The sequence below is a fragment of the Halorubrum halophilum genome (genome assembly GCF_000739595.1).
GTDB lineage: Archaea > Halobacteriota > Halobacteria > Halobacteriales > Haloferacaceae > Halorubrum > Halorubrum halophilum.
The window spans coordinates 1-57,469 of the sequence record NZ_BBJP01000008.1 but is presented as its reverse complement, the minus strand read 5'-3'; the positions used below and the strand labels follow the sequence as shown (position 1 = coordinate 57,469).

Annotated in this window: 50 protein-coding genes; 34 read left to right on the top strand and 16 right to left on the bottom strand. The window is 58.4% G+C overall.

The window, feature by feature from the left end; translation table 11 throughout:
* Nucleotides 1–58: 58 nt before the first annotated feature.
* Together ACP96_RS17490 and ACP96_RS17485 are read right to left on the bottom strand one after the other, a co-directional pair.
* Nucleotides 59–880: an IS5 family transposase gene (locus tag ACP96_RS17490; protein ID WP_082222448.1), complete on the bottom strand. Its 822-nt coding sequence runs from the start codon at nucleotides 878–880 to the stop codon at nucleotides 59–61.
* Nucleotides 881–989: 109 nt separating this feature from the next.
* Complete coding sequence (locus ACP96_RS17485) at nucleotides 990–1,394, bottom strand: hypothetical protein (protein WP_082222447.1); 405 nt, start codon at nucleotides 1,392–1,394, stop codon at nucleotides 990–992.
* A 175-nt stretch (nucleotides 1,395–1,569) separates the two neighbouring features.
* On the opposite strand from ACP96_RS17485, the gene ACP96_RS03055 reads away from it, so the two are divergent.
* The gene (locus ACP96_RS03055; protein ID WP_050032128.1) at nucleotides 1,570–2,580 is read left to right on the top strand and encodes a Cdc6/Cdc18 family protein; all 1,011 of its coding nucleotides are present in this window, start codon (nucleotides 1,570–1,572) and stop codon (nucleotides 2,578–2,580) included.
* Between the two features lie 50 nt (nucleotides 2,581–2,630).
* Here the strand turns inward: ACP96_RS03055 and ACP96_RS03050 are convergent, their stop codons facing one another.
* On the bottom strand, nucleotides 2,631–3,047 hold the full coding sequence (locus ACP96_RS03050; RefSeq protein ID WP_050032127.1) for a hypothetical protein: 417 nt from the start codon (nucleotides 3,045–3,047) through the stop codon (nucleotides 2,631–2,633).
* Nucleotides 3,048–3,201: 154 nt separating this feature from the next.
* Nucleotides 3,202–3,660, bottom strand: a complete 459-nt coding sequence (locus ACP96_RS18425; protein ID WP_154020386.1) for a hypothetical protein — start codon at nucleotides 3,658–3,660, stop codon at nucleotides 3,202–3,204.
* A gap of 216 nt (nucleotides 3,661–3,876) precedes the next feature.
* On the opposite strand from ACP96_RS18425, the gene ACP96_RS03045 reads away from it, so the two are divergent.
* From ACP96_RS03045 to ACP96_RS03030, 6 genes are all read left to right on the top strand, one after another.
* Entirely contained in the window at nucleotides 3,877–4,188 is a 312-nt protein-coding gene (locus ACP96_RS03045) for a hypothetical protein (protein WP_050032125.1), read from the top strand.
* A 74-nt stretch (nucleotides 4,189–4,262) separates the two neighbouring features.
* Nucleotides 4,263–4,619 carry a hypothetical protein gene (locus ACP96_RS18420; RefSeq protein ID WP_154020385.1) on the top strand — a complete coding sequence of 119 codons (357 nt, stop codon included), beginning with the start codon at nucleotides 4,263–4,265 and terminating at the stop codon, nucleotides 4,617–4,619.
* A 64-nt stretch (nucleotides 4,620–4,683) separates the two neighbouring features.
* The gene (locus ACP96_RS03040; RefSeq protein WP_050032124.1) at nucleotides 4,684–5,508 is read left to right on the top strand and encodes an IS5 family transposase; all 825 of its coding nucleotides are present in this window, start codon (nucleotides 4,684–4,686) and stop codon (nucleotides 5,506–5,508) included.
* Nucleotides 5,509–5,545: 37 nt separating this feature from the next.
* Complete coding sequence (locus tag ACP96_RS03035) at nucleotides 5,546–7,267, top strand: transposase (RefSeq protein ID WP_050032122.1); 1,722 nt, start codon at nucleotides 5,546–5,548, stop codon at nucleotides 7,265–7,267.
* Between the two features lie 300 nt (nucleotides 7,268–7,567).
* The gene (locus ACP96_RS17480; RefSeq protein ID WP_082222446.1) at nucleotides 7,568–8,563 is read left to right on the top strand and encodes a M48 family metallopeptidase; all 996 of its coding nucleotides are present in this window, start codon (nucleotides 7,568–7,570) and stop codon (nucleotides 8,561–8,563) included.
* A 1,311-nt stretch (nucleotides 8,564–9,874) separates the two neighbouring features.
* A complete protein-coding gene (locus tag ACP96_RS03030) occupies nucleotides 9,875–11,458 on the top strand; it encodes a transposase (protein WP_050032137.1) in 1,584 nt (527 codons plus the stop codon).
* A gap of 295 nt (nucleotides 11,459–11,753) precedes the next feature.
* Here ACP96_RS03030 and bioD read toward each other — a convergent pair whose 3' ends face one another.
* Genes bioD through bioB form a run of 4 tightly spaced genes read right to left on the bottom strand, consistent with a single transcriptional unit; the run spans nucleotide 11,754 to nucleotide 15,811 of the window.
* On the bottom strand, nucleotides 11,754–12,413 hold the full coding sequence (gene bioD / locus ACP96_RS03025; RefSeq protein WP_050032121.1) for a dethiobiotin synthase: 660 nt from the start codon (nucleotides 12,411–12,413) through the stop codon (nucleotides 11,754–11,756).
* Nucleotides 12,410–13,612, bottom strand: coding sequence for an aminotransferase class I/II-fold pyridoxal phosphate-dependent enzyme (locus ACP96_RS03020; RefSeq protein WP_050032136.1), 1,203 nt, complete (start codon nucleotides 13,610–13,612; stop codon nucleotides 12,410–12,412). Before ACP96_RS03020 ends, bioD begins: the two co-directional genes overlap by 4 nt.
* A gap of 15 nt (nucleotides 13,613–13,627) precedes the next feature.
* Nucleotides 13,628–14,674: a hypothetical protein gene (locus ACP96_RS03015; protein WP_050032120.1), complete on the bottom strand. Its 1,047-nt coding sequence runs from the start codon at nucleotides 14,672–14,674 to the stop codon at nucleotides 13,628–13,630.
* Nucleotides 14,675–14,695: 21 nt separating this feature from the next.
* A complete protein-coding gene (bioB, locus tag ACP96_RS03010) occupies nucleotides 14,696–15,811 on the bottom strand; it encodes a biotin synthase BioB (RefSeq protein ID WP_050032119.1) in 1,116 nt (371 codons plus the stop codon).
* A gap of 73 nt (nucleotides 15,812–15,884) precedes the next feature.
* On the opposite strand from bioB, the gene ACP96_RS19860 reads away from it, so the two are divergent.
* On the top strand, nucleotides 15,885–16,247 hold the full coding sequence (locus ACP96_RS19860; protein ID WP_050032117.1) for a sensor histidine kinase: 363 nt from the start codon (nucleotides 15,885–15,887) through the stop codon (nucleotides 16,245–16,247).
* Nucleotides 16,248–16,447: 200 nt separating this feature from the next.
* Here ACP96_RS19860 and thiC read toward each other — a convergent pair whose 3' ends face one another.
* Complete coding sequence (gene thiC / locus ACP96_RS03000; RefSeq protein ID WP_050032115.1) at nucleotides 16,448–17,896, bottom strand: phosphomethylpyrimidine synthase ThiC; 1,449 nt, start codon at nucleotides 17,894–17,896, stop codon at nucleotides 16,448–16,450.
* 404 nt (nucleotides 17,897–18,300) lie between these two features.
* On the opposite strand from thiC, the gene ACP96_RS02995 reads away from it, so the two are divergent.
* Both ACP96_RS02995 and ACP96_RS02990 read left to right on the top strand, forming a co-directional pair.
* Nucleotides 18,301–19,977 carry a transposase gene (locus ACP96_RS02995; protein WP_050032113.1) on the top strand — a complete coding sequence of 559 codons (1,677 nt, stop codon included), beginning with the start codon at nucleotides 18,301–18,303 and terminating at the stop codon, nucleotides 19,975–19,977.
* 459 nt (nucleotides 19,978–20,436) lie between these two features.
* On the top strand, nucleotides 20,437–21,822 hold the full coding sequence (locus tag ACP96_RS02990) for an NAD-dependent succinate-semialdehyde dehydrogenase (RefSeq protein ID WP_272913214.1): 1,386 nt from the start codon (nucleotides 20,437–20,439) through the stop codon (nucleotides 21,820–21,822).
* 63 nt (nucleotides 21,823–21,885) lie between these two features.
* Here the strand turns inward: ACP96_RS02990 and ACP96_RS02985 are convergent, their stop codons facing one another.
* Nucleotides 21,886–23,172: an L-lactate MFS transporter gene (locus ACP96_RS02985; protein ID WP_050032111.1), complete on the bottom strand. Its 1,287-nt coding sequence runs from the start codon at nucleotides 23,170–23,172 to the stop codon at nucleotides 21,886–21,888.
* A 311-nt stretch (nucleotides 23,173–23,483) separates the two neighbouring features.
* Between ACP96_RS02985 and ACP96_RS02980 the strand changes: the two genes are divergently transcribed.
* The 6 genes from ACP96_RS02980 to ACP96_RS02955 all read left to right on the top strand — a co-directional run bounded on the left by ACP96_RS02980 (nucleotide 23,484) and on the right by ACP96_RS02955 (nucleotide 31,349).
* On the top strand, nucleotides 23,484–24,824 hold the full coding sequence (locus tag ACP96_RS02980) for an NADH-ubiquinone oxidoreductase-F iron-sulfur binding region domain-containing protein (protein ID WP_237561598.1): 1,341 nt from the start codon (nucleotides 23,484–23,486) through the stop codon (nucleotides 24,822–24,824).
* Between the two features lie 4 nt (nucleotides 24,825–24,828).
* Complete coding sequence (locus ACP96_RS19855) at nucleotides 24,829–25,818, top strand: 2Fe-2S iron-sulfur cluster-binding protein (protein ID WP_050032109.1); 990 nt, start codon at nucleotides 24,829–24,831, stop codon at nucleotides 25,816–25,818.
* Between the two features lie 32 nt (nucleotides 25,819–25,850).
* Nucleotides 25,851–28,085 (top strand): formate dehydrogenase subunit alpha, encoded by a 2,235-nt coding sequence (gene fdhF, locus ACP96_RS02970; RefSeq protein ID WP_394296538.1) that lies wholly within the window; start codon nucleotides 25,851–25,853, stop codon nucleotides 28,083–28,085.
* Nucleotide 28,086: 1 nt separating this feature from the next.
* Nucleotides 28,087–28,824, top strand: coding sequence for a DUF1641 domain-containing protein (locus ACP96_RS02965; RefSeq protein WP_050032106.1), 738 nt, complete (start codon nucleotides 28,087–28,089; stop codon nucleotides 28,822–28,824).
* A 44-nt stretch (nucleotides 28,825–28,868) separates the two neighbouring features.
* On the top strand, nucleotides 28,869–30,845 hold the full coding sequence (locus tag ACP96_RS02960) for a molybdopterin oxidoreductase family protein (protein ID WP_237561596.1): 1,977 nt from the start codon (nucleotides 28,869–28,871) through the stop codon (nucleotides 30,843–30,845).
* A gap of 72 nt (nucleotides 30,846–30,917) precedes the next feature.
* A complete protein-coding gene (locus tag ACP96_RS02955; protein ID WP_050032105.1) occupies nucleotides 30,918–31,349 on the top strand; it encodes a universal stress protein in 432 nt (143 codons plus the stop codon).
* Between the two features lie 54 nt (nucleotides 31,350–31,403).
* Here the strand turns inward: ACP96_RS02955 and ACP96_RS02950 are convergent, their stop codons facing one another.
* Both ACP96_RS02950 and ACP96_RS02945 read right to left on the bottom strand, forming a co-directional pair.
* Nucleotides 31,404–32,120, bottom strand: coding sequence for a nucleotidyltransferase family protein (locus ACP96_RS02950; protein ID WP_082222444.1), 717 nt, complete (start codon nucleotides 32,118–32,120; stop codon nucleotides 31,404–31,406).
* A complete protein-coding gene (locus tag ACP96_RS02945; RefSeq protein WP_237561595.1) occupies nucleotides 32,117–33,385 on the bottom strand; it encodes a molybdopterin molybdotransferase MoeA in 1,269 nt (422 codons plus the stop codon). The genes ACP96_RS02950 and ACP96_RS02945 overlap by 4 nt, the downstream gene beginning before the upstream one ends.
* Before the next feature lie 173 nt (nucleotides 33,386–33,558).
* Here ACP96_RS02945 and ACP96_RS02940 point away from each other — a divergent pair, with 173 nt between their 5' ends.
* The 7 genes from ACP96_RS02940 to ACP96_RS02910 all read left to right on the top strand — a co-directional run bounded on the left by ACP96_RS02940 (nucleotide 33,559) and on the right by ACP96_RS02910 (nucleotide 41,668).
* Complete coding sequence (locus ACP96_RS02940; RefSeq protein WP_050032103.1) at nucleotides 33,559–34,161, top strand: CoxG family protein; 603 nt, start codon at nucleotides 33,559–33,561, stop codon at nucleotides 34,159–34,161.
* A 96-nt stretch (nucleotides 34,162–34,257) separates the two neighbouring features.
* Nucleotides 34,258–34,749 (top strand): (2Fe-2S)-binding protein, encoded by a 492-nt coding sequence (locus tag ACP96_RS02935; protein ID WP_050032102.1) that lies wholly within the window; start codon nucleotides 34,258–34,260, stop codon nucleotides 34,747–34,749.
* A gap of 1 nt (nucleotide 34,750) precedes the next feature.
* Nucleotides 34,751–37,129 carry a xanthine dehydrogenase family protein molybdopterin-binding subunit gene (locus ACP96_RS02930; RefSeq protein WP_050032133.1) on the top strand — a complete coding sequence of 793 codons (2,379 nt, stop codon included), beginning with the start codon at nucleotides 34,751–34,753 and terminating at the stop codon, nucleotides 37,127–37,129.
* Nucleotides 37,129–38,013, top strand: coding sequence for an FAD binding domain-containing protein (locus ACP96_RS02925; RefSeq protein WP_050032101.1), 885 nt, complete (start codon nucleotides 37,129–37,131; stop codon nucleotides 38,011–38,013). Before ACP96_RS02930 ends, ACP96_RS02925 begins: the two co-directional genes overlap by 1 nt.
* A gap of 151 nt (nucleotides 38,014–38,164) precedes the next feature.
* Nucleotides 38,165–39,124: an AAA family ATPase gene (locus tag ACP96_RS02920; protein ID WP_050032099.1), complete on the top strand. Its 960-nt coding sequence runs from the start codon at nucleotides 38,165–38,167 to the stop codon at nucleotides 39,122–39,124.
* A 2-nt stretch (nucleotides 39,125–39,126) separates the two neighbouring features.
* Nucleotides 39,127–40,464, top strand: a complete 1,338-nt coding sequence (locus ACP96_RS02915) for a VWA domain-containing protein (RefSeq protein ID WP_050032097.1) — start codon at nucleotides 39,127–39,129, stop codon at nucleotides 40,462–40,464.
* A gap of 49 nt (nucleotides 40,465–40,513) precedes the next feature.
* Entirely contained in the window at nucleotides 40,514–41,668 is a 1,155-nt protein-coding gene (locus ACP96_RS02910; RefSeq protein WP_050032131.1) for an XdhC family protein, read from the top strand.
* A gap of 75 nt (nucleotides 41,669–41,743) precedes the next feature.
* Here the strand turns inward: ACP96_RS02910 and ACP96_RS02905 are convergent, their stop codons facing one another.
* Nucleotides 41,744–42,643, bottom strand: a complete 900-nt coding sequence (locus ACP96_RS02905) for a substrate-binding domain-containing protein (protein ID WP_050032096.1) — start codon at nucleotides 42,641–42,643, stop codon at nucleotides 41,744–41,746.
* 193 nt (nucleotides 42,644–42,836) lie between these two features.
* Between ACP96_RS02905 and ACP96_RS02900 the strand changes: the two genes are divergently transcribed.
* Nucleotides 42,837–44,420 carry a transposase gene (locus ACP96_RS02900; protein WP_050032094.1) on the top strand — a complete coding sequence of 528 codons (1,584 nt, stop codon included), beginning with the start codon at nucleotides 42,837–42,839 and terminating at the stop codon, nucleotides 44,418–44,420.
* 492 nt (nucleotides 44,421–44,912) lie between these two features.
* Nucleotides 44,913–46,214: a hypothetical protein gene (locus ACP96_RS02895; protein WP_050032092.1), complete on the top strand. Its 1,302-nt coding sequence runs from the start codon at nucleotides 44,913–44,915 to the stop codon at nucleotides 46,212–46,214.
* A gap of 64 nt (nucleotides 46,215–46,278) precedes the next feature.
* Here the strand turns inward: ACP96_RS02895 and ACP96_RS02890 are convergent, their stop codons facing one another.
* A complete protein-coding gene (locus tag ACP96_RS02890) occupies nucleotides 46,279–46,467 on the bottom strand; it encodes a hypothetical protein (protein WP_050032091.1) in 189 nt (62 codons plus the stop codon).
* Nucleotides 46,468–46,882: 415 nt separating this feature from the next.
* Here ACP96_RS02890 and lrp point away from each other — a divergent pair, with 415 nt between their 5' ends.
* The 5 genes from lrp (at nucleotide 46,883) to ACP96_RS02870 (ending at nucleotide 50,541) form a co-directional block, all read left to right on the top strand.
* Nucleotides 46,883–47,338, top strand: a complete 456-nt coding sequence (gene lrp, locus ACP96_RS02885) for an HTH-type transcriptional regulator Lrp (protein ID WP_050032089.1) — start codon at nucleotides 46,883–46,885, stop codon at nucleotides 47,336–47,338.
* Between the two features lie 154 nt (nucleotides 47,339–47,492).
* A complete protein-coding gene (locus ACP96_RS02880) occupies nucleotides 47,493–48,116 on the top strand; it encodes a winged helix-turn-helix domain-containing protein (protein WP_164471170.1) in 624 nt (207 codons plus the stop codon).
* Nucleotides 48,117–48,130: 14 nt separating this feature from the next.
* Complete coding sequence (locus ACP96_RS17475; protein WP_082222449.1) at nucleotides 48,131–48,688, top strand: hypothetical protein; 558 nt, start codon at nucleotides 48,131–48,133, stop codon at nucleotides 48,686–48,688.
* A gap of 372 nt (nucleotides 48,689–49,060) precedes the next feature.
* Nucleotides 49,061–50,053: a ParA family protein gene (locus ACP96_RS02875; RefSeq protein ID WP_050032087.1), complete on the top strand. Its 993-nt coding sequence runs from the start codon at nucleotides 49,061–49,063 to the stop codon at nucleotides 50,051–50,053.
* The gene (locus ACP96_RS02870; protein WP_050032086.1) at nucleotides 50,053–50,541 is read left to right on the top strand and encodes a hypothetical protein; all 489 of its coding nucleotides are present in this window, start codon (nucleotides 50,053–50,055) and stop codon (nucleotides 50,539–50,541) included. Before ACP96_RS02875 ends, ACP96_RS02870 begins: the two co-directional genes overlap by 1 nt.
* A 556-nt stretch (nucleotides 50,542–51,097) precedes the next feature.
* Here ACP96_RS02870 and ACP96_RS02865 read toward each other — a convergent pair.
* Nucleotides 51,098–52,243 carry an ISH3 family transposase gene (locus tag ACP96_RS02865; RefSeq protein ID WP_050032085.1) on the bottom strand — a complete coding sequence of 382 codons (1,146 nt, stop codon included), beginning with the start codon at nucleotides 52,241–52,243 and terminating at the stop codon, nucleotides 51,098–51,100.
* On the opposite strand from ACP96_RS02865, the gene ACP96_RS19850 reads away from it, so the two are divergent.
* Together ACP96_RS19850 and ACP96_RS18415 are read left to right on the top strand one after the other, a co-directional pair.
* A complete protein-coding gene (locus tag ACP96_RS19850; RefSeq protein WP_082222443.1) occupies nucleotides 52,202–52,564 on the top strand; it encodes an AAA domain-containing protein in 363 nt (120 codons plus the stop codon). The two genes, ACP96_RS02865 and ACP96_RS19850, sit on opposite strands and share 42 nt — an antisense overlap.
* Before the next feature lie 62 nt (nucleotides 52,565–52,626).
* Nucleotides 52,627–53,064 (top strand): hypothetical protein, encoded by a 438-nt coding sequence (locus ACP96_RS18415; protein WP_154020384.1) that lies wholly within the window; start codon nucleotides 52,627–52,629, stop codon nucleotides 53,062–53,064.
* A 209-nt stretch (nucleotides 53,065–53,273) separates the two neighbouring features.
* On the opposite strand, the gene ACP96_RS18410 is transcribed toward ACP96_RS18415, so the two are convergent.
* On the bottom strand, nucleotides 53,274–53,666 hold the full coding sequence (locus ACP96_RS18410) for a hypothetical protein (RefSeq protein WP_154020383.1): 393 nt from the start codon (nucleotides 53,664–53,666) through the stop codon (nucleotides 53,274–53,276).
* Nucleotides 53,667–53,869: 203 nt separating this feature from the next.
* Here ACP96_RS18410 and ACP96_RS17465 point away from each other — a divergent pair, with 203 nt between their 5' ends.
* Together ACP96_RS17465 and ACP96_RS18405 are read left to right on the top strand one after the other, a co-directional pair.
* Entirely contained in the window at nucleotides 53,870–56,260 is a 2,391-nt protein-coding gene (locus ACP96_RS17465) for an MBL fold metallo-hydrolase (protein WP_161785347.1), read from the top strand.
* A gap of 173 nt (nucleotides 56,261–56,433) precedes the next feature.
* The gene (locus ACP96_RS18405) at nucleotides 56,434–56,796 is read left to right on the top strand and encodes a hypothetical protein (RefSeq protein WP_154020382.1); all 363 of its coding nucleotides are present in this window, start codon (nucleotides 56,434–56,436) and stop codon (nucleotides 56,794–56,796) included.
* The last annotated feature ends 673 nt before the right edge of the window (nucleotides 56,797–57,469 follow it).

The following is a 57,469-nucleotide window of genomic DNA, read 5'->3' as shown; positions in this document are numbered from 1 at the left end:
CTAAGTGGTACGTCCTTCATCTATATTGAGCGATCTTTCCTTCACGTTTCTTGGCCACTCAGAGTGATCGGTCGATGTTGTGACTGAGACAGGCAATAGTGAGTTCACGGAATTGCTTCCACCACCGTCGTGAGCGCACGAACGCACCATACTTCCGCTTGAGTGTTGAGTTGACAGTTTCTGATTGACTCCGCTGGCCGTAGAGATCAGTGTCTAAGCGTGCGTTCCATGCCCGGTGGAGTGGCGTGAACTCACGATGCTTAATCAGTGGCCGAACCTTGTGTTGACGAGCAAGTCGCCTGATCTTCTGGTCGTCGTAGCCCTTGTCACCGAGGAGAATGTCAATATCTTTGAGGTTGCGCTTGATCAACGATGGAGCGATCTGGCTATCGTGTTTTCGTGTCGTCGTCACGTGGAGATCGAGGATTGCGTTAACCTTCGCATCAACCAACAGCGTCACTTTGAGCTGCTGAATCGTGAGTTCGGCTCGTTTCGTGTAGTGTTTTGAGGCGTGACTGCGGTCGAATCCTGACGCATCAACTCCAACGACACCGCTCGTCGGAAGTAGCGTCGCTGAGAGAGTCAATATAGCACGCCATACAGTCATATCAAGCCGGTTGAACGCCTTACAAAGCGTTGATGGCGTAGGAAGTTCAGCTAATCCGAGGGCGTGACGAATGCGTGGCATCTCGATCAGTTCGTCAAGCAGGCCACGATAGGTCGTGTTCTTCCGAACTTTGAGACACAGCAGAACGACGTGCTGCGGAAGTGTATAGCGGTGTTTGGAGAATTTCGAGGAGTATCGAGAAACGGCTCGACGGGCCAGATGGATCGCCTTCTCAGCAAACCGGAGAATCTGTGACTTCGGGAGGGCCTTCATCTCGTGGAATTATACGGTGAACATGTAACTCTCTGAGGATTTCAACAAAGCCGATACTTTCTGTAGAGGCGTTTTCGTCTGAAACCGCTGTTCGCTGAAGAGTGCGTATCTAACGACCCAAAAATGTGTCACGACGTACCAACAGGAGAGTGAGCACGATCAGCGGAAGTGATAGGTAGATAATCAATATCATTAATGGAATATCTATCCTCACAGCCTGAATCGCACCAATCACCGCCGCTACGAGTGTTCCATACCAGCCGATGAGCCTTCCTTGATATACAAAGACCGCCAGTACACCCAGTACAATCCCTATCGCACTCCATCGGAGAGCAGCGACCGTTTGAGGACTGATCCCAGTTTCAACAGCTGGCCCCGATAACTGGGACAATGCGGCAAACAAGAATGAGAGGGCTGCGAACACCGCTAATCCGGCTACAAGACCGAGAACATCTATTGGTGGGCGTCCCTCACGTTTCTTTTCAAAAAGTGTAGAAGGATTTCCATCTGGCATATCTCATTATTCTTATTCGAGGCACTTAATTAACCATCTGTACTGAGCGATTCGTGAGTTCCCTGTATTGACCGGAACGGGAGTAACAAATAGTACCTACTGAGGACTTCACCAGAGCCGGAAATTCGGAAATTACACACTTCCGTTTAATATTCTCCAGCCGCATTCCGGGCATATGATACTGGATGCACGGGTGTTACAACCTGAATTCATTCCTCAAGAGGTGAAGCACCGCTCCGCTGAAGTCGGCCACCTCTCAGACACGCTACGGCCGGTGATGGACGGTAACCATGCTGAGACATCGTTTCTCTACGGCCCGTCAGGTACGGGAAAGACCTGCATCGCTCAGTACACGGTCGAACGGCTACGCGAGAACACGTTTGACCTTACTCATCAGTACGTTAACTGCTGGGAGGACTACACCCGCTTCAAGACGCTTTACCGGATTCTCGATGGGATTAGCAGTACAGTCGATATTCATCGGAAGTCAACCCCCAAAGACGAGCTCCTCGAGCGGCTCCGCAGGAATGTCGATGATCCCTATATTGTCATCCTAGATGAGGTCGACCAGCTCGAGGATAAGAGCCTGCTATACGACCTGTATCGGATTCCAAACCTTGCGATGATTCTCATTGCGAACCGTGAGGAAGACGTCTTTGCACACCTAGATGACCGACTCAACAGCCGTCTTAGTAGTAGTGTTCGAATTCGCTTCGGACGCTACAACCTCACCGGATTAACCGCCATCCTCGAAGATCGTGTTCACTGGGGGCTCGTCGACGGCGCTCTTGATCAAGAGGGGATGGAGTTGATCGCGGATAAGGCCGCAGGCGATGCACGCAAAGCTATCGGTATCCTCCGTAATGCCGCTCAGACTGCTAGCTACAATAATCTCGACGCGATTCCGCACTCAGTCATTGAAGATTCTGTTTCGGAAACGAAATCGGAAATTCAGCAGAAGACTATCGACAAGCTCACCGATGACCAGCGTGTGCTCTACGAGATACTCACAGAGGACGAAGAGATTGATCCGGCCACACTCTACGATCAGTACACCGATCGGGTCGACGATGCGAAGTCGAAGCGCATGGTTCGGAATTATCTCGCCAAGCTTGAACACTACAATCTGATCGTCTCTGAAGGCCAAACGAAAGGACGAATCTATCGACTCAAACGGGTTTGCTGAAATCCTCAGCAAGTGAATATTCTGACCCGGCTACGGTCAATACAGGGAGCCTATCTAGTAATTCGTCGGACTACAGTTCCGATGCCAAAGCCGAGCGTCCCTAGGATCGCCGCAACAACTGCGCTTCCGACAAATGCGTATCCGATAAGCAGCAATAGCCCCGGCTTGGCCCCAGTTAATGCGATACCACCGAAGTTCAGGATAACTCCAGCAACCGCAGCGAACACGAGCAACCAACTCACTCCGATCCCACCGTTGGAGTACGCTTGGACCGCAACGAAACCCGTGAGTAGAACAGCGTACCCCTGCCACCACAGAACCGTATCAAGCAGGGGAACGTCTACTGTCCTTACTACCGCGAAGTAGAACAGCGACACAACAAAGAGTATTCCAGCACCGATACTCCACTGTCTTGTTCGTTTTCGATCCTCACCCAGTAGGAGGGTTTGAGTGTCAACGGGAACCATACACAATCCGCGTTTTACGCCTTGAAAACTAAGAAATTACGATGTGACTGATTCGCAAGCGCGATCTTGCCGTTGATTCTGCCACACAACTCCAGAAGTATCGACTGTAGATCGGTCAGTACAGAAGGTACGCTTAGTGCTTCTCAGTCAGGTTTCAGTTCTCAGTCACCGTGATCGCATATTCGTAGTCATGTGAGTTCCGATCGCTGATCGTTTCCCTAACGCTGAAACCGTATTCGTAGGTTCCGGTTTCGGCATCAGGATCAAGATGAACCGGCACATCTACCGTCACACGTGTACAGTCATCCCATATCCATATTGGCGGGCACGAGTCAAGTTGAGCATCTATCGCTGGTGAGGTGTCGACATCCCCAAATCTGACTGGCGCATCCGTACCGCATGAATACAACCGTGAGTCGAACGAGAATCCAGTAATACCGTCTACCTGTATTTCGAAGGATTCCGAGTCGCCCGGTGTGAGTTCCAATTCCTCCACTTGGACATTCGGTGGCCAGTTATCCTCTCCCGAACAAGACGGACCGGTCCCAAGGCATCCGCCCAAAGCTACGGATGCCGTGGGGACGGTTCCGGCGAGGAATTGGCGTCTTTTCATTAGTTCAAAATGACTTGACTGAGAATAAGTGCTTTCGGGTGAAATAAAATTCCAAAACGGGCAGGTACTCTATGACCGGGTTCAATAAGCAGCCTTCAGCGACCAGCTGTTTCAGGTGAGAATCTGTCTGAAGGGTTTCAACAGAACCTGAGCCCAATATACGCAATCACTCCTAATCCCCACAAAACACTTGTTTAACAGCGGATAGGATTTGATATGAACCGAATAGCCCTCCTCGGCACCGTTTTACTCTCTGTCGGGATTACTATCTCTCTCGCACTATTGATGTCGTTCCCCAGCATGATGTTCGGGGGTTGTACAGACGTCGGTGTTCCAGAAGGAGAGGGGCAGGGAGTCGGCATAATCGGTGTGGAAGATGGAAACTTCCTGTACACGCCCGACGGAGTGAACGAATGTAGTACCCCACTCCCAGCGATCCTTACCCCGATCGGACTCATCATCGTGGGAGCCGGGTTGGTCCTAACCCCGAGAATGACAAAGAACGAAACGGCAGTCCCCTCAAAGTAGGGAACTCGCAGATCGCTTAGATCATCCCGGTTTGACCCGCAAAGTACACGTAATGGAGGATAAAATAAATGTGTATGTTCTTGAACAAGGGAACAAGTGAAATTTTAGTGGCTACGGCCGCCTTTCTCTTTGTTTTCGGGACGTTGACTGGACTGCGGGTCTGGGACTTGGAGCCGTCAACTTCAGTACAATCGGCTATTGTTTGGGTGGGCGCGCTCCTTATTACCGCCATCGTTGTCTTCCGGGCGTTTCAGGGTACAGATCTCGTTGGGAATTGGATACTCGCATTCGGCCCGAGTTTCGCTTTCACACTCAATTTGTTTATCCCAGTCGCGGCAGGTCCGGGCGCTTTCATATTCCCAGTTGGAAGCGGAGCAATCATCTCTGGAGTGATTACCGTAGTTGGATACTCGATCGGACTGCTCTGTTGAAGAGCGATCTTATTAGCCGATATCACCGGTTTAGAAGGGTGAAGCCGAGGAAATCGAACCTACCATGGAAATCGATATCCTCGACTTCATCGAGCAGTGTCGTCACCTAGCTAAACAAGCGTTGGGGAAGCACGCGGGCGAGCCCGCCAGCGGCGGGTTCGCCCGCTGGGTCCACGTTGTTCTTCACTGTTTTCGGGTCGAAGAGACCCACAGCTACCGTGAAACGCCGAATCGGCTGAAGTATATGGATGAAGTTCGTGACGCTCTCGACCTAGACCGGGACGATCTCCCCGATCACACGACGATCTACAAGTCGTTTGACCGGCTGAAAATGTGGGTGTGGCGGGCGCTGCTGCGCGTTTCCGCGCAGCAGCACCCGCAGTCTGGCCACGCTGCGCTCGACAGCACGTTCTTCGATCGCCGACGTGCGTCATCGTACTTTCGTCAGCGGGCAGGACGGACGATACAGACGCTGAAAGTGACGACATTGACTGATGTGGAATCGCTTGCTGTTCTCGACGTTCACATCAACGCACGGTGGAAGCATGATACGAAGACCGGACCGCAGGTCGTCCGCCGAAACGCGGACGACCTGCAGTCCGTCGCCGCCGACAACGGCTTCCAAGACTGGCATACCGAGTACGAAATCGCCGCATATGACGTTGAGTACCTCGTTCATTACCGCGGGTCGTCAGCGAAAGCAGCTGCGAATAACGCACTCAACCGAGCGAAGGGCTACTCTCAGCGGTGGATGGCCGAAACATCGTACTCAACAACCAAGCGCTCGCTCGGCGATGCCGTGCGAGCGCTGGGCTGGTATCGGCAGTTCCGTGAAATCGTCTTGATGTTCGCCATCACCAACATAGAACCACTGTGTGAGCCGCTGTAACCGTGACTCAGCATCTATTCAACACAGCACTTTGAATATGATCTCAAAGCAAGCTGACGAGGTCATAGAGCATGGTACTGATTGGGCGGAGCTCGGTCAGGAACTTGATGTCTCAATGTACCAGCGTGATGACTCGTACCCTGAGTGGCACGCTGAAACAACCGCTTTCGAGCCGATGTTCTTGGCAATGTTGTGGGCAAAAACCGAGGATGAATCCGTTACTGGGCTGTCCGACCGTCTCAAATCGAACCCAGAGATCGCTGAAGCGTTCGGATTCAACGAGGAGGAAATCCCGCACGGAGACACGTTCGCTCGTGCATGGCGAGAACGATTCGAGTCTCTACAGGAGACTATCGAACCGACAGCGAAAACAATCGACGAGATCGCCACGGAACGCGACAGTCCAATCGGCGGACACACCGGGCTAAAAATCGAAGAAACAGATGGGAAATCGAAACGCACAGAGCAACGTCTCCTTCGGAAGAAAACGAAAGAAGTGCTAGACGAAATGGCTGGTGTCGTGTTTCCCGAGCTTGATATCCCTCGTCCTGAGCATGCCATTTACGACCAAGACGATTTTCTAGAGTTGATGGCCGTCATGGGAATGGAGGGTGAAGCCGCGAATGGCGGTGCGGACATCCACGGCGATAAACTCGCGGAGAACAAAGATATTCACCCGACTGAAGACCCGTTCTATGAGGACGGAATGAGAGGAGAAACGCTGTTGAACGCAATTCACCAACTTTCCGTTCAGGGAATCACCGATATGGTGAATAACGCAGCGCGCCGTGCGTTGACCCGCATCAAACCGTACGCTGACTTCCCAGACCCCGTTTTCATGGCGATTGATATCACATACGTCGCGTACTATGGTGAACGCGACGGACTAGAATGGGTGACCGGCACACCCGATCATAAGCAGTACAAGTGGTGTCATAAATTCGCTACTGCAACACTCGTTGGAGACGGCGTCCACATGGTCGTCGGGATGCTGCCGGTCGGCAACCCAGACTTCACCGACAATCAAGCGTACCCAGGTAATAAAGAGAAATCGTACGTAATTGGGGATGTCGTTCGAGAACTCCTCTCCATGACGAAACACTACGTGACACCGCGATGCGTGTACGCTGACCGAGAGTTCGCATCCGCAGATACAATTTCAGCGTTTGAACAGCACAACATGAGGTACTTGATGCCAGCTCCACGGAATGACCGAACAAAACGCTGGCTCAATAGGAACGTGGACATGGAGCGCGGAATCGTGTCCGTCGAGCAAGAATGGGCATTACGTGGCGCGGTGAAACACGGCGTGTCGAACGAGCGCGTCACGACAACGCTCATCGGATTACCCGGTGACCCTGACGACGACCAGTACGGGTACGGTGAGACAGCTGATGAGGGCGAAGAACTCATTCCTGAAGAGGATCAGGCTGCGGTTCCGTTCTATACGAACACGCACGCAGAGGATGAAATCGCGCTTGACCGCAGACAGACGAAGCGGAAGGTCGAGCAGTACAATCGTCGTGGTGGGATTGAAACGGCGTACAAGAAGATCAAGGAGTTCACCGCGTGGACGACGTCGAAGGATTTCAGCGTCCGACTGTTCCATTTCGGATTCGCAGTCCTCCTGTACAACGCCTGGTTGATGGTCGATTTTCTCGTTCAGGCTGGGCTTGACGTGGATTTCCGGTCGAAGCCGCGGATAACTGCACAGCGATTCATTGCGTTTATCGATCGGCAGCTGACCGGGCTGATATAGCCGCTCTCTGACTTTCGCATTCGCCCGTTCGCGTAGAGCCATCAGTACGCTGTTCTTCAAATTTACCGGATTTTGTGTGTAGATGACTTTTTGATAGTTATGTAGCGGGCTTTTCCCCGAGATTAGCAGATGAAGCGTGATTAATTTGCCCAAAAACTGGGAATCCCGTACAGCAAATACCCGGTATTAGCAACTCACAATCTCGGAGGATGTGTTTGATGCGTGGCTTATTTTCACATCTATTGATCGAGTTTATAGAGCCAACTGAAGTCTTATATAAACCCATCCGTACGTACCTTCATGGACTGGTCCCCAAATAGGCGGTTACAGTTGTGGATCGTGCTTTCGCTGTCGGTGTTAGTCTTGACAACGCTCGCAGCTGCACTTGTGAGTGGAATCGTAGTGTTCTTCATCACAATGTCTCTGTGGATCGTCGCTGGCAGTGGAGTCGACCTCTTCACCGGAGATAAAGTTAATATATTGGTCATCTCTATATCAGGAATTATTTTGAGTATCGTGTTGTGGGGTGAGCGTAACGCACCCGACCACGTAATCGCAATCATCGGTGCTCAGCGAGCGTCGGAAGCTGAGTATCCAGAGCTACTTTCGACAGTTCGTAACATTGCACATCAGGTGGCCGTCCCAGCCCCTACAATCTACGTGGCACCGACAGAGACGCCGATATCGTTGACAACGGGTTTTACTGCCCGTACATCTCGGTTAGTCGTCAGTGAAGGGCTGTTGAACGCACTTGAGGAGTCAGAACTACGTGCGGTTGTTGCACATGAAGTTGCTCACATTAAAAATCACGATACAGCAGTCATGACTTTCTCAACCCAGCCAGTAGCCGCTGCCGAACGCATTAAAGAATTACTTAGCGGTCCAACGGCCGGAATCAAACATGGTGTCGTCAGTCGTGCAGATTATACCGACGCCATCCTCTTTGTCGGTCTTGTACTTGTCTTTCCTCTTTGGATATTCTCTTGGTTACTATCATCCTCCTTCGCCCGTACGCGTGAATTTGCCGCCGACCGTGGGGCGGTTGCGATCACTGGTGAACCAGCAGCCCTTGTGTCGGCACTCGAAACAATCGATAGCTCATTCGATGAGCGCCCCACTACTGATTTCCGGCGAACGTCTATATCAGCCTTCGCAATCGTTGAACCGGATACAGCTGATTCTGTTAGAGATGTTGTACCGTTTACCCGATTCAAACATCGATTGTTTTCGACACATCCACCGACAGGGAAACGAATAGAACGGCTCAAAGCAGAATACGAAAATCATTTTCACTGAGATTCGTACAGTCTGGTAAGGATTACTGCGTCAAGTTGTTCTACTTCATGTTCGGTGCGCTGTTACACAATATTTAGCGAATGACAGATTTCTTATTGAAAACAAAAATTGGCGGAACCGGACCTGATGGTTAGCTTCAAGTTCAAAGCCGCCGACATCGACGACGTAGCTGTCAACGGCTATCGCGATCCACGACTAGACTGACTCCCTCCGACTGAGTTGTTTCTCAGCGCCAGAAGGCGTGTAATGCGCGACAGTGTACAGATATGTTGAAATATTTTTCGAATATACTATCGGCGGAAACAGATGGTCAATGAGAGTCACGAGTTGACGACACACGATACTTGGAGGCTATTACCCAATTTCGTCACGATATTTGACATTCAAATTATTTTGGACTAAAATATCCTCAACATCTGATATACTATCCCTCTCAGTTTTTGAATAGGTAGGCATTAGTTGTAAGACTCTGAGTTTCTCGGAACCATCTTCATGGTATCGTATAATTATCTGTGGGTGCCCAATCTTATTTGGTTTGGACAGGATGATCTGCTCAATTGATTCAATCAGAATTTTACTATCGTCAGAGACATTAAAATACCTATTATACACTGATTTTCCTAACAATAACAGGGCAGCTAAAAATAAACCACTAAACAAACCACCTAATGCTATACTTCTGATGAAAATACCATTATTAAGAAGTATCGATAGTGTGATGTATAGAATTGTCGCTGACAGAATAATTTGGAGTGTATAGCTGTTTGTTAATAGACGTTTAGCTCTAGTCATCTTACTGCTATTGATCTCTATATGATCATTACGTATTGTACAATTCCCTGACAAAATATCAAATTGGTTCACGGAAATGAATTCACTGGTTATTTAATAAAACTAATCATCTCCTTGACCGTGATAGTTCTACCGAATCTGTCGGTTTTCTTTTATCCATACATAACCTTGCCTGAAATATCTGGGTGCCGAAGAGTGCGGACTGACCGGCAAATAAGGTCTACTACACGAAGGCTACATCCATCTATGAGCCACCACCAAACAGGAAATCGGTTACGCTTCGACTGTTCTCTCGGTCATTCTTATTTTGAATGAATTGGAGTCATCTGAGTCGCACCGCTGATCTGCGAGTATTCGGCACTGGAGACGGCAACGTACTCGATGGCCATCGCGGTTCCGCTGTTCGCGGTCGGCGTTCCGGTCGAGCTGTACGTTCGTGAAACGACCGAGAGTGCTCTAATTAAGACATTTGAGATATGAGCAGTTGTAGTGGTTCACTCCTTCGATATAAATCAGGACATGGGCCCTTTGTGTGAAGGATACCAGCTCGGGATCACCATCCGAAACAAACTCAAAGGGTTCGATCTCGTCACCGCGTTCGAGAATCTCGATCACGCGATAGACGCGATCGAAGACGGGTATCCAGCGTGGCATCCTGCGCCACTTTCCTTTCGCGCGGTGGTGTTCTCGTTCGTGTTCATGGAGATAACGGGTGACTCATACGCCGACTTCAGTCGACGACTTACCCGACAACCGGAAGTCGCTACTATTCTCGGCTTCAGCCGGGTACCCGACGAATCAGCGTTCTCGCGTGCGTGGCGAAATCGATTCGACAACGCCGTTCACGAATACATCCACGCTGCCGCCCACTTCGTCATCAAGGAAGTCCACGATCGCGACATTTCAGCGCCCGAGGTTCGGCCAAAGGCAGAGATCCTCAACGATACTGAGGAAGCCGCAGACTCAGTAGAAGACGAATTCTTCTCACAGGAAGAGATTGTTCAGACAACGCGCCTCGCGCGTGATCACGCCTTCGGACACTTCGACTCTGGTCGGGCGTCGAACGCCTCGTACGAGGACACACAATTCTTTGAGCTACAGACGTTCATGGGGATGGTCCACTGTGGAACCGGGCAGGGAGCGACTCGCTTCCAATACCGTCGTGGTGAAGAGTACGGTCCCCACGGCGACACGCACCTCCGCGCTGTCAAGCAGTTCGATCCCAAAGAGCTCGTGAACGGATTCAATGAGACAACGAATCGCTTGCTCTCCGTGATCGCCTCTGAAGCATCTTTTCGGAGACCAGTTACCGCTGCGATCGATATCACGACTATTCCCTACTACGGGGATGTCGAGGAGATGCCGATGGTCAGCGGGACAAAGGATAGAGACGGTCGAGCGTTCAAATTTGCGACGCTTTCGATCATCGGGCAGAACATTCCGCTCGTTCTCGCGGTCGAACCAGTGCGAGAGAGTTCTGAGTGGGATGAGAACCCGTCGAATCAGATCCATCGTACTGTGCGACCGCTCGTTCGACGAGCGAAAGAGCATGTTCCAATCGAGACAGTGCTGTGTGACCGGGAGTTCGATTCGATACGCGTGTTTCAGACACTCTCAAACCTCGATGTGAACTACCTCATTCCGAAGCGGGTCTCCAGCTCCGAACGGGATGTACTCGAACAAATGGACAAAGACGACCAAGAAGTGGCTGTTGAGTCGGCTTCTGTCCATGTGGAATCTGGATCGCATCCAATGCGGCTCCTGTACGTGCCGTCGACGAGTGGGGAGGGAACGGCCGTCTTCGCGACGAATCTTCGAGTTGGACCTGGTGAGGCTGAGGCGTTCTGTCAGCGTTACAGCCGCCGGTGGCAGATCGAGAGCGAGTACAAGAGCATCAAGGGCGACTTTCTCGCGAAGACCTCCTCGAAAGATTACCGCGTTCGCCTGTTCTACTTCGTGTTCGCCGTACTCTTGTACAATATCTGGCGGCTCACCGATTTCCTGCTGAAAGCAGGTGTCGACGGAGAGATGGACTACGCACCAGTGTTGACCGCGGGTGAGTGTGTTGAGCTCGTTGCCTCGTCGTTGATTCCACACGACTAACCCGTTGAGATCTTGCTGGGTCCGCCGCTCAAGAGTGACAACCGTATCCAGCAGCGCCAAAATCCACGCAATTACGCACGCTCGTCTGGTAGTTCGAGAGTAATAATTCAAAATTGATCCCAGTACGCTGAAAATCACCACGAATTGATGCTAATTCGACCTGAAACTAGCCTATCCTCCGAAACTGTGAGCAACTACAGGAGGCACAGAAGTTGAGACTGGTTGTCTCAATGCATACGGCTTTGAGGCGGATCAATCCCGGAATCTGTCAATTCATCTGCGTCCGTCGTAGGCGCTATTCAGGTAATACGCTCGGCGGAAGGTTTTCCTTTACCGCTGTCACCGCCTTGCCCGGCGTGTCAAGGTCGAGTCCCGGCACTGTGTACACAGGCCGATCGACCATCGATTCGAGTACGTCGGGGTTCGTCCGCTCGGCGAGCGTTTCGCCAGCGTAATCGTTAAGGACCACACCGCACACGTCAAGGCCGCGCCGTTCGAGAGCCTTGACGGTCAGCGCGCTGTGATTGAGCGTGCCGAGTCCCGAGCGTGCGACTACGAGCGTCGGTAATCCTAGATCGGCGGCTAGGTCGACGACCTCCTTCCCCTCAGCGAGCGGCACCCGGAGACCACCAATCCCTTCGACGACACCCGGGTCGGCAGCCTCTAGTTCGCTCCGACAACCCTGTAGGATCTCGTCATAAGAGAGGGCAGCATCTTCTATGTCTGCGGCAACTGCCGGGGCAAGCGCGGGTTCGAGATAGCGCAGGCAGACACTGGCGTCCTCGCTTCCCGCGGCTTCGGCGACGAAGCCAGCGTCGTCGTCCGGTGGAAAGCCAGTCTGTGCGGGCTTGATACCGACTGCATCGCGGCCGCGGTCGCGGAGCCAGCCCACGAGGCCAGCAGTGATGACAGTCTTGCCGACACCTGTCCCGGTGCCAAGCACGAAGAAACTCATCGCAGCCCCACCTCCTCGCCGGCGGCCTCGAACGCGTCGAGACAGCGGTCGAGTTGCTCGCGCGTGTGTGCGGCTGTGGGAGCGACGCGCAGCCGTGACATCCCCACGGGAACGGTCGGCGGGCGGATGGCAGGGGCGAGCACCCCGCGGTCCCGGAGCGCTTCATCGAGCGCAACCGCATCCTCCCGGTCTCCGACCAGCACGGGCAGGATGTGGGTCTCACCGAGCACCCTGAAGCCGAGGTCTTCAAACCCCGACCGGAGGTAATCGGCGTGATCCTGGAGCGTCTGGGGGCGGTCCGTCTCCCGTGCGATACGTAGCGCCTCCTGTGCGGCACCCGCCGCAGGCGGGGAGAGCCCGGTCGAGAAGACGAACGAACGGGCCGCATTCGCCAGGTACTCGATGAGCATCTCATTCCCGGCGACGAACCCGCCCTGGGCACCAAGCGCCTTCGAGAGGGTCCCCAACTGGACATGAACCCGATCTTCGAGTCCCAGCTGACCGACCATGCCGCCGTCGTACACGCCCGTCGCGTGGGCTTCGTCGACCATCACCCACGCGCCGTGGCGCTCGGTGGCCGAACATATCATTCTGAGTGGAGCGATGTCGCCATCCATGCTGAATACCGAATCTGTCACGACCAGCCAGGATTCCTCCCCATCTGCTTCGCGGGCACGGCGGTCCATGGTCGTCCGGAGGTCGCTGGCGTCACAGTGGTCGTACACCTCGATATCGGCGCCGGAGAGCCGGCAGCCGTCGATGATGGAGGCATGGTTGAGTTCGTCGGAGAAGATCGCGTCGGGGGCGAGCGCCGTAATCGTCCCGATGTTGGCGGCGTACCCCGAGGAGAACGCCAGCGCACGCTCGGTTTCTTTCGATTTGACCAGTGCGTGTTCGAGCTCGCGGTGAGCGGATGTATCGCCCACGACGAGCCGGCTGGCGCCCGCGCCAGTGCCGACTTCATGGGCTGTCCGTGCGGCTGCCTCGGCCAGTCTGGCGTCTCCCGCGAGTCCGAGGTAGTCGTTGGCTGCGAACACCAGCATTTCCTCGGCATCGGCGTCGAAGGCCGGTACGTCGGCACCGGGGTCGGGCACCCGGCGAGCCCTCGGCTCGACACGGTCGACAGGAGCGAGGTCGCGACGGAGCCCACGTTCTTCCCGGGACTGGAGGCGTGCTTCGAGGTCGAACCCTCGATCCATCTGCTGCTGCACGGTTCAAAACCCGGGCATGAGCTCGGCAGGCCCGTAGACGCCGTAATCGCCGGTCCAGTTGCGGCGGACGGCAGCCTTCAGGTAGCCGAGTGCAGGGCCGTTCACGTTGGCTTCCATGCTCGTGTCGTCATCGAGTTCGAACGTGTTGGTACCGACCTCACCATCGAACGTGCGACCTGTGACTTTGACGGTCGTCGTTGTGGGCTTCTCGTCGTTGCGGAGGTCAAGGACGCCGCCGACGGTCACGTCCTCAGCGTCGCAGATCCCCGCCCGTTCGAGAAGCACGTCGTCGGCGTGCTCCATGTCGTTGAACTCGATGACACCGTCGTGGGCGTCGACGATTTCCTCGATCTCCTCGTCCGGAAGGGCGCGTGCCGACTCGATGTCGTAGTCGGGGAGGTGGGCGATGTCCTCGCGCACGGTGCCACGGTTGTCCTCGTAGCCGGACTTGAGGCCGACGCCCCACCAGATTTCGACCGCCTCGACATCGACGAACGACTGGGCGGCGAGTGCCGCCGCGCCCGTGAGGAAGCCGGGCGTCGCGCCCGCACCGCAGACGAACGTGATGCCTGACTCTTTGAGTTGTTCCTCGCGGTCATCGAGCATGCCGATGACGCGCGAACGCTTGAGCACGTCGACGAGGACGCCCTCGTAGCCCGCGTTCGCGAAGCGCTCGGCGACGTTGGGGATGAAGTCGTGTTCGAGGTTCGGCAGCGCGATGAGTACCGCGTCGACGGCCTCGTGTTCAGCGATGATGTCCTCGATAGGCGTCTCCGTCGGCACTGCCTGTGCGGAGGCAACGACGCCCTTGTCGTCGCCGTGTTCCTTGATGCCGCCACCGCCGACTTCGGCGGCAGTCCCGCCGTCGGAAGCGATGTTCCCCTCGGTCGCGGCCAGCAGTTCGTCCACGTCGAGGCCGTCGTGGTCGACGGCGACCCCGTGGCGGTCGCAAGCTGCGATGGGAGTGAGTTCGTCTTTGTCCGCGGAAACTTCGAGTGCGCGACGCCCGATACCACCAGTGCCGAGAACGGCGAAATTGATGTCGGTCATAGCTGTTGCTGTATCTCTGTGTTAGTCATCAGACGGTTCCGCCTTGCTCGTGGCCGTCCCGACCGCCGTGTCCGCGGGGTCGGCCGAGTCGTCGCCACGGGATTTTACTTCTTCCGGGTCGAAATCGTTGACCTCGGTATTGGGCTCCATGCCAGCCTGCTCTATCATCTCGATATCGTCGCCGGGCGACTGGCCCTCGGTGGTGAGGTAATTCCCGGTGAGGATGCCATCCGCACCGGCCTCGAAGGGGAGGTGTTGTTCGTCCTCAGCGAAGTTGACCTCGCGGCCGCCGGTGAGTCGCACTCTCGCGTGCGGGTGAAGCAGTCGGTAGACCGCGATGGTCTTGACGGTCTCCGTCGTGGAGATGAGTGCTTCCTCCCGGTCGTCGAACATCGTCCCGGCGACCGGGTTGAGGATGTTGACAGGGAGCGAGGAGACGCTGAGATCCTGGAGCGCGATGGCCGCGTCCACGCGGTCGGTGGGCGATTCGCCCATGCCCAGGATGACTCCGGCACAGAGGTCCATGCCGGCTTCCTTGGCGACTTCGAGCGTCTTCACGCGGTCTTCGAAGTCATGGGTCCCGACGATTTCGGGGAAGAAACGCGGCGAGGTTTCGATGTTATGGTTGTAGTGATTAAGTCCTTCGTCCGCGAGAATCGCGGCCTCTTCCTCGGTGAGAATCCCGAGGGATGCGTCGACTTCGACGTCGGTTTCGTCTCGTACTAAGCGGATTGCGCGGATGACGTCGTCCCACTCGTCGGGGCGTTTTTCCTTGGAGACGCCTTTCTCGGCGACGACGATACCAAAGCGCTGGGCGCCGTCGCGTTCGGCCTGCTTGGCCGCCTTGAGGATTTCTTCGGGGTCGAGAAAGCCGTAGGTGTCGATACCAGTGTCGAAGTGGACTGACTGCGCACAGAACCCACAGTCCTCTGCACAGTTGCCCGCCTTCGCGTTCACGATAGAACACGCGTCGACAGTGTCGTCGCCAAGCTGGGAGCGGACGTAATCCGCCCCCTCGGCGAGTGGCTCGACCGGCTGGGCCATCAGCGCGAGTCCATCCCGGCGGTCGAGCGTCTCGCCGTCGAGTACGCGGGCGACAGCGTCATCGACGGTGCGATACCCTGTCTCGTAAACCACACTATCCAACTCAGTTGACGAGAGTATAATTCTTGGGCTTCCATTTACGGCAGTGTTCAGATAAGGATGAAGGGTGAGGCGGAGCGAGGTTGAGGCGGTTGATCTTGCGGAGACAGTGAGTGAGTGCTGGCAGACCATTCCAACAGCCGATACGACGCTGGTCACCGACACAGAGCAAACGATTCAGTCTGATGCGAGTCGGCTCCGACAAGTAGTGGAGAATTTGATTCGGAATGCGGTCGAATACGGGAGTGCGGACGTGACCGTGACGATTGGTGAGTTGGAGGACGGCTTCAACGTGGCTGCCGATGGGCCGAGTATCCCTGAAGACGTGGGTGAGCAGGTGTTTGAATTGGAGGACTCAACCAACGGTGAGGGCCTGGGCTGTATATCGTCAAGCAGTTCGTTGACGCTCACGGGTGGGAGATCACCGTGACCGACAGCGACGAGGAAGGCGCACGATTCGAAATCACTAGTGTCCAGACTGATAGATAGACGCTCTGAGTCGGTCACGCTACAATGGTTGAAATAGACCGAGAAGAATCGGTAAGTACAGGATACATAGTCAGCACAGGTTTCGAAGTCGCGATCACTCGTATTGAGTGGCCTAAAAATAAATTTCAGAACTGTTGAAGGTTAATCGTCTGCGTGTGATTCTGCAGGAGTAAATGTGACACCATTGATTTCGACTTCATCAGGAACGCGACTCGTGTCATGGGTTCCAACCGGCGGGAGATTCACATCCGCAGCAGGCGAAGCGTCAAGGTTAGTCTCGTCATCAATCGAAGACATCTCACCGTCGGCATCCCGTGCGTCCTGATCAATTCGCATCGAGCAGAACTCGACACCACACATCGAGCAGAAACGAGCTTCCTTGTAGTTGTCGCCAGGCAATGTCTGATCGTGGTATTCTTGGGCACGCTCGGGATCCAGTGCGAGTTCGAATTGCCTGCGCCAATCGAACTCGTAGCGCGCTTCGGAAAGTGCATCATCCCAGTCACGTGCACCCGGAAGATCATTCGCGACGTCAGCAGCGTGGGCTGCAATCCGATAGGCTGCGAGACCGTCTCTCACGTCCTCTTCGTCAGGGAGACCGAGATGTTCCTTCGGTGTAACATAACACAACATCGCCGCTCCTGCACGAGCAGCCTCGGTCGCCCCAATCGCGCTTGTGATATGATCGTAGCCCGGCGCGACATCGGTGACTAGCGGGCCGAGGACGTAGAATGGTGCACCGTCACAGACGTCTTGTTGGCGTTCGACGTTATCGGCGATCTCGTCTATTGGGACGTGACCGGGGCCTTCAACCATGACTTGAACGCCGTGGTCCCATGCGGTCCGAGTCAGTTCGCCGAGTGTGTCGAGTTCGGCGCACTGGGCTTCGTCGCTCGCATCTGCGAGACAACCGGGACGGAGGCCATCGCCCAATGAGAACGTCACGTCGTGTTCCGCGAAGATTTCGCAGATTTCCTCGAATTTCGTGTACAGCGGGTTCTGCATCCCATTCTCTTCGATCCACTGGGCTAATATAGACCCCCCTCGCGAGACGATTCCAGTCTTTCGGCCGTCTGTCAGTGGAAGATGTTCCATCAGCACGCCTGCATGGATAGTCATATAATCGACGCCCTGCCTGGCTTGCTTCTCGATAATGTCGAGCAGCAGTTCGTGGGTGATCTCGGCGGGACTGTCAACACGCTTGACAGCCTCGTAAATCGGGACGGTTCCGACCGGCACTGGTGAATGCTCGATATTAGCGCTACGGATGTCATCAAGATCCTCGCCGGTTGAAAGGTCCATCACAGTGTCGGCACCATAGTGGACCGCAGTGTGGAGTTTCTGGAGTTCGCCTTCGATACCACTAGTCGTGTCGCTATTGCCAATGTTCGCGTTGACCTTTGTAGAAAATTCCCGTCCGATAATCATCGGGTCAAGCGATTCGTGCGCATGATTGTTCGGAATGACGGCTTGTCCGTCGGCAACCTGCTGTCGAACAAAGTCCGGATCACAGTTTTCGCGCTCGGCAACTCGTTTCATAGCAGATGTGATTTCGCCTGCTTTGGCCCGCTGAAGCTGAGTCTCTGCCATCAATAACCAAGTTATACTACTAAGTAATATAGCCTATGGGAAGGACGACTTGTATTCGCCACTCTGTAGCGGAGTGAGATTTGAGTAAAACTACTTTCTGCGAGCGTGTCATAGAAAAGTTCACGCACAGTTTCTTTCGGGGTAGTAACTAGCGAATCTCCTGCTAAACTCTCCCGCACCCCGACCTTTTGCTGCAGTCGCTCGCGTTGCTCGCTCCTTGGCAAAAGCTCGACCAAAAGCCTGCGAGCCTCCCGATGGTCGGCTCTTGGCCTCGCCTTCGGCGAGCGAACCGGCGACCTTCCGGGTCCTCCGGACCGCTCGGTCGCCGGACAGCTGCGGTAACTAGATCCTCTATACTGATCAGTTAGACGGATTCTTGGCCGGGTCGTGGCCAGTATCTCGTAGTGGTTGCGACCTGGGAGTCACAGCGCACGGTCTTTCGACGAATCGCTCAACAGCCGTACGTCCAGTGGCCAGTCTATGATTCGACGCCGTTGTACGATCAAACCTCACTCGCCGGATTAGAATCGGATATTCAAATCGTCTCGGAAGTCTGGTTTACTCACCACGAACACGACTCACTGGAGCAGTTCATCTGCACACTCCCAATAGCCTACTTCAGATTCGAGGCCCACGACCGCTACACGGAGTCGACGCGCTACGAGATGAACACCCTCTTTCGAGTGTTCGTGCTGAAAGAACTCCATGGATGGGACCACGAGACGGCACTCGTCGAATTCCTCGAGTGCCACCCTGAACTTCGCGAGCAACTCGAGCTCGATAGAATTCCGAATCAGTCGACGCTGTGGCGCAGCTGGCACGAGCGCTTCACGGGTGAGTTGCGTGAGACGGTTGAGACAGCCGCCCGGACAATCCTGATCAATGCCCAGAACGCGGGTGTAAGCGTTCCGCGTGACCCAAAACGGACGCTCCCCCAACGAGGTAACGACACCGATGAGTCCGACCTAGACGGTCAGACTGTACTGGAACAGGCGGAAGCGATCACAGATCACATCAGCCGCGTCGTTTTCCCGGCGTTCTCATTGGACCGTGGTGAGGGTTGTGAGATCCATGAGAACGCCTACTGGGACTTACAGACCTATCTCGGTCTCCGCGAGAACTTGGCTGCCAACGAGGGGGCTCGGAGCTTCATTTGCGAGTCAACGCGTGATCGGACACCACTCGGGCACGCCCATCGCGAGCATATTCGTGACCTCTCGATCGCGGAGATTCGCGAGATGTACCGCCAAGCAGTGAAACGTCTACTGGATGAAGTCGCGGAGACAGAGCAGTTCTTTCGAGCGGGAATCATCGCGATCGATATCACGGAAGCTGACCCGTTCACGGGTGACCGAAGTGGGCACAAGGACGAGATTCTCGGAACGAAAGAGAACACCGACGAGTACGCCTACCAGTGGGCGACAGTCCAGCTGGTCGGTAATGCTGTCCCACTTGTGCTCGATGCGCGGCCAGTTCGACGAGGTAAGTCACGCAAGGAAATCGTTGAGGACTTGCTGGATTCGGCTGAAGGGCTCGTCCACGTCGATAACGTCCTGATGGACCGGGAGTTCGACAGCCAGCACGTTCTGGAGATGATCAGCCAGCGTGGACTGTCCTACGTCGTTCCGAAACGGATGCAGACCAGCGAGAAAGCTCAGGCGAAGCGGTTACTCCAACAGAGCCAGGACCGGTACGAGACCGACCGGAAGCTCCATCTCGGCAAGAACGAGTGGCACGAGACGACGCTGATCTACCGACGGAAAGAGGACTCCGAGCACCACGATCATCGGCAGTATTCGGTGTTCATGACGAATCGGGGGAGTGGTCATCTCGCGGAGTACGGCTATCGCTGGGAGATCGAGAGCGGCTATAGGTCGATAAAGCGGTTCATGGCCGCCACTACATCGAAGAATTTCGGGCTGCGATTCTTCTATTTCGCGTTCGCGTGTCTGCTCTACTCGATCTGGCGAGCGGTTGATCTGCTCGTGCAGGTCGAGCTGACGGGTGAGTACGAACACTCACCCATTGTGACGGCCGACAATACGCTTACGCTGCTGAAGAAGGAGACCGGAATTGGATAGGGAGGTACTCTGTCCGGGGCAAAGCGGATTCCTGAGTGGCAACGCTGTCGTGAATCTTGGAAATTCACCGTTCTAGTTGGTAGTACTACACGAGAAGACCAACGAGAGAAGATTCGAAGTAGCTTCGCCTCGAGAATTTGGTCGAAACCACGCATTACAGCCCCTCTAAACCCGCCGTAGTCTCAACTTCCCACAACCTCGGAGGATAGATCTGATGCGTGCCTTCATTTCCTACCGTTTAGGAGACAAATAATACTGTAGGGACTATCCGTTTTTGCCACTCGGAGATCGTCCAGTCCATCAGTACGACTTGCCCTCGTAGAAAATTCACTGTTTATTCCACAATTAGTTCCGTAAACCGCTAGATTGGATTACTTATCTAGCCTAATTTCCATTACTATACCACCTACAACTTATACACGAGAGATTATCACGTTAATCGATTATGGAAAAACATACGTGGTTCGATCAGAGTCACCTCACATGAACGCGGTCAATCCTGCGACCGGTGAGATAGTTGAGACGTACGAGGAAGACGACCCATCAGATGTCGCAGACGCGCTAGATTACGCGGAGACCGCGTTCGAGACATGGCAGGATCGGCCCCGCCGTGAGCGCGAAGAGCTGCTCGCCTCGGCGGCAGAGCTCCTTCGTGAGCGGCAGTCGGAGTACGCCGAGTTGATGACCCGAGAGATGGGGAAACCACTCGCTCAGGCAGAAAGCGAGATCGAGAAGTGCGCATGGGTCTGTGAACACTACGCCGAGTACGCGAGCGACTACCTCGAGGACGAGTATCACCCCAGTCCTGCCGGTACAGAGGTCAAGACCTCCTACGAACCGCTCGGTCCTGTCCTCGCAGTGATGCCGTGGAACTTTCCGTTTTGGCAGGTATTCCGGTTCGCGGCGCCGAACCTCGTCGCCGGCAACGTCGGCCTCCTCAAACACGCCTCGAACGTCCCGGGCTGTGCGCTGGCCATCGAGGAGGTGTTCCGCGACGCCGGCTTCCCCGAGAACGCCTTCCAGACGCTCCTCGTCTCCTCGGATCTCGTCGAGGATGTCATCGACGACGAGCGAGTAAAAGCGACGACGCTGACGGGCAGCGGCCCCGCGGGGAGCGCGGTCGCGGCCGCGTCCGGCGAGCGCATTAAGAAGTCCGTCCTTGAGCTCGGCGGCAGCGACCCGTTCGTCGTCCTCGACGACGCCGACTTGGAGACGACAATCGAGGAGGGTGTCTGGGCGCGCAACCAGAACTCCGGGCAGTCGTGTATCGCCGCGAAGCGGTTCGTCGTCCACGACGAGGTGTACGACGAGTTCGTCTCGGGGCTCGTGGAGGGGGCCGAGTCGCTGACGGTCGGTGACCCGATGGACCCGGACACGGACGTGGGCCCGCAGGCGAGCCCCGACCTGATGGAGAATCTCCACAGTCAGGTCGGACGGAGCATCGAGGCCGGCGCGACCCTCGAGACTGGCGGGGAGCCCCTCGATCGGGACGGCGCCTTCTACCCGCCCACGGTGTTGACGGACGTTCCGGACGACGCCCCGGCGGCCCAGGACGAGCTGTTCGGACCCGTCGCGGCCGTCTTCCGCGTCGACGACGAGGAGGAGGCCATCACGCGAGCCAACGACACCTGGTTCGGACTTGGCGGGAGCGTCTGGACGACCGATCGGGAGCGTGGCGAGCGGCTCGCCCACGACATCGAGGCGGGCTGTGTGTACGTAAACCGCGTCGTCGCGTCCGATCCGCGGGTCCCCTTCGGCGGCGTCGGGATCTCCGGGTTCGGCCGCGAACTTTCGGAGGCGGGCATCAAGGAGTTCGTGAACCGGAAGACGGTCTGGGTGCAGTAGTTCGCGGGTCTACCCGAGACGGAGAATCGCTTCGCGGTCGATCGAAATCCGCCGTGCGACCGATCAGTCGGTTGTTGCCGCGGCGCCCGTGTCGAGGCTGCTGGTATCTTGGAGCTTGCCAATCCGCCACCGAAGCACGAGCACCGTGATCAGCCCCACGACGAGCGCGCCGTTCATCACGTACAGCGCGTTCGTGTAGTTCCCTGTCGACTCGAGGATGAACGACGCGAGCTGCGGGCCGGCGACGCCGGCGATCCCCCACGCCGTGAGGGAGTACCCGTGGATCGCGCTCACTTCTTTGGTTCCGAACAGGTCACTGAGGTACGCGGGGAGACAGGCGAACCCGCCGCCGTAACAAGTAATAACGAGGAACATCGTGGCCGCTAGGATCCAGACGCCCGCGAGCTGCGGCATCGCGAGGAAGGCGACGATCTGGATGCCGAAGAACGCCCCGTACGTGGTCGTCCGACCGATATAGTCCGACAGGGACGCCCAGAAGATCCGGCCGCCGCCGTTGAAGATGCCGATGTAGCCCGTTATGAACGCGGCCGTCGAGGCGGTCGCGCCGGCGATCTGTTGGAGCATCGGCGACGCGAACGCGAGCAGCATGATACCCGCGGAGACGTTGATGAAGATGATGAGCCAGACCATCCAGAACCGCGCCGTCGTGCGCGCCTCCACGGCGGTGAGATTATCGAGCCCCGGAAGCGCGCTTTCGGCCTTTTCTTGGGCATCCTCCTCGTCTTGCATCCCCTCGGGAAGCCACCCGTCCGGCGGTTTCTCGAGGTAGCTCGCCCCGAGCGACATCAGGACGAAGTAGAGGGCGCCGAGGGCGTAAAATGCCATCGCGACGCTGAAGTTCTGGATCAGATAGTTACCCAGCGGCCCCGTCAGAAGGGCGCCGGCGCCGAACCCCATCACGGCGAGGCCCGTCGCCATACCCCGCCGATCGGGGAACCACTCGACGAGAGTTCCGATAGGTGAAATGTAGCCGATACCGAGCCCCATGCCGCCGATGACGCCGAATGTGGCGAGAAACAGAGGGAGGATTCCGAGCTGGACGCTGAGCCCCGACCCTACCATACCGATCCCGTACAAGACGGCCGCAGAGAGGGCTGCCGCCCGCGGACCGTACTTCTCGACGTACTTTCCGAGGAAGGCGGCGGTGAAACCGAGAACGAGAATCGCGATGGAGAACGCCAGCGTGACGCTGCCGGTCTCCCAGCCGAGCGTTTCGTTCAGCGGTATTTGATAGATGCTGTACGCGTAGATGCTTCCGATGGACAGGTGGATCGCAACGGCCGAAACTGCGATCAACCAGCGGTTCTTGTCAGCGTTTGCGGTAGACATCATCAACCAAGGAAGATTATAATGATTTAATGATATGTATAGAGTATCCAATTGCTTATTCCATAGGTTTTATATTCTTTGACGGTTTTGTTAACCGGATTCAATTAACTAACACTCAAACGCCCCGATCATTTATGATATTGTAGTCTGATCCTCCTAAGAGACGGTACCAAATGACAATACACTCACCTGATGATGGCCCAGTGATCCGGATTTCCGGACGACAACGAGTCCCTGAATCGGTTTCAGGTGGCGAGACACCGGTTGTAGCGGTCGGATCCACTGGAGTGGTATCGGCGGAGCCGCTCGTCATGGTCACGCTCGACGGTCAGACGGGGTTCCATACGGGGTGTTCACTCGAGCGGATCGAAGCGATCGTACGGGCGTTCGAGGAGACGGGTGACGTGACGGCAGCCGATCCTGACGCTGTCGTCGATCACGGGCCGGGCCAGACGACGTTTCCGACTCCGGAGTTATCCGGGTTACGAACCGGTGTACGCGAGATCCTCGATGGCTGTGGATGGCGTCGGCCGACGGACCCGGCAGACCACGAGGCGGTGGGCGGGTTCGTCGATCCGGACCCGGACGCCGTGATCGATCTTGGAGGGACGCTCGACGGGCGGGGATGGAGAGACCTCTGTCACGACGCGCCGCTCGCCGACACGTGGGAGTCCGTCCGGAGCGCCGCGGGCGACCCGGTCGTCGTGGTGAACGCGCATGGGAACGCCGCGGATACGCTTTTACTCGAGAGCGCGCCGTTCGAGGCGTTGGACGGGGCCGTGGCTCTCGCCGACGCCGTGGGCGCCGAACGGGTCATCGTGTACGCGTCCGCCGACGACGAGCGCGCCGTTCAGACGGTGCGGGACGCGGCGGCGAACTACCCGGACTCGCCGATCACCGTCGACGTCGAGACCGGTCCCGCTGAGTATCGGGCGGCCGAGCCGTCGATGGCGATCGAATCCCTCGAAGGGAACCACCGGCTGGAGGCCCGGATCCGCCCGCCAGACCTCGACGCGGTCGGCCTCCACGGCCGGCCGACCCTCGTTCACACCCCCCGAACGCTCGCGCATCTCTCCGTGGCGCTTCGGGAGGGGGAGCCCGCGGGAACGCGAGTGATGACCGTTACGGGAGACGTCGCGGACCCCGTAACGGTCGAAGTACCGGCCTCCGAGACGCTGGAGACGGTCGTCGACGCGGCCGAGATGACGGGAGCGTTCAAGGCGGCGTCGGTCGGCGGACGGTTCGGCGGCGTGACGGACGACCTGACCGTCGGCGTGAAGCCGGACGCGCTGGCGGCCAACGACCTAGGATCGGAGGGCGTCGTCCGCGTGTTGGCCGACGATCGGTGTCTGGTCGAGTTCGTCGGCCAGCGGGCGCAGTTCGCCGCCGACGAGAACTGCGGCCGCTGTGTGCCTTGTCGCGAGGGAACGACACAGCTCGCCGGGCTGCTCCGTGACGTGTACGACGGTGGATACGACCCGGAGGCGATCGAGGAACTGATCGACGTGATGACCACGTCGAGCATCTGCGCGTTCGGGGTCCAGGCCGGGCGGCCGACCCGAACCGCGCTTTCGGCGTTCGAATCCGAATTCGAGGCGCACGCCGACGGCCGGTGTCCGGCCGGCAGCTGCCTTGAGCCACTGGAGGCCTAACAGAATGAGTTCAGAACAGCAGCAGGCAGTCGACGCACCGCCACTGACAGAGGAAATCGCGCCGGGAACGGCGTCGGATCCGCCGGTAGGGGGTGACGCGCCGGCGACGGTGACAGTCGACGGGATCGAGGTGTCGGTCGAGGCCGGCGCGACGCTGATCGACGCCGTCGAGGCGATCGAGCCCGCCGAGTCCGTCCCCGCCCTCTGTCACTACGGCCGGGAGGAGATCGGCCCTCGGAGCGAGTGCCGGACCTGTATGGTCGAGACCGACGAGCACGGCGTCGTCCCGGCCTGTAGCTTCCCGGCCGAGGACGGGATGACGGTCCGAACCGACGCGACCGACGCCGCGCAGGCGCGAGACGTGAACCTCGATCTGGTCTTATCGGACCACAACCTCCGGTGTACGACCTGCGGGAAGAACGGTCGGTGTGAGCTCCAAGACGCCGCCATCGACGCGGAGGTCGAGGAGCCGCGGTACGGCGTGCTCGACGACCGCGACGAGTACGAACCGATCGACGACTCCTCGTCGTTCATCCAAATCGACCGCAACAAGTGTATCCTCTGTAACAGGTGTGTCGAGGCCTGTAACGACGTCCAGGTTGAGGGCGTGCTCCGGATGGAGGGCTCCGGTCAAGACACGCGTATCGGTTTCCAGAGCGACGCGGAGACGATGGAAGACTCGACGTGCGTCTCCTGCGGGCACTGTGCGACCGTCTGCCCCACGGGGTCGCTCGTGGAAAAGGGGATCGAGGACGCGACGACGATCCCGCTTCCGGGATTCACACAGACGAACAGCGTCGGAAAGACACACGAGAACACGGGGAAGACGAAAGGACCGATGACACCCAAAAAGCGGACGGAGGACTCTTCCGACGAGCGCTCGCTGACGGACGGCGGCGACAGATCGGCCGGTACGAAGACCGAGACCGAAACGAGCCATGCGGACGGCGACGACTGGGGAGACGCCTCCGAGCGCGGGGGTGAATGGCCGTGAGCGACGACGAGCTCGACGGCGTCGCGGGCTACATGCAGGAAGCGAAACGGGAGGCGTTACAGAACGTCGAACACGTCGCCGAGGGGGTGGCCGCGGAGACGCTGTCGGAGGGGAAACTGTTCGAGATCGCCCAGTCGATCGGCGACAAGCGGCTGGAAGAGCTCAACGTCGCCGACACCACCTGCGGCTACTGCGCGGTCGGGTGTCGGTTCGACCTCTACTCGGACGGCGAGGAGATCCTCGCCGCACGACCGACCGCCGAAGAGGACGCGCCGGTCAACGGCATTTCGACCTGTGTGAAGGGGAAGTTCGGCTACGACTTCATCAACTCCGACGACCGGCTGACGGCGCCGCTCGTCCGAGACGAAAACGGGGAGTTCCGCGAGGCGACGTGGGACGAGGCGCTCACACGCGTCGCGGAGGGCCTCGGTTCGATCAAAGAGGAGCACGGCGGTGAAGCGCTGTCGGTGATCGCCTCGTCGAAGGCGACGAACGAGGAGAACTACCTGATGGGGAAGTTCGCCCGGCAGGTGCTCGGCACTAACAGCGTCGACAACTGCAATCGACTCTGTCACTCTTCGACTGTCGCCGGCCTCGCCAAGACGTACGGCTACGGCGCGGCCTCGATCAGCACCGACGACCTCGAGATCGCCGACTGTATCCTGCTCACGGGATCGAACACCACCGAGGCACATCCGGTGCTCGCGACGCGGATCAAACAGAACGTTCGGGACGGCGCCGACCTCCTCGTCTTCGACCCGCGAGAGATCCAGATCGCCGAGTACGCGACCCAGTACAGTCAGGTCAACCCGGGATACGACGCGGTCTGGATCAACGCGATCACGCGACACATCATCAATAACGACCTCTACGACGAGGCGTTCGTCGAGGAGCGGACGACCGGGTTCGAGGACGTGAAAGAGTCGGTCCAAGAGTTCACGCCCGAGCGCGTCGAGGAGGTGACGGGGATTCCCCACGACGAGATCGTCTCGGCGGCCGAGACCATCGCCGACGCCGACCGGTGCGTCTTCGGCTGGACGCTCGGACTTACGGAACACTCCCACGGGACCGAGAACGTGTTGGCGATGGCCAACCTCGCGGCGATCACCGGAAACCTCGGCAAGCCGGGGACGGGCGTGTCGCCGTTCCGCGGACAGAACAACGTCCAGGGCGGCGGTGGCGACATGGGCCCGCTGCCAGACAACTTCCCCGGCTATCAGGACATCGCCGACGACGAGATCCGCGCGAAGTTCGAGGACGCCTGGGACTGCGATATCTCGCCGGAGTACGGCTACTACACGACGCAGATGTTCCTCGCGGCCGACGACGACGACATCCGCGGGATGTACATCATCGGCGAGAACGCCGCGCTCTCGGAGCCCGGCGTCAACCACGCCGAGGCGGTCCTCGAGGACCTGGAGTTCCTCGTCGTACAGGATCTCTTCGTCAACGAGACCGCCCAGTACGCGGACGTCGTGCTCCCCGCGTGCTCGTTCGTCGAGAAGACCGGCACGTTCACCAACACCGACCGGACCGTCCAGATGGTCAACGAGGTGATGGAGCCGAAGGGAGACTCCCGTCCAGACTGGAAGATCCTCCAGGATCTCGCCAACCGGATGGGCCGCGACTGGGACTACGACGACACGGCGGAGATCATGGAGGAGGTGAACTCGTTGACGCCGCTGTACGGCGGTGTCAGCCACGAGCGCGTCGAAGAAGAAGGCGGGCTCCAGTGGCCGTGCTGGGACGAGGACCATCCCGGCACCGAGCGGTTATACGCCGAGGAGTTCAACACGGAGAACGGGAAAGCGAACCTCCAGGGGGTCGGGTACAGCGAACCCGCGGAGACGCCCGACGACCAGTACCCGTTCACCCTCACGACCGGGCGGGTGCTCTACCAGTACCACACCGGGACGATGACCCACCGTGAGGAGGGGATCATGCAGTACACGCCGAGCGACTTCATCGAGATCCACCCGCAGACGGCTGCGAATCACGGGATCGAAAGCGGAGACATGGTCAAGGTGGAGTCGCGCCGCGGGGAGATCGTCGTGCCGGCGCAGGTGACGGACCGCGTCGGCCCCGACAACGTCTTCGTCCCGATCCACTTCGCCGAGAGCGCGGTTAACCGACTCACCGACGAGGAACACCTCGACCCGGCCGCGGCGACGCCCGAGTTCAAGGTGTCCGCCGTTCGCATCGGTCCCTACGAGGGTGAGGCGGAATCGGTTCAGGTGACGGACGCGGAAGCAACGGGGGACGACTGAGATGGCGCAGCCACAGGATTCCTACCCGGAGACGGCGACGAACGCCGCGAGCAAGCGGCGCACGAACGGCGACGGGGAGGCGGCGCTCCGAGCGGCGCTCGACGACCACGGAGCGGCGCTCGCGGAGGCGGTCGAGAGGAGCGACGAGCTGGAGGACGCGCTCACGACGGCGATCATCGTCGCCGCCAGCGCCGACGAGGAAGAGCTCGAACATCTCACCGGCTCGGCCGCGAACCTCGTACAGGCGGCGGACGGGCTCTCGACCGACGGGGCGGCGGATCTGGCGACCGACCTCGGCGAGAACGCCGACGACCTGTCGGCGTCGCTCGACACCGTTCTCGAACTCGAACGGGAGGGACACCTTGACGATCTGGTGGAGCTCACGACGGCGTTCACCGAGTCGCTGTCCGCCGAAGAGCTTGAAGAGCTGTCAACGATGCTTGAAGAGAGCGGCACCGAACTCGTCGAGGCGCTCGACCTCGTCTTGGACCTCCAGCGGGAGGGACAGCTCGAGAACCTCGTCGGCCTCGCGCAGACGTTCTCCGACCTCGAGGTGGACGATGACGCCGCTCGGGGGATGAACGCATTCCTCGCGAGCGTCGGCGAGGCGCAGCGCGAGTCGAAGCCGGTCGGCATTCTCGGCATGCTCGGCGGGCTCAGGAGCCGTGACGCCCGCGCCGGCCTCGGCTACCTCCTCGCTCTGCTCAAAGCGCAGGGCCGCCGGATCAGAGAGCGGTGACGGGCGACGACGCGAGAGATCGGTCGCCGACGGGGTCGGAAACGGTGTGTTCTCTCTGTGGGGTCGGCTGCCGGCTGGAGCCGGGCGATCCGCCGCGAGCGCGCGGCGTCGCCGGTCCCGCGAACCCGAACGGCCGGCTCTGCCAGAAGGGAGTACGGGCGTTCGAGTCACCGGAAAATCGCCTCGAACGCCCGCTCGTCCGCCGCGGCGGAGAGCTGACGCCGGTGTCGTGGGCGACCGCGTACGATCGCGTCGTCGAGTCGTTTCGGGAGATACTGGCGAGCGGCGGCCCCGACGCGCTGGCGTTTCTCGGCGCCCCCCACTCGACGAACGAGGAGAACTACCTCCTCCAGAAACTTGCCCGAATCCTCGGGACGAACAACGTTGACAACCGATCCCGACTCTGTCACGTATCGACCGCTCGTGCGCTCTCCGAGCGGGTCGGGTGGCCGGCGACGACGAACAGCCTTTCGAGCCTGCCGGACGCGGACGTGATCGTCGTCGCGGGTGCCAACCCCGCGGAACGCCAGCCGATCGCGTTCAATAGCTTCATTCGCCCCGCCGTCAACGACGGCACCACGCTCGTCCACGTCGACCCGGCGGGGAACCGGACGACGCGCCTCGCCGATATCCACGTGAAGCCGCGTCCGGGGACGGACGCGCTCCTGTTCGACCTCCTGAGCGCCCGAATACACGCAGACGAGCGCGGCGTCGATCGGACGTTCGTCGACGAACGAACCAGCGGGTACGAGGGGTTCGCGGCGTCTCTCGGCGACATCGCGTCCGACGAAACGCTCCTTGCCGCGGGGGTCGAGGAGACGTCCGTAGAGCGAGTGGCGGATCTGATCGCGGACGCCAACCGCGTCGCGGGACTCGTCGGAACGGGAATCGAGGGCTCGCCGGGCGACGCGAACGCCTCGGCGGCGCTCCTCAATCTCCTGCTGTTGACCGGAAACGTCGGCCGTTCGGGAACCGGCCTCTACATCCTTCGCGGGCTCGCCAACGAACAGGGGGCGACGGACGCCGGTTGCGTCCCCGATAAACTTCCCGGACATCAGCCGGTGACCGACTCGGCGGCCCGAGCGCGAGTCGCTGCCGAATGGGGGACTACCCCGCCCTCGGATCCCGGAACACACGCGAAGGACATGCTCACGTCGTTCGGGGACGGAATTCGCGGCGCGCTCGCGGTCGGCGAAAACCCCGCGATCTCCAAGCGCGATCCGGACTGGGTTCGACAGCAGCTGGATGCGCTCGACACGCTGGTCGTCGTCGACGTCATGTCGAACGAGACGACGCAGCACGCCGATGTCGTCCTCCCGGCTATGACTGGTGCGGAGAAGGAGGGCACCGTTACCAACCTTGAGCGCCGCGTTCAGAGGCTGCAGCAGGTGCAGACACCGCCGGAACGGGCACGCTCGGACTTCGAAATACTGAGCGATATCGGAGCCAGAGTAACTGACCGTCCAGACGAATTCGACTACGCGAGCGTCGCGGACGTGTTCGACGAGCTGAGCCGCGTGGCGCCGACTCACGTGGGAATGTCGTACGACGAGATCGGACGCGAGGGCAGTCAGTGGCCCGTGGATTGCGGAGACGTGTTGTACCGGGACGAGTTCGAGACCGCCGACAGTCGCGCTCGGTTCGGCTCGGCACAGCCGCTCATCTCTCCCGGATCCGACGACGGCTTCTGGTTAGTGACGGGGGGACGCATGAGCGAATTTCACGACGACGCGTCTTCGGGCGATCCGACGCTTCGTATCAATCCCACCGACGCGAGGGAGCTCGGCGTCGATCCCGGCGCAACTGTCGACGTTTCGAGCGACGGCACCGCCGTTCGAACGAGGGTACAGCTCGACGACGGCATTCGCTGTGGGGCCGTCTACCTCCCGGCGAACGTGGCTGATCCGCTTCTCCGACACGGGGCCACGACCGTGTCGGTCGCGTTACCATCAGCGGAGAGGGACCGCCCAGAGAGGCGAAACGGGGACGAATCAGCCGGGGCCGAGCGTTGCGGAAAGTGAACGTCAGGTCCGTTTCGAGGCGATCGAATAGCATTACAAATAATTACATTGGCAGACAAACGACACACGGCGATGTACGAAAGCATACTCGTTCCGACAGACGGGAGCGAATCGGTAGCGGAGGCGATCAGTGAAGCCATCGGCGTCGCTGATCTCTGTGATGCCACCGTTCACGCTATTAACGTCGTCGATACGGCGGAGATATCGGTTGCTCACGACGTGGAGCTCGCGGAGATCGAACAGGGGTTGGAGGGCGCCGGCAGCGAGGCGGTCAATCGGGTCGCGGATCGAGCCTCCGAACGGGGAGTAGACGTTCGGACGGCGATACGGCGGGGCTCCCCGGCGCAGCAGATCCTCGACTACGCCGACGAAAATTCAATTGATTTGATAATAATGGGTACGAGAGGACACTCCGGGATGGATCGAATCCTACTCGGAAGCGTCGCCGAGACGGTCGTGAGGAACGCGAATCGGCCCGTCATGGTGACACACTCCGAGGAGTGACGTCGCCGCAGACCGACCGCGTGCGGTATCGCTCCTCTCATATCGGTGCGAAGCTCACCGCCGCTCTCGCAGTCTCTCCAGCTCCTCCTGCCGATCGACGTCAGCAAGAACGCCATCGTCACCCGTCTCGACGAGCACGGACCGGTTGTCGGTCAGCAGTATCTCGCGACCCCCGGTGTCGCCGGCGACGTCGGAGAGGGCGTCAAAGTGTCGATCGCCGAACAACACCGGATTTCCCCGAACACCCTCACAACAGGCGGCGAGCGCGTCTCCGACGCTCGCTCGATAGGCCGCTACGAGGCGATCGACGCTCTCGACGGCGACGAACGGCATGTCGCCGAGCGCGATGAGGGCGGCCGCGCCGTTCCGGTCGCGGACAGCCGCCACGCCTCGCCGGACGGTCGTCGCCTGTCCCGTCTTGTACGCGTCATTGTGAACGACGGTCACGTCGAGGTCCGCGACGGCGGCTCCGACGCGCTCGCGGTCGTGACCGGTCACGACGACGACGCCGTCGACGGCGGACTCACGGAGGGTGCGAGCCGCGTGACGGACGAGCGGCTCGCCTCGCCACGTCGCGAGGAGCTTGTTCTGGTCGCCGAAGCGAGAACTCGTCCCGGCCGCGAGGACGACCCCAACAATTGGCGACTCCTCGACCTGCGACGCGGGCGTAGCCGAGCCCCCCGAGCCATCCCAGGCATGGCCGTCGAAGGGAGGCTCGACGACCGGGAGATCCCCGGAAGCTGGAGGATCACCGTCGGGATCCCCGGTCACTGGACGACCTCCGTCGGGACGACGGCGATCGAATCGCCCTTCTCACCGCCCTGATCCGTGATCCAAACGGCGTCGGCACGGGTGGCTCGGGTGCTCGCGGCGAGCCGTCCCGGCCGGTACCGCCGCCGAAAGATACGGATCCCCGAGTCGACGTGACCAAGCGGCATCGCTCCCTCGCCGGTCAGCGAGACGGGGACGGCGTACTTCATGGCGTCGTCGGGGACGCCGAGGTCGCGCCGGAGCGTCGCCGTCAGCGTGGGGAGCGGTTCCGTCGCGTCCGCCCCCTCGAAGAGCGGGCGGCAGACGAGCGTGGCGGCGAAGAGGGCGGCGACGGGTTTGCCGGGCAGCGCGGCGACGACCGTGCCGTCGTCGAGGCGGGCGGCCGTCACCGGGCGTCCGGGACGGAGCGCGACGCCGCGGAACAGGAGCTCGCCGAGCCCGCCGAGGGCGTCAACCGCGTGGTCTCCGCGACCGACGCTCGTCCCGCCCGTCGTCACCACCACGTCATAGCTGCCCGCGAGGTCGTCTATCCGGTCGCGGACGCGCTCCGATTCGTCCGGGACGCTCCCGACGAGCGTCGGCTCGTGCCCCCACTCGTCGACGAGTCCGGCGAGCATCTCGGAGTCCCGATCGGGCTGAACGCCCTCGTGGATCTCCGTCCCGGTCGCCAGTACGGCGACCGCGAACCGCTCGGCGACGGGAACTGTCTCCCGACCGATATCTCGGAGCAGCGCCGCGTCCTTCGGAGTGAGCACTTCGCCGCGCTCAGCGAGGATCTCGCCGGCGGTGACGCTGCTCCCCTGCCGGTAGACGTTCGCTCCGGCCTCGATCGGCGGCCCGCGGAGGGCGGTCCCGTCGCAGTCGGCCTCCTCGCGTTTCAGTACCGCCGTCGCGCTCGGCGGGAGCGGTGCCCCGGTCGCGACCGGAACGGTTTTCCCGGGATCGAGCGACGGCGGGTCATCCTCCGGTGCGACGGCGTCGTCGACGATCTGTAACGGGTACGCGTCGTCGGCCGCGAACGCGAACCCGTCCATCGTCGCCACGTCGTGAGCCGGAACATCGGCTCCGGCGACGATTGGTTTGGCGAGCGACCGCCCGTCGACCTTCGTCAGCGGGACCCCCTCCGATGGAGCGTCGTTGAGCAGCCGCGTTCGTTCGGCGAGCAGTCGGCGTGTCGCTTCAGTCCGGCTCGAGAGTTCGCGGTCGGTCATGTAGTTACCTCTGTGGTCTTGGGAGGCCCGCCCGTTGACCGCCAGCGCGTCCACCGACCCGGCGATTGATCAAAATAAGTTACACATTCCGCGGTGGCGTAACTAACAACGGCTACATAACCATCACTATATTTTATTATGTAAGCGTTCTTGATCCCCATCACAGTAAAATGGTAACACTCACCATGTTGATAAGAACTACGGGACGAACCGAGGTCGACTGAATTGTGGAGTTCGAAGGGACGTTTACAATCGAAGAGGTGTCGACAGAAGAGGTGTGGCTGGCGCTGTCCGACCCGTTCCTCATCAAACAGTGCTTGCCGGGATGTCAGTTCCTGACGCGGGTCGAAGACCCAGACGACGTGGACTTCGAGGCGCTCGGGGAGCAGGAGCCGGACGAGGATCCGCCGACGCTGCCCGAAGCTGCACCGGAAGACATCTCGGATCGAGCCTTCGAGGAGGGCGGCCACTACGCGGCGCTCATGCAGATCGGCGTCGGCAGCGTCAAGCCGACCTTCCGGACGGTCGTCACGATCGATGAACGGGAGTTCCCGGCGATGAACGCCTCCGGTGAGGGGAGCGCGACCGACTCCTCGTTCGAGATGTCGTCGGGAATGACCCTCGTAGAGACCGACGGGGGCGTCGACATCGAGTGGGAGGCCGAGGCGGACGTGTTCGGCAAGATCGCCCAGATGGGACAGCGAGTTATCAGTCCAGTGGCCAACCGAGTCGTCAGTCGGTTCTTTGGCAGCGTCGAGGACCGCCTGACCGAGGTTGCCAAGGAGGACGACTCGGAGGGGCTTCGCGATCGGGTCCGGAACCTGCTGTGACCCGAGGTGCCGGTCAGTCGGACAGTCCGGCCGCGGCGGCCGAATCAGAACTCGCCCTGATCGACGACGATCACGGGCCCACGGACCGCAGACAACATGGCAGAACACGAGATCACGCTCACGGTAAACGGGACCGACCACGAACTGACAGTCGAATCACGGGAGTTGCTGGTACACGCCCTGCGAGAGGAGCTGGGATACACGGGGCTCAACGTCGGGTGTGAAAGCACGATGTGCGGGGCCTGTACGGTCCACCTCGACGGTGACGCCGTCAAGTCCTGCACCGTTCTGGCCGCACAGGCCGACGGTCAAGAGGTCACCACCGTCGAGGGGCTCGCCGAGGGCGGCGAGTTCCACCCGATTCAGGAGGGGTTCCAGGAGGAACACGGCCTCCAGTGCGGCTACTGTACGCCCGGCATGATGATGACGGCGACGCAACTTCTCGAGGAGAATCCGGACCCGAACGATGAGGAGATCCGCGATGCACTCGAGGGAAACCTCTGTCGGTGTACAGGCTATCAGAACATCGTTAATGCGGTCGAGAACGCCGCTGAAAAGATGGGTGCTAGCACCCAGGGGGATGACTGAGATGAGCGTCGAATCCGTCGATCCGGACGACGTCGACGCCGCTGACATCCTCGGGTCGGCCATCGAACGCCGGGAGGACCCCGCTCTGTTGACCGGGGACGCCGAGTACACCGACGATATCCAGCTCCCGCAGATGACCCACATGGCGGTCAAGCGGAGCCAACACGCCCACGCGACGATCGAGGGCATCGACACGAGCGCCGCGGAGGCGATGGACGACGTGGTCGCGGTTTACACCGCCGAGGACATCGACGTGCCGGGGAACCTACCGACCGGCTGGCTCCTCGACACGCTAAACCAAGTCGATCACCCGATCCTCGCCGACGACCGCGTTCGCTACCAGGGCGACGCGATCGCCGTCGTGATCGCCGAGGAGCGGTACGCGGCTCACGATGCCGTCGATGCCATCGACGTCGACTGCGAGCGACTAGAAGCGGTCACGAGCCCGCGAGAGGCGCTGGATACCGCTCCCGACCTCCACGATGACGCCCCCGGGAACACCGCCTTCGAGTGGGAGATTGGCGACGCCGAGAAGACCAGCGCCGCGTTTGAGAGCGCCAGTCACACGGCGAGTATTGACTTAGAGAACCAGCTGATCATCCCGAACGCGATGGAACCCCGCGCCGCCGTCGCCGACTACAATCCCTCGACTGAGGAACTGGAGGTCGCGATGACCACGCAAAACCCGCACCTCCATCGCCTGCTCATGTCGGGAGTCATCGACCACCCGGAACACAAGCTCCAGATCCGGGCGCCGGACGTGGGGGGCGGGTTCGGGAGCAAGATTCACCACTACGCCGACGAGGCGCTGGCCGCGTGGACCGCGAAGCAGGTCGAGCGCCCGGTCAAGTGGGTCGCCACGCGCACGGAGACGTACCTAACCGACGCGCAGGGACGCGGGCACGAGACCCACGGCGAGATCGCAATGGACGACGACGGCACCATCGTCGGTCTGAAAGTCGAGACCGAGGCGAACCTCGGGGCCTATCTCTCGACGTTCGCGCCCGCGGTCCCGACCTACCTCTACGGCACCCTGCTGTCGGGCCAGTACGACATTCCGGCCATCCACTGCGAGGTCACCGGCGCCTTCACGAACGTGCCCCCGGTCGACGCCTACCGCGGCGCCGGCCGCCCGGAAGCATCATACGTCGTCGAACGGTTGATCCACCTCGCCGCGAAGAAGATGGAGATGGATCCGGCCGAGTTCCGGCGGCAGAACTTCGTCCCGGACGACGCGTTCCCATATGAGACCCAAGTCGCGGTCGCTTACGACAGCGGAGAGTACGAGAAGACGCTCGATCGTGCGCTAGAGATGCTCGACTACGAGGACTTCCGTGAGCGGCAACGGGAGGCCCGAGAGGAGGGCAGATACCTCGGTGTGGGCTTCTCGGCGTACATCGAGGCTTGCGGGCTCGCCCCCTCGGAACTCGCGGGGCAACTCGGCGCACAGGCGGGACTGTGGGAGTCGTCGCTGGTGCGCTTCCAGCCGTCCGGAACCGTCACGGCCTACTGTGGCACCTCCGGCCACGGCCAGGGTCACGACACGACGTACGCGCAGATCGTGGCCAACGAGCTCGGGATCGACTACGAGGACGTCGACGTCGTCGAGGGCGACACCGACGAGATCCCACAGGGAATGGGGACGTACGGCTCCCGGTCGGCGGCCGTCGGCGGGAGCGCCCTCGTCAAGAGCTCACAGAAAGTCGTCGAGAAGGCAAGGTCGATCGCGGCACACCAACTCGAGGCCAGTGAGGCGGACATTGACTTCGAGAACGGCGAGTTCCACGTCACGGGAGCGCCGGACCGCTCGATGCACATCACCGAAGTGGCCGAACAAGCGTACCTAGCGCACAATATGCCCGACGAGACCGAACCGGGGCTGGAGGCGACGAGCTTCTACGACCCGGACAACTTCGTATTCCCGTTCGGGATGCACGCCGCGATCGTCGAGATCGACCCGGACACCGGCGAGATCGAGTTCGAACGGTACGTCGCCGTCGACGACGTCGGCAATCAAATAAATCCGAAGATCGTCGAGGGGCAGATCCACGGTGGGGTCGCACAGGGGATCGGCCAGGCGCTGTACGAGGCTGCCGAGTATGACGAGAACGGCCAACTCTTGACGGGATCGATGCAGGATTACGCGGTGCCGAAAGCGGAACACATTCCGGAGATGGAGACCGACTCGACAGTAACGCCATCGCCGCACAACCCCTTAGGCGTCAAGGGCGTCGGCGAGGCCGGTACGATCGCCGCGCCGCAGGCCGTCGTCAATGCGGTCGTCGATGCGTTGGAACCGTTCGGTGTCGACCACATCGACATGCCGCTGAAAGACGAGAAGGTGTGGCGTGCCATCCACGAGAACGGAGGTGAGAACTGATGTACCCGGGAGAGTTCGACTATCTCCGCGCCGACAGCGTCGAACACGCGCTCGACCTGCTGGACGATCACCCGGACGCAGAGGTGCTGGCCGGCGGCCACAGCCTGCTCCCGACGATGAAGAGCGGGCTGGCGGACCCGGATGTCGTCGTCGACATCGGTCACATCGAGTCGATGCAGGGCATCGAGCACGACGGCGACACCACCAGCCTCGGCGCGCTGACGACTTACGCGGCGATCGACGACACGGACGAGCTGTGGGAGGGCGCGACGGCGTTGGCCGAGGCCGCAAGCGAAATCGGCGACACGCAGGTCCGTAACCGCGGCACGATCGGCGGCAACCTGGCGCACGCTGACCCGGCCTCTGACCTTCCCGGTGCGGCCATCGCGAGCGATCTGACGCTCGTCGCCGAAGGGCGAGACGGAGAACGACGGATCGACGCCGATGACTTCTTCATCGCGATGTACATGACCGACCTCAGGGAAGACGAACTCCTCACACGGATCGAGGTCCCGCGTCTGAACGGATCGGCAGGTGGCGCGTACGTGAAGAAGCCGAGCCCCTCGTCGGGGTACGCGCTGATCGGCGTCGCCGCCCGGCTTCAGATCGACGACGGAGCGGTCACGGGCGCCCGCGTCGGGGCCAACGGTGCGATGGACCACGGCGTCAGGCTCGGTCCCGTCGAGGACGCCATTGAGGGCGAGTCTCTGACCGAGGACACCATCGCGGCCGCGGCCGAGCAGGCGACCGATAACCTAGACATCTCGATGATGATGGATGACCTCCAAGCGTCCTCGGAGTACCGCTCGCACCTGCTTGAAGCTTACACCGAACGAGCGCTCGCACGGGCCGCCGAGCGCGCCGGCGCGACCGTCCCAGCGTGACTCGGACGACGGACCCGCGCGCCACGGCTCGCGCCGAGCCACGGACGGAGGGTCCCCCGGACCACGGGTATCCGAGCGCGACCGGGCCACCCTGTCGCGAGCCGCGCCCCCGGCCGCCAGTAGTAACCGCCCCTCCCGCGAGAGGTCCGCCATGACGGACGAACCGAGCGCGACGGCGGGCCGAGATACGACAGAGTCGACCGGATTCGACGACGTGAGCGAAGACGAGCTGCGGGCGGCGTTCGAGGCGACCGACTACGTGGCCGACGACGACATCGTGACGACGGTGTTGTTGGCACTCCGCCTCGGTCGCCCGCTGCTGGTCGAAGGCGAGCCCGGAGCGGGCAAAACGGAACTCGCGAAGGTGCTCGCTACGGGTTTCGACACGGAACTCATCAGACTCCAGTGTTACGAGGGGCTGGCGGCCGAAAACGCGCTGTACGAGTGGAACTACACGAAACAGCTGCTCGCCGTTCAGGCCGACGAACGCGGCGTCGACGACCCCGATGCGTCGGTGTTCGACGAGGAGTACTTGCTCGAACGACCGCTCCTACAGGTCCTCTCGGCCGGCGGCGACCGCCCGCCAGTTCTGCTCATCGACGAGGTGGATCGCGCCGATGAGGAGTTCGAGGCGCTCCTACTCGAAGTGCTGTCGGACTTCCAGGTCTCGATTCCGGAATTCGGGACGGTAGAGGCGGAGACTCAGCCGGTCGTTATCATCACCTCGAACCGGACGCGTGCACTCAGCGACGCGCTCAAGCGACGATGTCTCTTCCTCCACGTCGAACCGCCGAGCTTCGAGAAGGAGAAATCGATCGTTGAGCGCAAGGTCCCGGAGTTGGACGGGGCGATCGCGACAGAACTGTGTGCCGTCACCCAGCGGCTCCGGCAGGAGCCGCTTCGGAAGCAACCGGGCGTCGCGGAGACGCTGGATTGGGCGCGAGCGATCGCACAGCTCCGAGCTGACGACGGAACGGGGCCGCTCTCACCGGCGGAGATCGAACACACGATCGGCTGTCTCCTGAAAGAAGTCGACGACGTGGAGCGGATCGACGAAGCGATGCTGGAGACGCTCACGGAGGCGGCACAGCGAGCGAGGGGAAACGAGTGACGATGCTCCCGACCGACGGCGACGGCGTGCCCGACGCGGCCGGGATCCGGGACGAAGTAGTCGAGGCTCTCGTGATGTTCGTCCGCGCGCTTCGACGGGCGGGCGTCGACGTCCCCGCGAACGCCGGCGTCGTCGGAGCCCAGGCGCTGGTCGAAGTCGGCTTCGACGACGAGGACCGCGCTCGGGCCGCGCTCCGAGCGGCGCTCGTGACGCGCGCGGAGGGCGTCGAAACGTTCGACAGACTGTTCGGGGAGTTCTGGCGGCGGCTCGCCGCACACCTCGATGGCGACGCGAACGACGCCCTCGACGACGCACCCGACGGCGCGCTCGCTCCGCTCGGCGCTGAGAGCGCGCCATCCGATGAGGCCGCGGAGACGGCCGCAGCCGAGATGGAGCCGGGTGACGATTGGAACGACGGTGATCTACCGCTCGTGCGAAGCGCGATCGAACCTGGAGCGTCGGACGGACAAGAGACGGACAGCACGACTGCGACGTACAGCCCCAGTGGCCGCCCGGAGACGGTCACCGTCGACGTGGGTGCGCTGATCGACGACGATCCACTGGATGCCGCGGTCGATCGGCTCGTCGGGTCGCTCGCGTCGCTTCGAGGCCGTCGCTGGCGGCGCGCGGGGAGCGGCGAACGGGCGGACCCACGCCGTGCCCTCCGTCAGAGCGTCGCCACCGGCGGGACGGTCGCCTCGCTACCCGAACGGGCCCGCCGTGAGACGGCGGTGCAGGTGGCCGTCCTCGCGGACGTCTCGCAGTCGGTACTCGACGTCGTCGACCGCGGGTTCCTACTGCGGTTTCTCCGGACACTCACGGCACGAGTCCGCCGGAGTCGTGTGTTCTTTTTCGACAGCGACGTGCGAGATGTAACGACGGCGTTCGACGAACCGACGACCGCAGACGCCGTTCGGGCGCTTGAACGCGCAGAGACGAGCTGGGGCGGCGGCACGCGAATCGGTCATGCCGTTGAAACCGTCAGGCGTGAACACTCGGAGGCTATCGACAGGCGAACCGTCGCACTCATCGTCAGCGACGGGCTAGAAATGGGCGATGTGGCAGGTCTTGAGCGCGAAATGACGTGGCTCGCGAGTCGTTCTCGGGGCGTTCTGTGGCTCAATCCGCTCGCCGCCAACCCAGAGTACGAGCCGACGCCGGCTGGAATGGCGGCTGCGCTCCAAGCCGTCAACGGTCTCTTTGCGTTCATCGACTCGAGAGACATCCTCGAGATCGCGCGGCAACTAGAACAATACGGGATCGGCGGCCGGATCGGCTTAGAGTACGATCCACGCCGGCGACAGAAAACCACCCGGCCTGATACGAAGACAAAACCATGACTCAGCGATCGACGAACGACCGGATCGAACAGGACACGAGGTGCTCGGCATGACAGCCGGCGACTGGAGCGTTCCTGAGACAGAAGTGATGGACGCCGTCGACGAGGGCCTTGACGAACAGAATGCGGTACTGGCAACCGTCGTCGCAGTCGAGGGGAGTGCCTACCGGCGTCCCGGTGCGAAGATGGTTGTCGTCGATGACGGGAACGGAGTCGGCTCGATCACAGCGGGCTGTCTCGAAGACGAAGTGCTAACGCTGGCAGCAGAAGTACTAGACGTTGGCGAGCCGCGAATCAAACAGTTCGATCTAACTGGCGACGACGACGTGTGGGGCCTCGGAGTGGGTTGTAACGGTGTCATCGACATACTTCTCGAACCGCTTGACGACCGGTATCGTCCCGTCGTAGACGCCTACCAGCGCGGTGAGGACACTGCCGTGCTAACTGTCCTTACCTCGGACAACAGCCGACTCGATGTCGGCGACCGCGCGCTCGGGTTCTCGACCGCGACTTCGGACGATCCGGATCTGCGCTTCGAGACCACGGAATGGCCGGAGTGGGTGATCGAGGAAGTGTCGCCGACGGCAGAACTGCTTATCAGTCGTGACAAATCGGACAGCGTCGCTCTCGAACGAAACGGCGAGACAGTCGAGGTGTTCGTCGACAGCGTTACTGCCCCACCCGAACTCATCGTTTTCGGGAGCGGTCACGACGTGGCACCAGTCGCCAGTCTCGCGAAACAGGTCGATTTTCGCGTGACAGTGGCGTCGTTCCGTGGGGGTGCTGCCGAAGGAGATCGGTTCCCCGCCGCAGATCGCGTCGTGTCGACATCGCCGGCTGCGACCAGGGAGACACTAGCATTCGACGAAAACACCTACGCGGTCGTGATGACGCACAACTTCATCGACGACCGGATTGTTCTTGAGGAACTACTCGAGACACCGCTCGAATACATCGGGCTGATGGGGCCACGAAAGCGCTTCGAAGAGATGCAAGAGGAGTTCCACGAGGAAGGACGAACGTTCGGTGAGAGGGAATTGGAACGGGTTTACACGCCGGCCGGTCTCGACCTCGGCGGGGGCACACCGTTCCACATCGCACAAAGCATCGTCGCCGAGCTCACGGCAATTCATCACGACCGAGATCCCAAACATCTCAAAGAACGAGAGGGAACGATTCACAGGCGGGTGGAAATAGATAGCTGACATCGTCTACTCTCAACAAATTTAGCCGAATAGAGGCGCTAAGTCACTTTCTCAGCAAGCGGGCAGTCGGGTAGTTCACGCTGAATTCTGCTTCCAATCTCTCGGGACGTACTGTTCAAACGCGGATATCTCAGAACTTGACATAGATCGAAATGCCTGTTCGCCGCCGATCCGAAACCCGTCAATGCGTGTTTGGCCCGCCCCCGTGAGATATCCCACGAACGCCATCCCCAATCGATAAGCCACCTCGCGGCGGGCAGGATTCACCGGGATAACCCCGTATTCGTTCCGCAGTAGCGGCGGCGGGTCCTCAATACCGCCCTCAACGTAAGCGACGAGTTGGTCTTCGGCGACGTTCAGAAAGGTCCCGCGATCACAGAGTGTGTACGCCTCCGCCTGCTCAGCGATCACGAGCGTGTCGCCCATTCCCTGGCCAGTTTCTGTGTACCACGAACCATCGGGATCGATGGAGGTCTCACTCCACAGTCTGCGTTCACGGAGATGCGTTCCCGAGCGATCACCCCGTGATACGAACGGCGCGTCGGCGGTTGCAATAGCCTCAAACGCGGCGACCGGGCCTAAACCAGCTACCCCCGCAGGGTCGTCCGGCGGGCCGACCACGAGAAAATCGTTCACCATGACCGCCCGCCGATTCACTCCGTACCCGTCGCGTAGAAAAGCATCTTCCAACGGGCGAGCATGAACGAGCACGATGTCACAGTCACCGTTCCGGGCCGTTTCGAGCGCTGCACCGCTCCCACGCGCGATCGCATCCACAGCCGCCCCGAACTCCCGCTGGAAACCCGTGATTAGTTCGGTGAGCAGTCCGCTATCGTGAACTGTCGTTGCTGTAGCGAGTGTGAGATGCTCGTCAGTGATTTCTGCTGTAACAGTAGAAGAACCGGCACTACCACATCCAGCAAGAGAAACAGCCCCACCGACACCAAGCAGTTGTATCCACGTTCGCCGGTTCATACATAGTTATTGATAACAATTATATTAATATTTCAGGGAACAACTTCGGGCTCTATATTACTAGATTACATATCTCGTTGTTTTATATTGAATTTATATAATCCCAAGATCATCCAGTAGGTTAATTTCGTAATCCATTTGAGCACACCATGTGAGCAGTTCAGGTGATTCATCTCTTAGCGAGAATTCCAGGATGCGGTATCTAAGCGAAGCCTATCAGCTTGGAATCGGTATCCGAAACGAACTCAAAAACTCCAATCTCGTCACAGCGGCAGAGGATCTGGATCATTCGCTAGACGCGATCGAAGACGGGTATCCAGCGTGGCATCCTGCTCCTCTCTCTTTTCGCGCGATGGTGCTCTCGTTCGTGTTTATGGAGATCACCGGTGACTCATACGCCGACTTCAGTCGACGACTTATCCGACAACCAGAAGTAGCGACGATCCTCGGCTTCAGCCGAGTACCCGACGAATCAGCCTTCTCGCGGGCGTGGCGGAACCGGTTCGACGATGCTGTTCACGAGTACGTCCACGCTGCCGCCCACTTCGTTGTCAAAGAAGTCCATGATCGCAACATCTCAGCGCCCGAAGTCCGGCCAAAGGCAGAGATCGTCGACGATACTGAGGAAGCCGCAGACCCAGTAGAAGACGAATCATTCTCACAGGAGAAGATCATCCAGATGACGCGCCTCGCACGTGATCACGCCTTCGGACACTTCGACTCGGATCGGGCGTCGAACGCCTCGTACGAGGACACGCAATTCTTCGAGTTACAGACGTTCATGGGGATGGTTCGGTGCGGAACCGCGCAGGGCGCTACTCGCTTCCAGTACCGGCGTGGTGAAGAGTATGGACCCCACGGCGACACACACCTCCGCACCGTCAAGCAGTTCGATCCCGAAGAGGTCGTGAACGGCTTCGATGAGACAACGGACCGCTTGCTTTCCGTGATCGCCTCAGAAGCATCCTTTCGAAGGCCAGTTACTGCCGCGATCGATATCACGACCATTCCCTACTACGGGGATGTCGAAGAGATGCCGATGGTCAGTGGAACCAAGGATAGAGACGGTCGAGCGTTCAAATTTGCGACGCTTTCGATCATCGGACAGAACATCCCGCTGATCTTAGCTGTTGAACCGGTTCAAGAGAGCTCTGAGTGGGATGAGAACCCGTCGAATCAGATCCATCGTACTGTTCGGCGACTCGTTCGACGAGCGAAAAGACACGTTCCGATCGAGACAGTACTCTGTGACCGAGAGTTCGATTCGATACAAGTGTTCCAGACGCTCTCAAACCTCGATGTGAACTACCTCATTCCGAAGCGGGTCTCCAGTTCCGAACAGGATGTACTCAAACAAATGGAGGAAGACGATCAAGAGGTGGCCGTTGAGTCAGCTTCTGTCCATGTGGAATCTGGATCGCATCCAATGCGGCTCCTGTACGTACCGTCGACGAGTGGAGAGGGAACGGCCGTCTTCGCGACGAATCTCCGAGTTGGTCCCGAGGAAGCCGAGGCGTTCTGTCAGCGCTACAGCCGCCGGTGGCAGATCGAGAGTGAGTACAAATCGATCAAAGGTGACTTTCTCGCCAAGACCTCCTCGAAAGACTACCGCGTTCGCTTGTTCTACTTCGTGTTCGCGGTCCTCTTGTACAATATCTGGCGGCTCACCGACTTCTTGCTGAAAGCGGGCGTGGGAGGTGAGATGGACTACGCACCCGTGTTGACTGCGGGTGAGTGTGTTGAGCTCGTTGCCTCGGCGTTGATCCCGCACGACTGATCAGCTGAACCCTCGCTGAGTCTGCGGTTCGGGAGTGGCAACCCTATTCAGCAGCGCTAAAATCCACGTATTTTCCAACCTCTGACCCAACAGTATGCCGACAAACGTTTGAAAGCAGCTTTCGGTTGTTGAATTGAACCACTGATCAGCAAGAATTTGGCCAAAAATGACCCATCCTCCGAAACTGTGGTGTTTCGCGGCGGGTGTAATTACGTATATCGACATACACTTTAAGACTTGCCTCGGTCAGAGTAGAACCGCTCTCGCGTCCGAAATCAGCCGACAACCTCACAGACGCGCCAATATCTAGCAGAATACTTTACTTTGTCTTATCTCGGTAAGACAAAGTAAACTCTTAGTGACCCCCACCCGTGGCCCCAAACGAGGCAGAATCAGAATCATGGCCGACGCTTCCCCATACTGTCGCTCCAGCTGGAATGCCGCGTCTGCAGCGGCGTTCCGACGGCACAACCCCTACACTTCGGAGGCTCAATGACGGGTCGTCGCTCCGTCGAGACGCCGATCGAGGACACATTCACGAAGTACCTCACGGACAAGGGGAAGGGCGATGCCGGCGAGCAAGGTGCGTACCGAACTGACGCCGATCGCGAGCTGAATCGATTCCACCGCTGGTGCCTCGGCGAGACCGCCGACCCGGCGAACGCCTCCCCACCCGAGTCGTGGGCTGGCGTCGTCGACGGCGACACCGTCCGGTTTGCGGACCTCGACACGACGGTCTTCTCGGACTACGCACGGTACCTCTCAACCGCCGGGTACGCCGCCGGCACCGTTCTCACCTACTACGCCCACGTCGCGTCGTGGTGCGGGTGGGCGCACGCGCAGGGGTACATCTCGCGGCACTACGCCCGCGAGTCGGACGCCGAAGATCCGCTTCCCGAGAACGACGGCCGCCGGCCGGGCGACCAGCAGGCGTGGGAACCGATCCACCGCGACCTGATCACCCAGTTTGTCGATCGGCGCGTCTCCGAGGCGTTCGACGCGCTCGGCGCGATTGAGGTTTCCCACGCCGATCGAGGGGACCCGGAGAGTGAGACGTGGCAGGCTAAACAGCGCGCTCGGTTCAAGGCCTACCAGCGGTGTCGTGAGCAGGCACTCGTGTATGTTGTCGCCTACACGGGCCTGCGCGGCTCGGAGTTCCTCTCGGCACCGAAAGAAGACCGCGACGGTCGGAACGGGATTCGCTGGCGTGACGTGTCGTTCGCAGACAGCAGCGTCACCGTGTTCCGAAAGAGCCGTGAGTGGAAGGAGGCGTCACTCCCCGAGCCCGTTATCGGCCCGTTGCAGCGGTACGCTGAGGTGCTGGACGTGCCGGACTCGTGGCCGGTGTTCACGACGCTACACCGCCCCTCGCTCGCCTCACACGTCGCCAAAGGACTCGCCACTGTCGGTCTCCGCGACAGCGCGATCGAGCGTGTTCGAAACGGGGCACCTGACCTGATCGTCGCTGCTGAGCACGACCTCGACGCGCCGAAGCCGCTCACCACTGACGGTGCCCGGTCGATCATGGAACGGCTCTGGACACACGACACACTCGCCGAGCGTCGCGACGAACTGGACCTCTCACTCGATGGCGACTATCTCGAACTACACGGCGGGCGTCGGGGTGTCGGAGAAGTGCTTGTTCGACAGTTCGGCTACGCCGCTGCAGCCCGGTATCTCGACAATAGTGAGGAACAGGTCCGCAAGGCCTACCAGCACATCGAGGCGGCTGAGCGCGCCGACATGGCGACAGAGGCGTTTTCACAGACAGACCAGCGAGTCAGTGATCAGTAGAGCTCTGTCGAGATCAACGACGAATGGTGGCCGTATCCTCTGTGGTCAGTCCGTCAGAAAGCGATCATCCAGAGAACTGGTACCGGTTTTCGACGGACGTGACGAAGTCGAAGGCCTTGACGAGTTGAACTGCGTCCTCGTAGCCATGCTGTGAGAGGGCGCGCTCAATTCCGCGGAACGCGGGCAAATCATTCGTGTAGATGCCGATCGATTCTGTCCGTCCGGCTTTGTTGAAATCCTCAGGAAGTGACATATACTGACCCAGTTGCGGTCAGTGAAGAAATATTATTTGTTCAATGATTTAGCTGTCCTGTGAGTCTATCAGGGACTGTTCTGACTCATCGCAAACGCCACAAATCTGGAGAGCCTGTCGAATATGGAAGTTCTTCTCTTCGCGAGTATCGACTTCTAGAGCTTTCTCAAGGTGGAATAGATACCCCTCAGATCGCTGTGTCATATGCCTATGTGGCACAGGAGATAGAATAACTCTTGCTCGTATTTATCAGAACAGATAATAATCAGATACCCGGTATGTACTCTTCGGTGACCTGCTGTTTCAGTCGGTAATATGTCTGAAAAGTAGGATTTCAACAGAGCCTCTCAAAGGATATTCCAAATATGGTATAATACGTAAAACAATTATAACACTACAAATTAAAACACAAACAATGACGTACGAAAACCTTGATACAGAGTTGGTAAACGCACTTCTGGGAAATGGCCGTGAGAGCTTGCGTAATCTCAGCGACGAACTTGATGTGTCTGTGACGACGGTCTCGAACCATTTGGCAGATCTCGAAGAAGCAGGCGCAATTGAGGGTTACACGCCAATTGTCGATTACAGCAAACTTGGCTACGACGTGACTGCCATTCTCCAACTCAAAGTCGATGGCCCCGGGCTACCGGATATTACAGACGCGCTTCGCGATGAACCACAGATGATGAGTGTATATGAGACGACTGGTGATTACGACATCATCGCGATTGGAAAGTTCACAGATTCCGACGATATGAACAACCAGATCAAGCGCGTCTTGGCCGATGCAGATGTGCAAGAATCCAATACGAGCGTCGTCTTGAACACTGTGAGTGAATACACGCAGTTCAGCGTTGGTGACGACTAGCGCGCTTGTGGAACCATTTGCCGTATCTAATGCGTCACAGCAGAACTAATTCTCACTCATAGCGAAACCCCATCTCTCCTCCTCTTACCCAAACTATAGTGACTCAGTTCCGTGGCAAACGTTTATAATTTCTAGTTTCGTAACTCTATACAGGATGAGCTACGATACAGAACACGTGCGAAACGCGGGTGACACTCCGGGGATGATCACCGGAATCCCTACGTTCGCAGAATTACTCGAGAACCCGTCTCTCGCTAGTCTCTATACATCCATTCGGCGGTCCGGGACTACGACGGGCCCTGAACTCGTTGAAACAACGACAGTCTCGAAGAAGACGGTGTACGACTATCTGCATAAACTGGAACAGGCGGGCCTGATCAGCAAAGTTGACCATGATAGCAGAACCGCCGTATACACCGCTGAAAAGTTCGAACTGACATTGACAGTCCGCGAAACAGAAGTCTCGATTACGCCTGAACTTATCGAAGTGATCGCACAGAAGAACGAATATCCAGCGATCGAGCGGGTGCTCGAAGATCACGGCATCGTCACGTTTGCACTCGCATACGACCTCGTGAAAGCACACAGTAAGGGGGATGTCACAATCCGGCAGATCGCGAGCCTCGCAGACCTTTCCTCTGGAACTGCGTATGATCTTGTCGAAGCCATCTATTCGATTCTCGATCTTGGTGACGACGAGTCGGGCCCGACGACGTACACACCAGATGATTTCGATGAGAACGAAGGCGATCTCCTCGAGGAATTTGACGACAAGTAGACCGAATGACGAGGATTTATACTGCGAATATTGCGGACACGGTGATGTTTCGGAACTTGGGAAAGCACCCCAGTCCGCACCTACAATCACTCAAAACTGCCGTAGAGGAAATCGGAACAGAAATTTGGGTGCCAGCAGCAGTCTACCACGAACTGGCGGATACCGGGAGTGCTGACTCACCGGCGAATCCATACCTCGATATGGCTATCGAAGAAGGGTGGCTGCGGGTAACCCCACCACTTCCCGGTAACCGCACAGCGGGATTCGATAGTAGCGCTGGACCGGTTGAGAAAGCACGGTTCGTTGCAGATGGGTTTCTCAATCAGCAAAGCAAGTATCCAGAGACGAACAACTGGCAGGATGCAGCAGTAGTCGCGTTGGCAGTTCGATTGTTTGATGTGAATGCTCGAATCCGTGTGATCACCCACACAGCGGACGAAAATCTGGCCAAGGCGTGCGCTCGTATCCCTCCTGAATTTGGGTACTACGATATCAAATCCCGATACTATAACCCGCCCCAGACAGCAAAGGCTGAGTTTCCAACTATAGACCGGCTTTCGTGGAATGAGTGATCCACCTCTAGGTCCTGCTCTGAGGCACTCGCTTTGATTATTGACATATATGCCAGACGACTGTTACAGATACCTGTTACAGATATCTGTAATAGGTACTTATTCTAGATAGTTCTATCAAGTGCATGCTTCAAGATCGCCATCAGTACAGCTTCTAGTTCCAACACAACCGAAACAGCTGGAAATCACAGACAAATTCCAGCGCACAGCTCCCTAACTGATTGCGTCTTTGCAGTTGAATCCGTGTGTCCTCACTACCCATCAATAAATACAGATAGTTGATACAGAAAGATGGTCTAGATATTCGTTACAGATCATAGGCCCGAATGTCTGACACAGATATATGTAACAGGCGCTCATATGAGTCGGTATATGATAACGACTGTCATTTACGCTGAGTCCGGGGGGACGTACAAAACGACCATGACAGCAAACCTCGCGGTCGCGCTCAAGCGGATGGGGCTTGATGTCCTCGCGATCGACTTAGACCCACAGACAGGTAATCTCACCTCACTCTTCGACGTCGGAGAGAACCGTGGGAACCCGGATGCAGACAATCTCGTAAAGCACATTCTGGAAATGCCTGATAGCGACTTCGACAACCTCATCGAGACCTCTGAAGAGGGCATCGACATAATTCCGAGCCACGACATGCTGGGGGACTTTACCTCCAACCTCGAGCAGAAAATCTCCTATGAAACGGGGATGAAGGGTATCTCTCGGGACGAGTACCCCCGCTTCGAGCTTCTATACAATCTCCTCTGGGAGCGAGAGCAGTTGAACGAAAAGTACGACGCAGTCCTCATCGACCCTAACGCGCGCGCCGAAGACCTCCTGTACAATGCTATCTACGCACTTCGGACACTGGTAGCACCCGTTAAGCCAGCTGGGAAGGGAAGTCTCAGCCTCGATGGTCTCGAGGAGATGGTCGGAAACATGGAGACTGCGCTGGACATCGAAATCGGGCTTTCGTGCGTGGTTCCGTCCGGGGTCGGGCAGACGAACGCCCACAAGCAGTATCGCGATCAGTTCGAAAATACGGACTCCTTTGCAACGCCAGTCTCTATCGGGTCACGAGAGAGTCTGATGGACGCTATGTGGGAAGCCCGTGGCTCTGCGTTCAAAGTAGTCGAAGAAAGGTGGAAGACCTACGAGGAGGACGGCGAGATGATCACGGAGAAAGGTGAGCGAAGAGTGCCCGACCGTGAACTCGAAACGCTGGAGAAGCTATGGCAGCTGGCGGGATTCATTGCGACGGAGACGTTCGGTGTAGATGTAGACGACGAACTCGTCCTAAATATCGACGACTACGGGACTGAGACGATGCGGTTCAACCTCGCAACTGAACCGGAGGTGGCTGACTAATGGGGGGAGATTCATTCAAATCTGGGTCAGGGAACCTCAACTTCGGTGACGAGGAGGAAGAAGCAGATGACGAACCAGAGAAACCCGATGATATCGCGAACGAGGAGGCGGATGATCAGGAGCCCGAGGTAGCCACCTCTGCCGAAGTAGATGAATCTCGGACCTCCCGAGGAACAAAGAATACGAACAGTCCCAGCGAGAAGAGCACGACGACTACCCCGCCGGCCAGCGATACCGGAGCACACCAGTATCCGTACTTCGTACGTCGGAGTAATGTCGGAGACGAACGAGACAACCGGCTTGAGATCTTCGCTCGCGATGAAGTCGTCTCCCGAGAAGCGGAGTTTCGTAGCCGACTCGCCACGGAGCTCGGGGCTGATGATATCGCGAAGACAGATGCCCGTGAGTATGCACTTCTCGCGGCGTTCGACAATGTGGAGGACGTTGCAGAACTTATGAGAGGAGACGGGTACGGCGAACTCGATTAGCGGCTGTTTTCGTTCACTTCACCCTGCAACCGCTGAAGTTCTACTTCCTTTCCCCCACGGTAGCGCATACTTGATAGGAGACTTTAACGGCCTTAGAGATCTACGCAGTCCAGCCATTCAATGGGGGAAGATTCTGACTGGTGTGCCCTGTTGGATCCGCAGAAAGCGTTGGGATCTGGTCACTCCATATTCGTTTTAGGAGCGCTGTCGAGAGAATTCAGAGATAGAAACTTGCAGAGAATGAGGAGATCGGAGTCACTAGGGAAATCGATCCAACTCCTCGACGACGAAGAGTGAGATACTCGTGGCTTCGGAAATTGTGATGCCCGTCCCGTCATCGGATTCAACAGAGCACACGCCAGAGCTATTCTCAGTTGATCACATCGAGAACGTTCTACCCCCTCCAGTAGAGCTTGAATCCGCATCTTCGATGCGTGATCAGTTCTCGAAATGACACGGACGGTGAGTTTCCTCGGTGAGGAGTCGCTGTCGGCGGCGGACTGCCGCCGACGCGACAGCGTCGCCACTCACGACCGCTGTTCCGATCGGGGGACGGCTACCGGAAGAACCGGTTGTCAAGTGGTTGGTTCGCTGGGACAGCCCTCCGTACGCCAAGCGCTGTCCAAGCGGCCCGCAGCACCATCTCACAGAACTCCGTGAACGGCCACCTCCAGAGGCGGCGCCCCCCGCGGCGGGGCGCCGCCACGTACCGCCAGTGTAGATACCGCCAGCTGTTCTGGAGCAGCAGACTCACCACAAACATCACCAGCCGCAGGCCAGCATCCTGAGAACTAGTCAGAGCGAGACTCTGCTTGGCTAATCGGTAGCTCGACTCGATGCCGAAGCGCTTGCTGTAGTGCTCTCGTGCATCCCGTGGCGTGTCGACAAACGGCGCGTCAGCGGCGTAGCCGTGACGCGCCACCCCATGTTCGTCGTATCGCCCCTGCTGGTAAACGCAATCGATGAACACAGGAAATGTCACCTCGCCGGCGAGATCGTGTTCGATCTCGCGGCTCCAGCCTTTGCTGAGTTCGTCTTGAATCGTCTCCCCCCACTTGACGATCGGCATCACGTAGGCGTAGTTGTACGCGTACAGCAGTCCGAGACAGGTGCTGTTGTAGAATCCGCGATCGAGGTAGACGGCCTTGACGCTGAGGTCAAGGCCGTCGAGGAGTTCGAAAAACTCGGCGAGGACATCGCTGGTGGTGTCGCCAGCGACGAGCTGGCGAACCGCCAGCGTATACCGCTTGTTGCGCACCCGCGCGTAGAGCGTCGCATAGGCGTGAAACGTTGTTGTTCCGCGCTTGGCCTGTGAGGAGTACAGCGCCTCGGTTTCGTCCTCGTCGCCGTAGTAGGGATCGAGGTGGAGGTCTGCGCAGACCTCCACCGGCCGATCTGGAAGTGTCTCAAGAGCATCTCGTTGCAGGAGCATGTCCCCAACCGCCTCAACCGAGTCAAGCTCGAACTGATCGGTGAGATGTCCACGGACGGTATTGGCGTGCGGCGAGTCCTCGGTCGTCTCGCAGACGTGGTTGATTGAGGTCCCGCCGGCGCTGGCGCCGGCGAGGACCTCGTACAGTTTCTCCGTGGTGACTTTGACGTTCTCGCCAAGGTCTATCGCAAATTCCTCGTCAAGGCTGTTAACGACAAAATTAAGCAGATGCTCTTCCTCTATCTCGCTGTCTGCTTGGGGTTGTTGCACACCTTCCTCAAGCAGACGCTTACTCTAACCCGATGTGATCGACTGAGTTTCCAAGGCTCTGAACGGGAGGCTATTATTGTCTCCTTCGTTCGATCGAATCCCTACAATAGCAGCGGGTTTCTGACCTTCCCGGACGAGGGTAAACTCCGTCTGAACGTCGCTCTCACCCGGGCAAGACGCAGACTTGTGCTCGTCGGAAACTGGGAGACTCTTTCTACAGTTGCAGACCACAAATCTCCTGACGAGAGTTCTGCTGATGTATACGCTCAACTTCACGAGTATCTAAACGAAATGGGGCGACTCCGGGACATCAGTCTGTAGCCGCCGTTCGACAGCATATTGCTAACACATACCATTAAGTTCAACAACATATAATTACTCCTATGGCTTCGAATGAGGACCGCTACGGTTACGGTCACCGCCAAGACCCAGCACACGATATCGGTGACTCAGCACCAGGAACAGTCGGTGATAGTGAAGGGACCTTCCATGACCGGGCCCGCAAAGGGACGAATGTTATCGTAGACGGGAAAGTGACATCACAGGAAAAGCACAAGCGCTCATCCCAGCAGTCGGAGTCGAAATCAAAGTCGAAACAGAACAAGACATCCAACAGCTCAAAGTCCGCCTCAATGTCCGAACTTGAGGGGACTGAAGTAACAGTCACTGTCGACCGTATCAGCGGAAGCGGGAACGCGATTGCTGAATACAAAGGGCGGCACATCCACGTTGAAAACGGAAACGCGGGCGAAGAATACCGCGTTCGCCTCCAAGCAGAAAATAGCTATTTCATCGGCGAGCAAATCAAGGTCCAAAGCTGAACTCATCGCGCTGAGTACCGGGTCTACGATTACTCCGGGTCTGTACTTGTTCGAAACTCTGCGAACGCCGACATCTTTCCGCTCTTACTCAGTACAATGTATGATTCTGATAGTAGCTTAAATCGTCTCGCTACGCTCCAGTTTCGAGGTATGAGTCATTTGAGCGAATCGGAGGTGGGACAGTCATAGAACCACTGGTGGTTGGAGTTTTATTCAGTATCTTGAACTTGACGACAAATGGTTTGGAGATCATCCCTAAACTGTTCTGTAGCACTAGGTTCATCGTATCGCGTATGAACACAGCGCTCTCTGACGGTAGACTCTGAGATATCGAATGCGGAAGCAACGCTCGTGAACGCCCGATCAAGAGCGCTTTCGGGCCCAGTCCTGTAGCGGTTGCCCGCTTTCTTTTTTGGTGGTCCGCCAACGAACTTACAGAATTCCTGTGCTACGGCGACACGGTACTCTGCTTCGGTGATGTTCCCATTACCTTCGATCACATTGAGCGTGGCTGTGACGAGTTCCTTATCAAACTGTTCAATAAGATGGTCTCGAAGTCCGTGCAATTCGTCGAATTCAAATGGTGGAGTATTGTCGGTCATGAGTGTATTCTCACATTCCCCTAAGATGGGGACTAATAACCACGTTTTGGTCAGTTGGCTTCTAACTCAGCGTCGCAGCAATCGCACGGTTCGGTAGTAGCGATCTGTTTAACGAACTCACAGATCGTTCAGTACAGAGCCCTCCGATTTTGCCCACCAACACCGACACATCATTATGACCTGCTAAGTTATTAGAAATTCAGGTGAATCTATCCTATCATCATGCGAACCCAACTGGGGGAAATGAATCCTTTCTCTTGCGATTTCAGTCTACACAGACTGATGCTCCGACAACCATCTTGGTCGATGCCGGTGCAGAACTTGAACTTGATAGGATACTGAATCCTGGCGAAACAATTGATGCCGTCTGTCTCACCCACGCTCATTCGGATCATTATCAGTCTCTAAATCAGTGTGTAGGCCCCCACACGTCAGTATACACCTCGCCAGCAACGGCGAAGATCATCGGCGACGTATTCGATATCGCAACACAACAGACAGGCGTTGAAGCGGATGATTCGATGGTAGCGGCGATCGAACCGGTCGACGGGTGGACGTCGGTCGGATCAGAAGTAGCGTTTCATCCGGTTCCTGCCGGCCACGTCCCAGGGGCAGTGGGGTACCTATTCCGATTTGAGAAAGATCAGGGTGTCGACACCGGGTATATTCTTGCGACGGGTGATTTTACACTCACTCGAGCAGGCGGCTATCCGGGACTCCCACTTGAGTCAATTCAAGACGTAGATGTTTTGTTTCTCACCGTGGCGACGAGCAGTAACTTCTCTTCAGAGTTGTCTGAGGCGCTTGGCATTGCGCTACAGCAAGCACATAGCGGGATGCAGACACTCGTCACGACAAGCGGTATTGTGGGTGTTCACGTTGCGTATCTATTGGGCGCGTTGATTGAGCGATTTGAACTTGGAGTCCGAGTACGCGTCGTTGGGCAGGCCGCAAAGCTGTATGAGCGATTGGAGTACGAGGCTGACGCTGTCCGACCTGTCCCGGAGTTTTCCCATACTGATGAGGCCCTGGGACGTGGGATAATCACGATCGCTGGCCCAGATGTTCCGAGTGAACGTAGTTCTGGCCGACTATATGGCGTGTTACGGGATCAGCCAGACGCGTGTGTCGTACAGCTGATTGGGTCCGGGCAATCTCCGATTCGGAGCGGACAGTGTACCGTTCATGACTTCCGCATCGTGAACCATCCGGAATACGACGCGCTAGAATCGGTACATGAGTCGGCTAACCCACAGCACACCGTTATCACGCACACGCATCGCGGGGCTGGTAACCAGTTCAATCATCTCAATAGTAACGTGTGGTCACCATCGGATTCTGGCGAGTACACGCTGTACGCGAATGGACAGTGGCGCGCACCGCCGTGGGCTCCCAACGGCGGTCGGACCCCAACACAAGCCACGACGCAAAGCGTCGGTGCATTAACTGAAACAGATCTCTTTTCCGATGTCGATTTGCCCAGTCTATCACGTTCCCCAACGGTCGATCTTCCTGCTGAAGGCATTGACATCGAGCACGTGAAACAGGTATTGGCCCAGGAGACGGCGTATACCGGCCCGACCACAACAGAGGCCGCTGATAGCGATACCGGCTCCTCGACAACAACCGCCAGCGGATCAGACTCACCCGCCATGACTACGACCCCAGACGACGAACACGACTCCGCTAAATCCGACTCGCAAGGCTCACCCGCCGAATCCGTAGGGCTTGTTCGCACTACTGGCGCATCATTCAAGCAACTTGATGACTGGGTTGTGTCCGCAATACAATCCGGGGAGCTCTCAAAAGCCGATCTCAAAGAAATCGTACGGCGTAGTCAGCAGTCAGCGACATCGGCAGACGAAACCGAGTCACCTGATGATGAGACTGTCAATAGCGCTGGTGATGCCGATCACAATACATCACAATCTGATTCAGTTCGTTCAACCGCTGAGTCGGATGATTCGGACGCTACTACGTCAGCAGACAGTGAGGAGGATGTGGATTCTCCTGATGTTCCATCCGTGTCGTCGGATTCGAAGCCGGAAACGGAAACAACCGACACTCAATCCACGTCGGAAATTCCGGAAACGGAAACGACCAAGTCTCAACCCACACCAGAATCTCCCACTATATCGCCTGAGCAGGAAGGTAGTCGGGCATTCTCTGTTGTGTTAGAGCCGCTAACAACTGCACTTGCCACTTACCTCATAGCAGAGACTGACAAAGGTCCGATATCCATCGCTGATGTTGCTACCGACGCGACGACAGCATACCTTGGTGACCGACTTCGTGGAACAGAGACTGAACCGGAGACCAGTGTCTCCTCACACTCGTCGATAGTGGATCAGGCCTTAGCTGGTGTAGTTGCGGACTCCGATGAGTTCACTGATCTTGATTCGTTCAAAACCACGGCCTACGGAGAACTCCTTGGGGATCTTGTCGGACTCGACACAGACAACCAGACACCAACCGTGACGATCCGCGTTAACCCAGCACTCGTCGACGCCGTTACCGAACATCCTTCATCGACTGCTCAATCACGTGAAGACATCGTTGCTACCGCGGTTCGATGGTACGTTGTGAGTACATAGTAATTCACATCTGAATTTCAAACTACATGTTAAAATCAGACCTGCTAATTGGGTCATGAAAAAATACCTCTGAGTATGGTTACTGTGGATTCCCGGATGAATAAACGTACAATATCTGATAAGATGTGATCTCTCCCACAAGTATTATCACACAAACATGTATTCTATTTAGCATGGGGAAACGCCGACGGAAAGATAAGAACCACGATGTGGGCGATTCAATGCCAGGGACTGTCGGCGACAGTGACGGAACAGCTCACGACGGGCAAGATGGGCCTTCGTTTACTCCTGAAGACGTGAAGGTAACCGAACCCTCTGGTAGTCACTCAAAGCAACAGGAAAAGAGTGAATCAACTCGGCATGGTGATAATGACACATCTGAGTCGGACAAAGAGTCGGTAGATTCACAGGAAAAATCGACTCGGATGAAATACGCCGAGAGGTACGGCAATTCGTGGCCAGAAGACCGAAAACGCCGCTTCCTCAGAGAACATGAAGTTTCTTCAGAAGAGATGGGTTGGAAACTGAAAGAGTAGCTATCGACACCGCGAGTGAAGCAACATCATGTGACTAGAAGCTCGCACGCTGAGTCATTCGTCTTTAGTTAAGAAATCGCAAGACAGCAGGACGATTACTTTGCTGTGCAAGTAGCGGCTGAGATCTATTATGATAATATTTTGATCTGAATTACGATAAGCCGATAAGCTTACCGTGCACTTGGTGCACATGTTTCTAAGAGCGTCTAAGATTATGACTCGAACCAAAATGGGTGTCTCCGTCCGAACTGAACTCGTCGAAGAACTCGATACACTCGTCGATGAGTGCTCAGATCTCGGAGCAAGCCGCTCCGAGATCGTTGAAGCGATCCTCACAGCATATTTGCAGAATGATGAAGAGAGAATAGAAAAGACCCGAGAGCTGGTTATCCGCAATCGGAAACGATCTAACTCGTAGAGAAGTCCGTGCACCAAGTGCACGGACTTCTTAGAGCGTTATTCGAAATCACAAATTGACTGTATTAATATCGCCACCGCCTTAGGCGAATAGAAAACTGCTCTCTGCTAACTGATCCCGTCGCTGTACCGCGATTTCGCTCTTAACTAAAGACGAATGTGAGCCTACTGCTCCAGAATAGCTGGCGGTATCTACACTGGCGGTACGTGGCGGCGCCCCGCCGCGGGGGGCGCCCCCCCTTCTGTTTGTTTTTAT

What these genes read in the sequence shown, in the direction of transcription:
- ACP96_RS17490 (WP_082222448.1), bottom strand. Translation starts at nt 880, where the DNA reads ATGAAGGCCCTCCCGAAGTCACAGATTCTCCGGTTTGCTGAGAAGGCG.
- ACP96_RS17485 (WP_082222447.1), bottom strand. Translation starts at nt 1,394, where the DNA reads ATGCCAGATGGAAATCCTTCTACACTTTTTGAAAAGAAACGTGAGGGA.
- ACP96_RS03055 (WP_050032128.1), top strand. Translation starts at nt 1,570, where the DNA reads ATGATACTGGATGCACGGGTGTTACAACCTGAATTCATTCCTCAAGAG.
- ACP96_RS03050 (WP_050032127.1), bottom strand. Translation starts at nt 3,047, where the DNA reads ATGGTTCCCGTTGACACTCAAACCCTCCTACTGGGTGAGGATCGAAAA.
- ACP96_RS18425 (WP_154020386.1), bottom strand. Translation starts at nt 3,660, where the DNA reads ATGAAAAGACGCCAATTCCTCGCCGGAACCGTCCCCACGGCATCCGTA.
- ACP96_RS03045 (WP_050032125.1), top strand. Translation starts at nt 3,877, where the DNA reads ATGAACCGAATAGCCCTCCTCGGCACCGTTTTACTCTCTGTCGGGATT.
- ACP96_RS18420 (WP_154020385.1), top strand. Translation starts at nt 4,263, where the DNA reads ATGTTCTTGAACAAGGGAACAAGTGAAATTTTAGTGGCTACGGCCGCC.
- ACP96_RS03040 (WP_050032124.1), top strand. Translation starts at nt 4,684, where the DNA reads ATGGAAATCGATATCCTCGACTTCATCGAGCAGTGTCGTCACCTAGCT.
- ACP96_RS03035 (WP_050032122.1), top strand. Translation starts at nt 5,546, where the DNA reads ATGATCTCAAAGCAAGCTGACGAGGTCATAGAGCATGGTACTGATTGG.
- ACP96_RS17480 (WP_082222446.1), top strand. Translation starts at nt 7,568, where the DNA reads ATGGACTGGTCCCCAAATAGGCGGTTACAGTTGTGGATCGTGCTTTCG.
- ACP96_RS03030 (WP_050032137.1), top strand. Translation starts at nt 9,875, where the DNA reads ATGGGCCCTTTGTGTGAAGGATACCAGCTCGGGATCACCATCCGAAAC.
- bioD (WP_050032121.1), bottom strand. Translation starts at nt 12,413, where the DNA reads ATGAGTTTCTTCGTGCTTGGCACCGGGACAGGTGTCGGCAAGACTGTC.
- ACP96_RS03020 (WP_050032136.1), bottom strand. Translation starts at nt 13,612, where the DNA reads ATGGATCGAGGGTTCGACCTCGAAGCACGCCTCCAGTCCCGGGAAGAA.
- ACP96_RS03015 (WP_050032120.1), bottom strand. Translation starts at nt 14,674, where the DNA reads ATGACCGACATCAATTTCGCCGTTCTCGGCACTGGTGGTATCGGGCGT.
- thiC (WP_050032115.1), bottom strand. Translation starts at nt 17,896, where the DNA reads ATGGCAGAGACTCAGCTTCAGCGGGCCAAAGCAGGCGAAATCACATCT.
- ACP96_RS02985 (WP_050032111.1), bottom strand. Translation starts at nt 23,172, where the DNA reads ATGTCTACCGCAAACGCTGACAAGAACCGCTGGTTGATCGCAGTTTCG.
- ACP96_RS02980 (WP_237561598.1), top strand. Translation starts at nt 23,484, where the DNA reads ATGGTCACGCTCGACGGTCAGACGGGGTTCCATACGGGGTGTTCACTC.
- ACP96_RS19855 (WP_050032109.1), top strand. Translation starts at nt 24,829, where the DNA reads ATGAGTTCAGAACAGCAGCAGGCAGTCGACGCACCGCCACTGACAGAG.
- fdhF (WP_394296538.1), top strand. Translation starts at nt 25,851, where the DNA reads ATGCAGGAAGCGAAACGGGAGGCGTTACAGAACGTCGAACACGTCGCC.
- ACP96_RS02965 (WP_050032106.1), top strand. Translation starts at nt 28,087, where the DNA reads ATGGCGCAGCCACAGGATTCCTACCCGGAGACGGCGACGAACGCCGCG.
- ACP96_RS02955 (WP_050032105.1), top strand. Translation starts at nt 30,918, where the DNA reads ATGTACGAAAGCATACTCGTTCCGACAGACGGGAGCGAATCGGTAGCG.
- ACP96_RS02935 (WP_050032102.1), top strand. Translation starts at nt 34,258, where the DNA reads ATGGCAGAACACGAGATCACGCTCACGGTAAACGGGACCGACCACGAA.
- ACP96_RS02930 (WP_050032133.1), top strand. Translation starts at nt 34,751, where the DNA reads ATGAGCGTCGAATCCGTCGATCCGGACGACGTCGACGCCGCTGACATC.
- ACP96_RS02925 (WP_050032101.1), top strand. Translation starts at nt 37,129, where the DNA reads ATGTACCCGGGAGAGTTCGACTATCTCCGCGCCGACAGCGTCGAACAC.
- ACP96_RS02920 (WP_050032099.1), top strand. Translation starts at nt 38,165, where the DNA reads ATGACGGACGAACCGAGCGCGACGGCGGGCCGAGATACGACAGAGTCG.
- ACP96_RS02915 (WP_050032097.1), top strand. Translation starts at nt 39,127, where the DNA reads ATGCTCCCGACCGACGGCGACGGCGTGCCCGACGCGGCCGGGATCCGG.
- ACP96_RS02910 (WP_050032131.1), top strand. Translation starts at nt 40,514, where the DNA reads ATGACAGCCGGCGACTGGAGCGTTCCTGAGACAGAAGTGATGGACGCC.
- ACP96_RS02905 (WP_050032096.1), bottom strand. Translation starts at nt 42,643, where the DNA reads ATGAACCGGCGAACGTGGATACAACTGCTTGGTGTCGGTGGGGCTGTT.
- ACP96_RS02900 (WP_050032094.1), top strand. Translation starts at nt 42,837, where the DNA reads ATGCGGTATCTAAGCGAAGCCTATCAGCTTGGAATCGGTATCCGAAAC.
- ACP96_RS02895 (WP_050032092.1), top strand. Translation starts at nt 44,913, where the DNA reads ATGACGGGTCGTCGCTCCGTCGAGACGCCGATCGAGGACACATTCACG.
- ACP96_RS02890 (WP_050032091.1), bottom strand. Translation starts at nt 46,467, where the DNA reads ATGTCACTTCCTGAGGATTTCAACAAAGCCGGACGGACAGAATCGATC.
- lrp (WP_050032089.1), top strand. Translation starts at nt 46,883, where the DNA reads ATGACGTACGAAAACCTTGATACAGAGTTGGTAAACGCACTTCTGGGA.
- ACP96_RS02880 (WP_164471170.1), top strand. Translation starts at nt 47,493, where the DNA reads ATGAGCTACGATACAGAACACGTGCGAAACGCGGGTGACACTCCGGGG.
- ACP96_RS02875 (WP_050032087.1), top strand. Translation starts at nt 49,061, where the DNA reads ATGATAACGACTGTCATTTACGCTGAGTCCGGGGGGACGTACAAAACG.
- ACP96_RS02870 (WP_050032086.1), top strand. Translation starts at nt 50,053, where the DNA reads ATGGGGGGAGATTCATTCAAATCTGGGTCAGGGAACCTCAACTTCGGT.
- ACP96_RS19850 (WP_082222443.1), top strand. Translation starts at nt 52,202, where the DNA reads ATGCTCTTCCTCTATCTCGCTGTCTGCTTGGGGTTGTTGCACACCTTC.
- ACP96_RS18415 (WP_154020384.1), top strand. Translation starts at nt 52,627, where the DNA reads ATGGCTTCGAATGAGGACCGCTACGGTTACGGTCACCGCCAAGACCCA.
- ACP96_RS18410 (WP_154020383.1), bottom strand. Translation starts at nt 53,666, where the DNA reads ATGACCGACAATACTCCACCATTTGAATTCGACGAATTGCACGGACTT.
- ACP96_RS18405 (WP_154020382.1), top strand. Translation starts at nt 56,434, where the DNA reads ATGGGGAAACGCCGACGGAAAGATAAGAACCACGATGTGGGCGATTCA.